The 57,671-nt window shown below is 68.0% G+C and carries 53 protein-coding genes and 2 pseudogenes (2 of these 55 cut by a window edge); 18 read left to right on the top strand and 37 right to left on the bottom strand.

What is annotated here, in order from left to right:
* Positions 1 to 78, top strand: partial view of a peptidylprolyl isomerase gene (locus tag DMB80_RS05870; protein WP_111509054.1) — the 3' end only. 819 nt of this gene lie to the left of the window's left edge; the window shows 78 of its 897 coding nt (coding positions 820–897); its start codon lies off the left edge, out of view; it ends in the stop codon at positions 76 to 78.
* Positions 79 to 176: 98 nt separating this feature from the next.
* Here the strand turns inward: DMB80_RS05870 and DMB80_RS05865 are convergent, their stop codons facing one another.
* From DMB80_RS05865 to yajC, 6 genes are all read right to left on the bottom strand, one after another.
* Positions 177 to 2,552 carry a RelA/SpoT family protein gene (locus tag DMB80_RS05865; protein WP_111509053.1) on the bottom strand — a complete coding sequence of 792 codons (2,376 nt, stop codon included), beginning with the start codon at positions 2,550 to 2,552 and terminating at the stop codon, positions 177 to 179.
* Between the two features lie 41 nt (positions 2,553 to 2,593).
* On the bottom strand, positions 2,594 to 3,142 hold the full coding sequence (locus tag DMB80_RS05860) for an adenine phosphoribosyltransferase (RefSeq protein WP_111508973.1): 549 nt from the start codon (positions 3,140 to 3,142) through the stop codon (positions 2,594 to 2,596).
* Positions 3,124 to 4,788 carry an ABC transporter substrate-binding protein gene (locus DMB80_RS05855; RefSeq protein ID WP_111508972.1) on the bottom strand — a complete coding sequence of 555 codons (1,665 nt, stop codon included), beginning with the start codon at positions 4,786 to 4,788 and terminating at the stop codon, positions 3,124 to 3,126. Before DMB80_RS05855 ends, DMB80_RS05860 begins: the two co-directional genes overlap by 19 nt.
* A gap of 15 nt (positions 4,789 to 4,803) precedes the next feature.
* Positions 4,804 to 6,087: a protein translocase subunit SecF gene (gene secF, locus DMB80_RS05850; protein WP_111508971.1), complete on the bottom strand. Its 1,284-nt coding sequence runs from the start codon at positions 6,085 to 6,087 to the stop codon at positions 4,804 to 4,806.
* A gap of 3 nt (positions 6,088 to 6,090) precedes the next feature.
* Complete coding sequence (gene secD, locus DMB80_RS05845) at positions 6,091 to 7,926, bottom strand: protein translocase subunit SecD (RefSeq protein ID WP_111508970.1); 1,836 nt, start codon at positions 7,924 to 7,926, stop codon at positions 6,091 to 6,093.
* Positions 7,927 to 8,019: 93 nt separating this feature from the next.
* Positions 8,020 to 8,364 (bottom strand): preprotein translocase subunit YajC, encoded by a 345-nt coding sequence (yajC, locus tag DMB80_RS05840; RefSeq protein ID WP_046364856.1) that lies wholly within the window; start codon positions 8,362 to 8,364, stop codon positions 8,020 to 8,022.
* 277 nt (positions 8,365 to 8,641) lie between these two features.
* Between yajC and gabT the strand changes: the two genes are divergently transcribed.
* Together gabT and car are read left to right on the top strand one after the other, a co-directional pair.
* On the top strand, positions 8,642 to 9,985 hold the full coding sequence (gene gabT / locus DMB80_RS05835) for a 4-aminobutyrate--2-oxoglutarate transaminase (protein ID WP_111508969.1): 1,344 nt from the start codon (positions 8,642 to 8,644) through the stop codon (positions 9,983 to 9,985).
* Between the two features lie 217 nt (positions 9,986 to 10,202).
* Complete coding sequence (car, locus tag DMB80_RS05830; RefSeq protein WP_111508968.1) at positions 10,203 to 13,697, top strand: carboxylic acid reductase; 3,495 nt, start codon at positions 10,203 to 10,205, stop codon at positions 13,695 to 13,697.
* A 1-nt stretch (position 13,698) separates the two neighbouring features.
* Here the strand turns inward: car and DMB80_RS05825 are convergent, their stop codons facing one another.
* From DMB80_RS05825 to DMB80_RS05800, 6 genes are all read right to left on the bottom strand, one after another.
* Entirely contained in the window at positions 13,699 to 14,382 is a 684-nt protein-coding gene (locus DMB80_RS05825; protein ID WP_111508967.1) for a hypothetical protein, read from the bottom strand.
* An 80-nt stretch (positions 14,383 to 14,462) separates the two neighbouring features.
* A complete protein-coding gene (locus tag DMB80_RS05820; RefSeq protein WP_111508966.1) occupies positions 14,463 to 14,849 on the bottom strand; it encodes a DUF1304 domain-containing protein in 387 nt (128 codons plus the stop codon).
* The gene (gene ruvB / locus DMB80_RS05815; protein ID WP_111508965.1) at positions 14,846 to 15,922 is read right to left on the bottom strand and encodes a Holliday junction branch migration DNA helicase RuvB; all 1,077 of its coding nucleotides are present in this window, start codon (positions 15,920 to 15,922) and stop codon (positions 14,846 to 14,848) included. The genes DMB80_RS05820 and ruvB overlap by 4 nt, the downstream gene beginning before the upstream one ends.
* Entirely contained in the window at positions 15,922 to 16,509 is a 588-nt protein-coding gene (gene ruvA / locus DMB80_RS05810; protein ID WP_111508964.1) for a Holliday junction branch migration protein RuvA, read from the bottom strand. Before ruvA ends, ruvB begins: the two co-directional genes overlap by 1 nt.
* Positions 16,506 to 17,087: a crossover junction endodeoxyribonuclease RuvC gene (gene ruvC / locus DMB80_RS05805; RefSeq protein WP_082164106.1), complete on the bottom strand. Its 582-nt coding sequence runs from the start codon at positions 17,085 to 17,087 to the stop codon at positions 16,506 to 16,508. The genes ruvA and ruvC overlap by 4 nt, the downstream gene beginning before the upstream one ends.
* A 32-nt stretch (positions 17,088 to 17,119) precedes the next feature.
* Positions 17,120 to 17,731 (bottom strand): TetR/AcrR family transcriptional regulator, encoded by a 612-nt coding sequence (locus tag DMB80_RS05800; protein WP_111508963.1) that lies wholly within the window; start codon positions 17,729 to 17,731, stop codon positions 17,120 to 17,122.
* Between the two features lie 63 nt (positions 17,732 to 17,794).
* Between DMB80_RS05800 and DMB80_RS05795 the strand changes: the two genes are divergently transcribed.
* The gene (locus DMB80_RS05795) at positions 17,795 to 18,643 is read left to right on the top strand and encodes an alpha/beta fold hydrolase (protein ID WP_111509052.1); all 849 of its coding nucleotides are present in this window, start codon (positions 17,795 to 17,797) and stop codon (positions 18,641 to 18,643) included.
* Here the strand turns inward: DMB80_RS05795 and DMB80_RS05790 are convergent.
* The 10 genes from DMB80_RS05790 to DMB80_RS05745 form a co-directional block, all read right to left on the bottom strand.
* Complete coding sequence (locus DMB80_RS05790; RefSeq protein ID WP_111508962.1) at positions 18,624 to 18,992, bottom strand: cupin domain-containing protein; 369 nt, start codon at positions 18,990 to 18,992, stop codon at positions 18,624 to 18,626. The genes DMB80_RS05795 and DMB80_RS05790 overlap by 20 nt on opposite strands.
* A gap of 25 nt (positions 18,993 to 19,017) precedes the next feature.
* Positions 19,018 to 20,436: an NAD(P)/FAD-dependent oxidoreductase gene (locus DMB80_RS05785; RefSeq protein WP_111508961.1), complete on the bottom strand. Its 1,419-nt coding sequence runs from the start codon at positions 20,434 to 20,436 to the stop codon at positions 19,018 to 19,020.
* Positions 20,437 to 20,463: 27 nt separating this feature from the next.
* Entirely contained in the window at positions 20,464 to 21,561 is a 1,098-nt protein-coding gene (locus tag DMB80_RS05780) for an ABC transporter ATP-binding protein (protein ID WP_111508960.1), read from the bottom strand.
* The gene (locus tag DMB80_RS05775) at positions 21,551 to 22,351 is read right to left on the bottom strand and encodes an ABC transporter permease (protein WP_111508959.1); all 801 of its coding nucleotides are present in this window, start codon (positions 22,349 to 22,351) and stop codon (positions 21,551 to 21,553) included. The genes DMB80_RS05780 and DMB80_RS05775 overlap by 11 nt, the downstream gene beginning before the upstream one ends.
* Positions 22,348 to 23,244 carry an ABC transporter permease gene (locus tag DMB80_RS05770; RefSeq protein WP_111508958.1) on the bottom strand — a complete coding sequence of 299 codons (897 nt, stop codon included), beginning with the start codon at positions 23,242 to 23,244 and terminating at the stop codon, positions 22,348 to 22,350. The genes DMB80_RS05775 and DMB80_RS05770 overlap by 4 nt, the downstream gene beginning before the upstream one ends.
* A 28-nt stretch (positions 23,245 to 23,272) precedes the next feature.
* Positions 23,273 to 24,391 carry an ABC transporter substrate-binding protein gene (locus tag DMB80_RS05765; RefSeq protein ID WP_111508957.1) on the bottom strand — a complete coding sequence of 373 codons (1,119 nt, stop codon included), beginning with the start codon at positions 24,389 to 24,391 and terminating at the stop codon, positions 23,273 to 23,275.
* Positions 24,392 to 24,432: 41 nt separating this feature from the next.
* Positions 24,433 to 25,020 (bottom strand): helix-turn-helix domain-containing protein, encoded by a 588-nt coding sequence (locus DMB80_RS05760; protein WP_111508956.1) that lies wholly within the window; start codon positions 25,018 to 25,020, stop codon positions 24,433 to 24,435.
* A 159-nt stretch (positions 25,021 to 25,179) separates the two neighbouring features.
* Positions 25,180 to 26,319, bottom strand: a complete 1,140-nt coding sequence (locus DMB80_RS05755; protein ID WP_111508955.1) for an FAD-dependent oxidoreductase — start codon at positions 26,317 to 26,319, stop codon at positions 25,180 to 25,182.
* A gap of 73 nt (positions 26,320 to 26,392) precedes the next feature.
* Entirely contained in the window at positions 26,393 to 27,148 is a 756-nt protein-coding gene (locus tag DMB80_RS05750) for a YebC/PmpR family DNA-binding transcriptional regulator (RefSeq protein WP_111508954.1), read from the bottom strand.
* Positions 27,149 to 27,234: 86 nt separating this feature from the next.
* On the bottom strand, positions 27,235 to 27,834 hold the full coding sequence (locus DMB80_RS05745) for a TetR/AcrR family transcriptional regulator (RefSeq protein WP_162938424.1): 600 nt from the start codon (positions 27,832 to 27,834) through the stop codon (positions 27,235 to 27,237).
* Positions 27,835 to 27,888: 54 nt separating this feature from the next.
* Between DMB80_RS05745 and DMB80_RS05740 the strand changes: the two genes are divergently transcribed.
* Genes DMB80_RS05740 through DMB80_RS05730 form a run of 3 tightly spaced genes read left to right on the top strand, consistent with a single transcriptional unit; the run spans position 27,889 to position 32,570 of the window.
* The gene (locus DMB80_RS05740) at positions 27,889 to 29,640 is read left to right on the top strand and encodes a CocE/NonD family hydrolase (protein WP_111508953.1); all 1,752 of its coding nucleotides are present in this window, start codon (positions 27,889 to 27,891) and stop codon (positions 29,638 to 29,640) included.
* 11 nt (positions 29,641 to 29,651) lie between these two features.
* Complete coding sequence (locus tag DMB80_RS05735) at positions 29,652 to 30,863, top strand: acyl-CoA dehydrogenase family protein (protein ID WP_111508952.1); 1,212 nt, start codon at positions 29,652 to 29,654, stop codon at positions 30,861 to 30,863.
* A gap of 45 nt (positions 30,864 to 30,908) precedes the next feature.
* The gene (locus tag DMB80_RS05730) at positions 30,909 to 32,570 is read left to right on the top strand and encodes a purine-cytosine permease family protein (RefSeq protein WP_111508951.1); all 1,662 of its coding nucleotides are present in this window, start codon (positions 30,909 to 30,911) and stop codon (positions 32,568 to 32,570) included.
* A 48-nt stretch (positions 32,571 to 32,618) separates the two neighbouring features.
* Here the strand turns inward: DMB80_RS05730 and pdxT are convergent, their stop codons facing one another.
* The 12 genes and pseudogenes from pdxT to DMB80_RS05670 form a co-directional block, all read right to left on the bottom strand.
* A complete protein-coding gene (gene pdxT, locus DMB80_RS05725; protein WP_111508950.1) occupies positions 32,619 to 33,206 on the bottom strand; it encodes a pyridoxal 5'-phosphate synthase glutaminase subunit PdxT in 588 nt (195 codons plus the stop codon).
* Complete coding sequence (gene tesB / locus DMB80_RS05720; RefSeq protein ID WP_111508949.1) at positions 33,203 to 34,051, bottom strand: acyl-CoA thioesterase II; 849 nt, start codon at positions 34,049 to 34,051, stop codon at positions 33,203 to 33,205. The genes pdxT and tesB overlap by 4 nt, the downstream gene beginning before the upstream one ends.
* A gap of 9 nt (positions 34,052 to 34,060) precedes the next feature.
* Positions 34,061 to 34,966: a pyridoxal 5'-phosphate synthase lyase subunit PdxS gene (gene pdxS, locus DMB80_RS05715; protein ID WP_046366064.1), complete on the bottom strand. Its 906-nt coding sequence runs from the start codon at positions 34,964 to 34,966 to the stop codon at positions 34,061 to 34,063.
* Between the two features lie 65 nt (positions 34,967 to 35,031).
* Positions 35,032 to 36,069, bottom strand: coding sequence for an NUDIX hydrolase (locus DMB80_RS05710; protein ID WP_111508948.1), 1,038 nt, complete (start codon positions 36,067 to 36,069; stop codon positions 35,032 to 35,034).
* 7 nt (positions 36,070 to 36,076) lie between these two features.
* Positions 36,077 to 37,207 carry a glycosyltransferase family 4 protein gene (locus DMB80_RS05705; protein ID WP_111508947.1) on the bottom strand — a complete coding sequence of 377 codons (1,131 nt, stop codon included), beginning with the start codon at positions 37,205 to 37,207 and terminating at the stop codon, positions 36,077 to 36,079.
* Positions 37,207 to 38,115, bottom strand: coding sequence for a phosphatidylinositol mannoside acyltransferase (locus DMB80_RS05700; protein ID WP_111508946.1), 909 nt, complete (start codon positions 38,113 to 38,115; stop codon positions 37,207 to 37,209). Before DMB80_RS05700 ends, DMB80_RS05705 begins: the two co-directional genes overlap by 1 nt.
* Positions 38,112 to 38,783 carry a phosphatidylinositol phosphate synthase gene (gene pgsA / locus DMB80_RS05695; RefSeq protein WP_048423128.1) on the bottom strand — a complete coding sequence of 224 codons (672 nt, stop codon included), beginning with the start codon at positions 38,781 to 38,783 and terminating at the stop codon, positions 38,112 to 38,114. The genes DMB80_RS05700 and pgsA overlap by 4 nt, the downstream gene beginning before the upstream one ends.
* The gene (locus tag DMB80_RS05690; RefSeq protein WP_111508945.1) at positions 38,780 to 39,328 is read right to left on the bottom strand and encodes an ATP adenylyltransferase; all 549 of its coding nucleotides are present in this window, start codon (positions 39,326 to 39,328) and stop codon (positions 38,780 to 38,782) included. Before DMB80_RS05690 ends, pgsA begins: the two co-directional genes overlap by 4 nt.
* Before the next feature lies 1 nt (position 39,329).
* A complete protein-coding gene (thrS, locus tag DMB80_RS05685) occupies positions 39,330 to 41,399 on the bottom strand; it encodes a threonine--tRNA ligase (protein ID WP_111508944.1) in 2,070 nt (689 codons plus the stop codon).
* 88 nt (positions 41,400 to 41,487) lie between these two features.
* The gene (locus DMB80_RS05680; protein ID WP_111508943.1) at positions 41,488 to 41,916 is read right to left on the bottom strand and encodes a TIGR02611 family protein; all 429 of its coding nucleotides are present in this window, start codon (positions 41,914 to 41,916) and stop codon (positions 41,488 to 41,490) included.
* The gene (locus tag DMB80_RS05675) at positions 41,913 to 42,542 is read right to left on the bottom strand and encodes a PaaI family thioesterase (RefSeq protein WP_111508942.1); all 630 of its coding nucleotides are present in this window, start codon (positions 42,540 to 42,542) and stop codon (positions 41,913 to 41,915) included. The genes DMB80_RS05680 and DMB80_RS05675 overlap by 4 nt, the downstream gene beginning before the upstream one ends.
* A 21-nt stretch (positions 42,543 to 42,563) precedes the next feature.
* A pseudogene (locus DMB80_RS05670) lies at positions 42,564 to 43,350 on the bottom strand (aldo/keto reductase).
* A 100-nt stretch (positions 43,351 to 43,450) separates the two neighbouring features.
* Between DMB80_RS05670 and DMB80_RS05665 the strand changes: the two are divergent.
* Both DMB80_RS05665 and DMB80_RS05660 read left to right on the top strand, forming a co-directional pair.
* Complete coding sequence (locus DMB80_RS05665) at positions 43,451 to 43,948, top strand: DUF1990 family protein (RefSeq protein WP_111509050.1); 498 nt, start codon at positions 43,451 to 43,453, stop codon at positions 43,946 to 43,948.
* A gap of 110 nt (positions 43,949 to 44,058) precedes the next feature.
* The gene (locus DMB80_RS05660) at positions 44,059 to 44,778 is read left to right on the top strand and encodes a GAF and ANTAR domain-containing protein (protein WP_413783435.1); all 720 of its coding nucleotides are present in this window, start codon (positions 44,059 to 44,061) and stop codon (positions 44,776 to 44,778) included.
* 40 nt (positions 44,779 to 44,818) lie between these two features.
* On the opposite strand, the gene DMB80_RS28505 is transcribed toward DMB80_RS05660, so the two are convergent.
* The gene (locus DMB80_RS28505; RefSeq protein ID WP_240431028.1) at positions 44,819 to 45,391 is read right to left on the bottom strand and encodes a hypothetical protein; all 573 of its coding nucleotides are present in this window, start codon (positions 45,389 to 45,391) and stop codon (positions 44,819 to 44,821) included.
* 1,913 nt (positions 45,392 to 47,304) lie between these two features.
* Positions 47,305 to 47,622 carry a hypothetical protein gene (locus tag DMB80_RS28500; RefSeq protein WP_240431027.1) on the bottom strand — a complete coding sequence of 106 codons (318 nt, stop codon included), beginning with the start codon at positions 47,620 to 47,622 and terminating at the stop codon, positions 47,305 to 47,307.
* Between the two features lie 29 nt (positions 47,623 to 47,651).
* Between DMB80_RS28500 and DMB80_RS28495 the strand changes: the two genes are divergently transcribed.
* The 4 genes and pseudogenes from DMB80_RS28495 (at position 47,652) to dosR (ending at position 51,153) form a co-directional block, all read left to right on the top strand.
* Positions 47,652 to 47,927 (top strand): hypothetical protein, encoded by a 276-nt coding sequence (locus tag DMB80_RS28495; protein WP_240431026.1) that lies wholly within the window; start codon positions 47,652 to 47,654, stop codon positions 47,925 to 47,927.
* 725 nt (positions 47,928 to 48,652) lie between these two features.
* The gene (locus DMB80_RS05640; protein ID WP_111508938.1) at positions 48,653 to 49,648 is read left to right on the top strand and encodes an Acg family FMN-binding oxidoreductase; all 996 of its coding nucleotides are present in this window, start codon (positions 48,653 to 48,655) and stop codon (positions 49,646 to 49,648) included.
* Positions 49,645 to 50,040 (top strand): annotated as a pseudogene (locus DMB80_RS28905) (universal stress protein); the annotation flags it as partial. The gene DMB80_RS05640 and the pseudogene DMB80_RS28905, both read left to right, overlap by 4 nt.
* Before the next feature lie 453 nt (positions 50,041 to 50,493).
* Entirely contained in the window at positions 50,494 to 51,153 is a 660-nt protein-coding gene (gene dosR, locus DMB80_RS05630) for a hypoxia response regulator transcription factor DosR/DevR (protein WP_111509049.1), read from the top strand.
* Positions 51,154 to 51,155: 2 nt separating this feature from the next.
* Here dosR and DMB80_RS05625 read toward each other — a convergent pair whose 3' ends face one another.
* Complete coding sequence (locus tag DMB80_RS05625; protein ID WP_111508936.1) at positions 51,156 to 52,796, bottom strand: glycoside hydrolase family 13 protein; 1,641 nt, start codon at positions 52,794 to 52,796, stop codon at positions 51,156 to 51,158.
* Positions 52,797 to 53,035: 239 nt separating this feature from the next.
* On the opposite strand from DMB80_RS05625, the gene DMB80_RS05620 reads away from it, so the two are divergent.
* The 5 genes in view from DMB80_RS05620 to DMB80_RS05600 are tightly spaced (at most 20 nt apart) and all read left to right on the top strand, a layout consistent with a single transcriptional unit that may run on beyond the window.
* Complete coding sequence (locus DMB80_RS05620) at positions 53,036 to 54,346, top strand: extracellular solute-binding protein (protein ID WP_111508935.1); 1,311 nt, start codon at positions 53,036 to 53,038, stop codon at positions 54,344 to 54,346.
* Positions 54,343 to 55,275 (top strand): carbohydrate ABC transporter permease, encoded by a 933-nt coding sequence (locus tag DMB80_RS05615; protein WP_111508934.1) that lies wholly within the window; start codon positions 54,343 to 54,345, stop codon positions 55,273 to 55,275. The genes DMB80_RS05620 and DMB80_RS05615 overlap by 4 nt, the downstream gene beginning before the upstream one ends.
* Positions 55,272 to 56,099, top strand: a complete 828-nt coding sequence (locus DMB80_RS05610) for a carbohydrate ABC transporter permease (RefSeq protein ID WP_111508933.1) — start codon at positions 55,272 to 55,274, stop codon at positions 56,097 to 56,099. The genes DMB80_RS05615 and DMB80_RS05610 overlap by 4 nt, the downstream gene beginning before the upstream one ends.
* A gap of 4 nt (positions 56,100 to 56,103) precedes the next feature.
* Positions 56,104 to 57,303 (top strand): ABC transporter ATP-binding protein, encoded by a 1,200-nt coding sequence (locus DMB80_RS05605; RefSeq protein WP_111508932.1) that lies wholly within the window; start codon positions 56,104 to 56,106, stop codon positions 57,301 to 57,303.
* Positions 57,304 to 57,323: 20 nt separating this feature from the next.
* Positions 57,324 to 57,671 carry the start of a DUF4032 domain-containing protein gene (locus DMB80_RS05600; protein WP_111508931.1) on the top strand. 912 nt of this gene lie beyond the right edge of the window, so only the first 348 of its 1,260 coding nucleotides appear in the window; it begins with the start codon at positions 57,324 to 57,326; its stop codon lies off the right edge, out of view.

Raw genomic sequence — 57,671 nt, 5'->3', positions numbered from 1 at the left:
GCGGCGGGCACCAAGGACGGCGGCGAGGACGGCGCACCCAAGCTGGACGTCACGATCAAGCAGCTCCAGCTGGACTGAGCCCCGGCGGAGACTCGGCGACCAGACGTGAACTCGAGCGGACACGCCGGCGGCGCGCTCGAGTTCGCGTCTGGTCGCGGGAAAACGTCGCGGGAAAACTAGGCCGCAGAGGTGACGCGGTAGACGTCGTAGACGCCCTCCACGTTGCGCACCACGTTCAGCACGTGCCCCAGATGCTTGGGGTCGCCCATCTCGAAGGTGAACCGGCTGATCGCCACCCGGTCATTCGACGTCGTGACCGATGCCGACAGGATGTTGACCTTCTCGTCGGCGAGCACGCGCGTCACATCGGAGAGCAGCCGGTGCCGATCCAGCGCCTCGACCTGGATGGCGACCAGGAACACCGACGACGGGGACGGCGCCCACTGCACATCGATGATGCGCTCGGACTGCGTCTCCAGCGAGGCCGCATTCGTGCAGTCGGTGCGGTGCACACTCACCCCACCGCCGCGGGTGACGAAGCCCATGATGACGTCGCCCGGCACCGGCGTGCAGCACTTGGCCAGCTTGGTCAGCACCCCGGGCGCCCCCGGCACCGACACCCCGACGTCGTCGCTGGTGCGCTGCCGCACCGGCATGGTCGCCGGCGTCGACCGCTCGGCCAGCTCGTCGGCCGCCTCGTCATCGCCCCCGATCTGGGCGACCAACCGCTGCACGACGTGGCGGGCCGACACATGGCCCTCACCGACCGCGGTGTAGAGCGAGGACACGTCGAGATAGCGCAGCTCGCGCGCCAACGCCGCCATCGTCTCGGCATTCATCAAGCGCTGCAACGGAAGTCCACCGCGGCGCACCTCGCGCGCGATCGCATCCTTGCCTGACTCCAGCGCCTCTTCGCGACGCTCCTTGGCGAACCACTGCCGGATCTTGGCTTTGGCCCGCGGCGACACCACGAACGTCTGCCAGTCCCGCGACGGACCCGCGTTGGCTGCCTTCGACGTGAAAACCTCGACCACTTCGCCGTTTTCGAGCTTGCGCTCCAGCGCGACGAGCCGGCCGTTGACGCGTGCCCCGATACAGCGGTGCCCCACCTCGGTGTGCACCGCGTAGGCGAAGTCGACGGGCGTGGACCCGGTGGGCAGCGTGATGACGTCGCCCTTCGGGGTGAACACGAAGATCTCCTGCACCGCGAGGTCGTACCGCAGCGACTCGAGGAACTCGCCCGGGTCGGCGGCTTCCCGCTGCCAGTCGAGCAGCTGTCGCATCCACGCCATGTCGTCGATCTCGGTGGCGGTGTGGCTCTGCGGAACTCCGTTGCGGCCCTTGGCTTCTTTGTAGCGCCAGTGCGCGGCGATGCCGTACTCCGCGGTCTTGTGCATGTCCGTGGTGCGGATCTGCACCTCCAGCGGCTTGCCCTCCGGCCCGACGACGGTGGTGTGCAGCGACTGGTACACCCCGAAGCGGGGCTGGGCGATGTAGTCCTTGAACCGGCCGGCGATCGGCTGCCACAGCGAGTGCACCACACCGACGGCGGCGTAGCAGTCCCGCACCTCGTCGCACAGAATCCGGACGCCGACGAGATCGTGGATGTCGTCGAAGTCGCGGCCCTTGACGATCATCTTCTGGTAGATCGACCAGTAGTGCTTCGGCCGTCCCTCGACGACGGCGTTGATCTTCGACGCATTCAGCGTGGCCGTGATCTGGGCGCGCACCTTGGCCAGATAGGTGTCGCGCGACGGCGCACGATCGGCGACTAGCCGCACGATCTCCTCGTACTTCTTGGGATGCAGGATCGCGAACGACAGATCCTCGAGCTCCCATTTCACCGTCGCCATACCGAGCCGGTGAGCAAGGGGCGCAATGACTTCCAGCGTTTCGCGGGCCTTGCGCGCCTGCTTCTCGGGCGGCAGGAAGCGCATCGTGCGCATGTTGTGCAGCCGGTCGGCCACCTTGATCACCAGCACTCGCGGATCGCGGGCCATCGCGATGATCATCTTGCGGATGGTCTCGCCCTCGGCAGCGGTGCCCAGTGCCACCTTGTCGAGTTTGGTGACCCCGTCGACCAGATGACCGACCTCGGTACCGAACTCCTGGGTCAGCGCCTCCAGCGTGTACCCGGTGTCCTCGACGGTGTCGTGCAGCAGCGCCGCGATCAGCGTGGTGGTGTCCATGCCGAGCTCGGCCAGGATGTTGGCCACCGCAAGCGGATGGGTGATGTACGGGTCGCCGGACTTGCGCAGCTGATCGGCGTGCCGTTCCTCGGCGACGTCGTAGGCCTTCTGCAGCAGGGTCAGGTCAGCTTTGGGGTAGATCTCCCGGTGCACCGCGACCAGCGGCTCCAGCACCGGGTTGACGGTGCTGCGCTGGGAGGTCATCCGGCGGGCGAGGCGGGCCCTGACCCGTCGCGAGGCGCTGGTCGCCTTCGTGGCCTCGGTCCGGGGCAGCTCCATCGGCTGCGTCTCCGGCCCGGCCGGCACCGGCGGGACCTGCACAGCCTGGTTCGCGCGCGGATCTGCCTGGATCTCGTTGGCCATGCTCACCTCCGCTGCTCAGCTGCTGTTGGCAGGATATCCGGTCATACGGTGTGTAGAGCCGTGACCGGCAACGGTTCCAGGACGGACCGGCCGCCCAGGGCGGCGAGTTCGAGCATCACGATCGCGCCGCTGACCGTCGCCCCCGCTGCCGTGAGCAACTGATGGGTGGCCGCCAGTGTTCCCCCGGTGGCCAACACGTCGTCGATGACCACGATGGTGCGGCCGGCCAGCTCGACGCCGTCGGCCGGCACCTCCAGGGTGGCCGACCCGTACTCCAATGTGTAGGTCTCGCTGATCACCGGCGGCGGGAGCTTGCCGCCCTTGCGGACCGCCAGTACACCGATGCCGAGCGAGATCGCCACGGCGCCGCCGAGCAGGAAGCCGCGCGCGTCGACGCCGGCCACCAGATCGGCCCCGCGGGCGATGTCGGCCATCGCCGCGCTGACCTCGGCCAGCCCCCGGGCGTCGGCCAGCACCGGCGTCAGATCCTTGAACAGCACGCCCGGCTCCGGGAAATCGGGCACCTCGCGCAGCAGCGAGGAGATCACCTGGCCGACGTCATTCGTCTGACTCACTGACTCAGCTTCCATCGGTCCATGTTCCATCCCGCGCCCCAGCGCGTCGGATTGGCGCTCACCGCGTACATCTTCGTCGACGCGAGCAGGGTGCGTTGCTGACGGTACAGCGGCAACGTGGGCATGTCGCCCCACAGGATCGGGCCGGCCTCGGCGAGCAACCGGGCGATCTCCTTGGGGTCGGAGGTCACCGCCAGCGTCGAGATGATGCCGTCGATGCGCTCGTTGACGTAGCGGGGCAGGTTGTTTCCGTCACCGCTGTACAAGGTGTAGGCGTCGATCGCCGACGAGCCTGACGAGCCACTGCCCGTCGCCCCGCCGGTGCTGGCGATGAGCACGTCGATGGCGTTGTCGCGCAACGCCTGTGGGCCCACGTTCTCCCCCGCTGCGTCCTGCACCGTGATGCCTGCGGGTGCGCACGCCTTGGCCATCGCCCCGACCGCGGCCGCGAGCCGGGCGTTGGGTGACTGGTATCCGATACGCACCGTCAGCGGCTGGTTGCCCAGCGCGGCGCGGGCCGCGACGGGATCGCCCGCCGCGAAGTCGTTGACCTGGGGGGTGGCCTCCGCGCCGGAGTAGGCATCCTCGGCCGCGGCGTTGAGCCGCGAGTTGGCCGGCGGCACCGACGCGTTGCGGGCGATGACATCGCGCGGGGTGCACAGGGCGACGGCGCGACGGGCGGGCACCGGGGCCAGCGGGCCCTGCGGGGCGAAGATCAGCTGTTCCACACCCGCCGACGCCGAATCCGAGCGGGTGTAGTCATCGGGCAGGTTCAGCGTGCCCGCCGAGCCTGCGGCGATGTCGACGACGTCGTAGGCACCCTCGTTGACCCTGTCCTGCAGATCCGGGCGGCGCGGCCACACGGTGATCTTCGCGGTGACGGGCTTGGTGCCCCACCACTTGTCGTTGGCCACCAGCACCACCGCGCCGTCACCGGTGACCGACTCGATGCGGTACGGCCCCGACGACGGGAAATGCTTGAGATCCAGATCCGGGGTGAGGTTCCACGTGGTGTTCCACACCTGCGCGATGCGCTCGATCGCCGGCCCGTCGTTGCCCAGCACGGCCCTGGTCACCCCGCCGTCGCCGAGCCCCAGCTCGTCGGCGATGACGTGGGAGGGCATCAGCGACGTCGCCGCGAACAACTGCCCGTAATCGGTGAACGCCCGATCCTGGGCGAAGCTGACGCGGGCCTTCTTCTGCCCCGGGGTGCAGTCGATCGTCGCGATGTCGGTGTACCCGGCGCGGCTGGCCGCGTCGAAGGTGGGGAATCGACCCGACTGCGCGGCCCACGCCAGCACCATGTCATCGCAGGTGATCGGTTTGCCGTCGGAGTAGACGGCCTCCGGCTTGAGCTCGTAGTCGAGCACCAGCGGGCTGCGACCCACGACCGCGATGGTGCCGAAGTCGTGGTCGCCCACGATCTGTCCGTCGGGTCCGTGGTAGTTGAATCCGGTCAGCGCCCGGGCGAACGCCTGTGCACCGCCCGATGCGGCGCCGGTGACCGTGTTGGTGTTGTACGTCGGGAGCGTGCCGTCGATCGCGTAGTCGATCGAGTCGGCCGCGTCCGACGAGCACGACGACAGACCTGACGCGCCGACCACAGCGGCGACGATCGCCGAAGTGACACGGATACGCCACGCACGGGTGCGGTGGGCCATCGGACCTACCGCTCCCTAGCGCTTTCCGGTGCTTCGCTTACCCGACGGCCGGCCCGTCCGACTCGACGTCGGCCGGATCGGCCGCGCGCCCGGGGCGGGCTTGTCCGGCGGCGGCCCAGCCGGCGCGGTGACCGTCGCCGGCTCGGGGTCGACGGTGGGTGTGTCGGCCTCGTCCTCGAAAGTCGCCTCTCCGGCGCCTGCCTTGGCCGCAATGGTCTTGCGTCGGTTGAGCACACGCCGGGTGTGCTTGCTGACCAGGTCGGTGCGCTCCCGCAGGCTGACCAGCAGCGGCGTGGCGAAGAAGATCGACGAGTAGGTACCGACGATGACGCCGACGAGCTGGACCAGCGCCAGGTCCATCAGCGTGCCGACACCGAGCAGCCACACCGCGATGACCATCAGCGCGATGATCGGCAGCACCGAGATGAGGCTGGTGTTGATCGACCGCATGAAGGTCTGGTTGACCGCGAGGTTGGCCTGTTCGGCGAACGTCCTTCGGGTCGTGTGCTCGAAGCCTTCGGTGTTCTCCTCGACCTTGTCGAACACGATCACCGTGTCGTAGAGCGAGAAGCCGAGGATGGTCAGCAGCCCGATGACAGTGGCGGGCGTGACCTCGAACCCGACGAGCGCGTACACCCCGGCGGTGACGAGCAGGTCGAACACCAGGGTCAGCAGCGCGGCGGCTGCCATGTACCGCTCGTAGCGCACGGTGATGTAGATAGCGGCCAACACCAGGAACACCACGAGGGCGAGCAACGCCTTCTGGGTGATCTGACCGCCCCACGTCTCGGACACCGCGGAGTCGCTGATGACCTGCTTGGACGGCTGGCCGTCGGCGCCCTTGGGCTGGAACTGGTCGAACAGCGCGTCGCGCAGCTTCTCGGTCTCGTCGTTGCTCAACGTCTCCGACCGGATCTGGAACGTCGCCGAGTTGCCGCTGCCGACGACGACCACCGACTCCGGCGGCTTGCCGATGGCGTTGTTGAACACCGTCTCGACCTGTGAGGTGGTGGCCTGCCCGTCACCGCGCGGGAACGACACCTTGGTTCCGCCCTCGAAGTCGATGCCGAAGGTGAAGCCGCGCACCACGATCGCGGCGAGCGCGATCAAGACGATGATGCCGCTGACCGCGTACCACAGCTTGCGGCGACCGATCACCTCGAAGGCGCCGGTACCGGTGTAGAGGCGGACGAAGAAGCCGTGCTTGGGCGCGTCGGCGGCGCTGGCCTCGAGGTCGGGTGCCTCCACCGCGGTGGACTCCACGGCGCTGCCGCGCCGATGTGAACTATTGCGTGCCATGCGTTATCCCCGTCCCGCCGCGTGTGCGGCCGCTCGGCGTTCGCGCGCGATCTGCTGAACAGCTCCCAGCCCGTTCAGAGACGGCTTGGCCATGGTCGGCGACTTGGACGCGAAGTACAGCAGCGGCCACGTCACCAGGAACACGACGACAACGTCGAGGATCGTGGTCAGGCCCAGCGTGAACGCGAAGCCCTTCACCTGCCCGACGGCCAGGAAGTACAGCACCGCCGCGGCCAGGAACGTCACCGCGTTGCCCGACATGATCGTCTTCCGGGCGCGCGACCAGCCTCGTGGCACCGCCGACCGGAACGATCTGCCCTCACGGATCTCGTCCTTGATGCGTTCGAAGAACACCACGAACGAGTCGGCCGTGGTGCCGATACCGATGATCAGACCGGCGATGCCGGCCAGGTCCAGCGTGTAACCGATGTATCTGCCCAACAGCACGAGGATCGCGAACACCATCGCGCCCGAGGCGATCAGGGACAGCGCCACCAACATGCCGAGCACCCGGTAGTAGAGCAGCGAGTACAGCAGCACCGCCACCAGACCCACCGCGCCGGCGATCAACCCGGCACGCAACGACGACAGGCCCAGGGTGGCCGACACCGTCTCGGCCTCCGACGACTCGAAGGACAGTGGCAGCGAGCCGTACTTCAGCACGTTGGCGAGTTCGCGCGCCGAGTCGGCGGTGAACTGGCCGGTGATCTGAGTGCGTCCGCCGGGAATCGCCTCATTGATGACGGGCGCGCTGACCACCTGAGAGTCCAGCGTGAACGCAGTCTGCGTGCCCACATTGGCGGCGGTGAAATCGGCCCACGTCTTGGCGGCGTCGCTCTTGAATTCGACGTCGACGACGTACTCGCCGCGCTGCTGATCGAGCCCGGACGTGGCGTTCGCGATGCCCTCACCGCTGATGATCGACTTGTCGAGCAGGTAGACCTCTTTGCCGTCCTGCGAGCAGGTCACCAGCGGCAGGTTCGGGTCGTCGTTACCGGCCAGCACGTCGTCGTCACCGCAGCGCGTCGCCTGGAACTGCAGCGCGAGGATCTGGATGGCCTGCTCGGAGCTCTGCCGCAACCGCTTCTCGTCCTGGATGCGCTGCGCCAGCGGCACGTTCTTGCCCCCTGGTGCGGGCGGCGCACCCGGAGCGGGCGAGGTCGTCGGCTGTGCCGGATTCGGCGCTGGATTCGGCGCTGGATTCGGCGTCGGAGCCGGGCTCGGTGCCGGCTGCTGCGGGAACGGGCGGGGCTGCGGAGCCGGCGCGGGTGCCTGCGGCTCCAGCGGCGGCAGGCCGGGGATGTCGGCGTCGGGACCCCCCGCGGGCCCGCCTGCGCCGGGTGGCAGACCGGGGACGGCCGCACCGGGCGGCAGACCGGGAACCGCACCCGGAGGCGCACCGGGAGCACCCGGAGGTGCACCGGCGGGTCCCGCCTGCTCGGGTTGCCCCTGACCGGCAGCAGGGATCGCGTGGATGACCGGGCGGATGTAGAGCCGCGCGGTCTGACCGAGGTTGCGCGCCTCGCTGGTGTCGTTGCCGGGAACCGTGATCACCAGGTTCTGGCCGTCGATGATGACCTCGGACCCGGACACCCCGAGGCCGTCGACGCGAGCGCTGATGATCTGCTGCGCCTGATTGAGGGCATCGCGCGACGGCGGTGATCCGTCAGGGGTGCGAGCAGTCAGCGTGACCCGCGTACCGCCCTGCAGGTCGATACCGAGCTTGGGCTCGGCCTTCTTGTCGCCGGTGAGGAACACCAGCAGGTAGGCACCGATCAGCAATGCCAGGAACAGGGCCAGGTAGCGGGCAGCATGCACCTGCGTCGAAGACGATGCCACGTGTCTACAAACTCCTCGGGGTCAGGTCGTCGTGCACCGCGACGGCGCGCAGTGACCCGCAAAGGGTACGTGCCGCTGCTGATGCGTCAGCTGTCAGTCTCGGGGTCGCTCGGTCAGCTCGGTGGCACCGGAGGCGGGCTCGGCCGGGAAGTCCTCGTCGGTTGTGTCGAGTTCGTCGTCGTCGGAGGTGATGCGATCACGCACCGCCAGCTTCATCCAGGTGGTGACGACACCCGGAGCGATCTCGAGCTGCACCTCGTCGTCGGTGATACCGGTGATCCGGCCGCGCAGGCCCGAGGTGGTGTGCACCTCGTCGCCGATCGTCAGCGACTCGTGCAGGTCGATGGTGGCCTGCATCGCCTTCTTCTGACGCCGGGACGCGAAGTACATGAAGGCGCCCATGATGATGAGCAGGGGCAGGAAGACGAACAGGTCCATGGCAGCAGTGTCTCTTCTGTTTCGTTGCGGTCTGTTTTGTCGGCAGCCCCTCCATCGGAGGGCCGCACACATGAAGGAATTCGTTGACCAGTGTGCCATTGCGACCGCCTCGCTTGCCTTCCCCCGCCGGACGACCCCGTCTGCCGACGGATTTCGTCGCCGAAAGGGACGCCGACCACCGAACCCGGTGAATCAACCCCTGGTTCTCGACGGATCGGTGGGGGGACGGACTAGGCTCGGGAGGTCAACGGCCCCACGTAATCAGGAGGTACCTGAGTTGAGCGCTCTCGAACAGAGCCGCCACCTCGCCACCGCCATCCCCGGCCCGCTCTCCCAGGAGCTGATCGCGCGCAAGACGGCGGCCGTGGCGAACGGCATCGGGAACACCATGCCCGTCTACGCGGCACGTGCATTCGGCGGCATCATCGAAGACGTCGACGGCAACCGGCTCATCGACATGGGCTCGGGCATCGCGGTCACCACCGTGGGCAACGCATCGCCGCGGGTGGTCGAGGCCGTGCGCGAGCAGGCCGCGCAGTTCACGCACACCTGTTTCATGGTGACCCCGTACGAGGGGTACGTCGCGGTGGCCGAGGCGCTGAACCGGCTCACCCCCGGCGACGGCGACAAGCGCTCGGCGCTGTTCAACTCGGGCTCAGAGGCCGTCGAGAACGCCATCAAGATCGCTCGCACCTACACCGGCAGGCAGGCGGTCGTGTCGTTCGACCACGCCTACCACGGCCGGACCAACCTCACGATGGCGCTGACCGCGAAGTCGATGCCGTACAAGCACGGGTTCGGCCCGTTCGCCCCGGAGATCTACCGCGCTCCGCTGTCCTATCCGTTCCGCGACGCGGAGTTCGGCGGCAAGGAGCTCGCGACCGACGGTGAGCTCGCCGCCCGCCGGGCCATCACGATGATGGACAAGCAGGTCGGCGCCGCCAACCTGGCCGCGGTCATCATCGAGCCCATTCAGGGCGAGGGCGGTTTCATCGTGCCCGCCGAAGGGTTCCTGCCCACGCTTCTGCAGTGGTGCCGGGACAACGGCGTGGTGTTCATCGCCGACGAGGTGCAGACGGGCTTCGCGCGCACCGGTGCGATGTTCGCCTGCGAGCACGAAGGCATCGTGCCCGACCTGATCGTGACCGCGAAGGGCATCGCGGGCGGCATGCCGCTGTCCGCGGTGACGGGACGCACCGAGATCATGGACGCCCCCCACGTCGGCGGCCTGGGCGGCACTTACGGCGGCAACCCCGTCGCCTGCGCGGCGGCGCTGGCCACGATCGCGACGATCGAGGACGACGACCTCGTGGCGCGCGCCCGGGAGATCGAAGTCTTGATGAAGGACCGGCTCGGCCGGCTCCAGGCCGAGGACGATCGCATCGGCGACGTGCGCGGGCGCGGCGCGATGATCGCGGTCGAGCTGGTGAAGTCGGGCACGCTGGAACCCGACGCCGAGCTGACCAAGAAGCTGAGCACCGCAGCACACCAGGCCGGCGTCATCGTGCTCACGTGCGGCACCTTCGGCAATGTGCTGCGCTTCCTGCCGCCACTGACCATCAGCGACGAGCTACTCAACGAAGCCCTCGACGTACTCGAGTTGCTCCTGCGCGACATGTGATCCCGTTCACTGGCTAACAGTTCGAACCGCCCCAGCTGTGACGTGCACCACGTTCCAGCTGGGGCGGTGTGCTGTTCGCAGCCTGCTGCGGCAATTCACAGCAACCTGACAGGTCCAGAAGGCCAATCCTCGGAATACGCTTAGTTTTACTAACGTAGTTTTCTGATGGGCGCGCGATTCGCGCCTGACCGACCACTTTGCTTTCGAAGGATTACTGATGCCGACTGATACCCGAGAAGAACGACTCGCCCACCGCATCGACGATCTGAGCGCCACCGATCCCCAGTTCGCCGCGGCCCTCCCGGACGAGGCCATCGCCGAGGCCATCGAAGACCCGCAGCTGCGCCTGCCGGAGATCATCGCCACCGTGCTCGACGGCTACGCCGACCGGCCCGCTCTCGGCCAGCGTGCCATCCGGCTGGTCGCCGACCCGCAGACCGGGCGCACCGAGGCCCAGCTCCTCCCCCACTTCGACACCATCACCTACGGCGAGCTGTCGACTCGCATCCACCATCTGCTCAACGCGCTCACCGACGTGGACCCCGGTGACCGCGTCGCGATCCTGGGCTTCACCAGCGTGGACTACACCGTGATCGACACGACTCTGGTGCTGCGGGGCGCGGTGTCAGTGCCGCTGCAGACCAGCGCCCCGGCGGCCACCCTGCGGCCGATCGTCGCCGAGACCGAGCCGGTGGTGTTCGCCGCGTCCGTCGACCATCTCACCGATGCGGTGGAACTGATTGCAGACGCCCAGTCGGTGGGCCGCCTCATCGTCTTCGACTATCGCGGCGAGGTCGACGACCACCGCGACGCCATCGCCGACGCGCGCGCCCGCCTCGCCGACGCCGGCCGCTCGATCGAGATCGTCACGCTGTCCGAGGTGCTCGCCCACGGCGCGACATTGCCTGCGGCACAGCCGTTCACCTCACCCGACGACGATCCGCTGCTGCTGCTGATCTACACCTCCGGCAGCACCGGCGCACCTAAGGGCGCCATGTACCCGGAGCGTCTCATCACCAACGCCTGGCGCCGGTCCGGCCGCTCGGCATGGGGCGGCGAGCAGACCACGCCGTCGATCACGTTGAACTTCATGCCGATGAGCCACATGATGGGGCGCGGCCTTCTCTACGGCACCCTGGGTGCCGGCGGGACCGCGTATTTCGCTGCGCGCAGCGATCTTTCGACCTTTCTCGACGATCTGGCGCTGGTCCGGCCGACACAGCTGACCTTCGTCCCGCGCATCTGGGACACCATCGCCGCCGAGGTGGCCAAGGAAGTCGACCGTCGGCCGGACGATCTCGCCGACGTGTACGCCGACCTCCGGCAGAGTCTTCTGGGCGGCCGCCACGTGATGGCGATGTCGGGCTCGGCGCCGCTGTCACCGGAGATGCGGTCCTTCGTCGAAGACCTCATCGACATCCACCTCACCGACGGCTATGGCTCCACCGAAGCCGGCGCGGTGTTCGTCGACGGGCAGATCCAGCGTCCGCCGGTGATCGACTACAAGCTCGTCGACGTCCCGGATCTGGGCTACTTCACCACCGACCGCCCGCATCCGCGCGGTGAGCTTCTGGTCAAGTCCGAGACCCTGTTCCCCGGCTACTACAAGCGACCCGAGATCACCGCCGAGATGTTCGATCCCGACGGCTACTACCGGACCGGAGACGTGGTCGCCGAAATCGGGCCCGACCAGGTCGTCTACCTCGATCGTCGCAACAACGTGCAGAAGCTCTCGCAGGGCGAGTTCGTGGCCGTGTCCAAGCTGGAAGCGGTGTTCGGCGACAGCCCACTGATCCGCCAGATCTATGTGTACGGCAACAGCGCCCGGTCCTATCTTCTCGCGGTCGTCGTGCCGACCGAGGAGGTGCTGGCCCGCGACGACGCGAAGGCGCTGATCGCCGAGTCACTGCAGGACGTCGCCCGCGCCGCCGGCCTGCAGTCCTACGAGATCCCGCGTGACTTCCTGGTCGAGGAGACACCGTTCACGCTGGAGAACGGCCTGCTCACCGGTATCCGGAAACTGGCCCGGCCCCGGCTCAAGGAACATTACGGCGATCGACTCGAGGCGCTGTACGCCGAACTGGCAGACGGCCAGGCCGAGGAGATGCGGACGCTGCGCGCCGAGGGTGCGAACCGGCCCGTGCTCGAGACCGTCGGCCGCGCCGCGGCCGCCCTGCTCGGCACTGCGGCCACCGACGTGCAACCCGACGCCCACTTCACGGATCTGGGCGGAGACTCGTTGTCGGCGTTGACATTCGGCAACCTGCTGCGCGACATCTTCGACGTCGAGGTGCCCGTCGGGGTGATCGTCAGCCCCGCCACTGATCTGGCATCTCTGGCCGCCTACATCGAGGCCCAGCGACAGCCGGGCGCGAAGCGGCCCACCTTCACCGCCGTCCACGGCGCGGGTGCCACCGAGGCCCGCGCCAGCGATCTGACGCTCGACAAATTCATCGACGCCGAAACCCTTTCTGCGGCAACCGCGTTGCCGGGACCGAGCGCTGAGGTTCGCACCGTGCTGCTCACCGGCGCGACAGGATTCCTGGGCCGCTATCTGGCTCTCGACTGGCTGGAGCGGATGGACCTCGTCGACGGCAAGGTCATCTGCCTGGTCCGCGCCAGGGATGACGACGCCGCACGGGCCCGCCTCGACGCGACATTCGACAGCGGCGACGAGCGGCTTCTGGAGCACTACCGCGCGCTGGCCGCCGATCATCTCGAGGTGCTCGCCGGCGACAAAGGCGAAGCTGATCTCGGCCTGGATCCGCAGGTCTGGCAGCGTCTGGCCGACACCGTCGACCTGATCGTCGATCCTGCCGCGCTGGTCAACCACGTCCTGCCCTACAGCGAGCTGTTCGGCCCCAACGCCGTCGGCACCGCCGAATTGATCCGGCTCGCCCTGACGACACGGCAGAAGCCGTTCGCCTACGTGTCGACGATCGGGGTCGGCGCGGGGATCGAACCGGGCAAGTTCGTCGAGGACGGCGACATCCGCCAGATCAGCGCGGTGCGCCAGATCGACGAGAGCTACGCCAACGGTTACGGCAACAGCAAGTGGGCCGGTGAAGTCCTGCTGCGCGAGGCGCACGACCTGTGCGGCCTACCGGTCTCGGTGTTCCGGTGCGACATGATCCTGGCCGACACCACCTACGCCGGCCAGCTGAACCTTCCCGACATGTTCACCCGGCTGATCTTCAGCCTCGTCGCAACCGGGGTGGCGCCGGAGTCGTTCTACCAACTCGGCGCCGATGGTCAGCGGCCACGCGCCCACTACGACGGGCTGCCGGTCGAGTTCATCGCCGAGGCGATCTCGACACTGGGCGCGGCCGTGGCACGCGAGTCGGACAGCGGCTTCGAGACCTACCACGTGATGAATCCGTACGACGACGGCATCGGGCTCGACGAGTTCGTCGACTGGTTGATCGAGGCCGGCTATCCGGTGCACCGGGTGGGCGACTACGCCACCTGGCTCGCCCGGTTCACCGCCGCGATCAACGCGCTGCCCGACCGCAAACGGCAAGCATCGTTGCTGCCGCTGCTGCACAACTACCAGCGGCCGGAAATCCCGATCCCGGGCTCCATCGCACCCACCGACCGGTTCCGGACGGCGGTGCAGGAGGCCAAGATCGGGCCCGACAAGGACATCCCGCACATCACTCCCGCGGTGATCGTCCAGTACGTCAGCAATCTGGAGTTGCTGGGCCTGCTGTAGATCAGTGGTGCACCAGGTTGCGGTCGCGCCGGCCGCCGAACAGGCGGCCGCGCAGACCGCGCCGCGGTGCCCGCTCCTGCGGACCGACCACCTCGGTGGGCTGCGCGCTCACCGGGGCGGTCGCCGTTCGATCGGTCACCGGGACGGGGCCGGTGTGGGTGGGGGCATCGACGGCGGCGGGGCGGTTCGCGTATTCGACGTCACGCACACTACGCACGGAGACCCTGCCCAGCGCCAGCGCGCCGAGGAAGATGATCACCGCGCCGAGCCCGTAGAAGTAGGTCAGGTCGAGCCAGACCCGCTTGGTCTCGGTATCGGCGACCGGGGCGCCGGCGTCGCCGAGCCCGAGCGGGCCCGCCAAGGCCCGGCCGATCACGAACCACGCCCCGCCGGCCACACTCAGCCAGCTACCGAGCACTGCGGTCGCGCGGTTACGCGAGGTGAGCAGGACGAGACCGCCGAGCACCGTGACGATGCCGGGCAGCACCTCCAGCCAGCCCCGGCCGGTGGTCCAGGTCCACGCCTGATCGGGGGTGAAGGCGAAGTCGAAGTTCGGCCCGATGAACGGGACGAGCGCCCCCCACAGGCCGAGCAGGACGAGCAGTAAGCCGCTGGCGGCGCCGCGGCTGCGGGGAATGGTCATCCGACCGCCGCGAGGTCGGTCTGGGCGCTGAGTGTCGATCATGATGCCTCCTTGTGACGTGCCCGACGTGCACACAGGAGTACCCCCGCCCCACCGGCGATAACCGAGGGGGGAATCGATCGTTACAGGGTTGAGGCCAGCAGCAGGAGCACGATCGCGACCAGCGGCAACGTCCCCTGCATCACCGCGGCGCGGGCCTTGTCCCGCGCGGAGACGACCAGCACGACCGCCGCGGCGAGCATCGACCCCAGCCCGGCATAGAGCAGCGCAGCACCCACGGCGTCGGCGCCGGCGGCCGTCGCGACGATGCCCGCGCCCGTCGCGATCGCGAGGAACAGGTTGTAGTAGCCCTGATTCAGCGCCAACAGACGCGTGGTCTGGGCCTCCTCCTCGCTCATCCTGAACACCGCTCGCGTGCGGGGCGACGTCCAGGTCACGGACTCCATCACGAAGATGTAGACGTGCAGGATCGCAGCGAGCGCCGCGACGACCAGCGCGGCGGCGGTCATTCGAACAATCCCGTCTGGCCCAGCGCGCCCGCTCCGTTGGGCGGCGTCAGACCCAGATGGGTCCACGCCAGCCGGGTCGCGACCCGGCCGCGCGGGGTGCGGGCGATCATGCCCGCCCGCACCAGGAACGGCTCACACACTTCTTCCACGGTGGTAGCTTCCTCCCCCACCGCGACCGCGAGAGTCGACACGCCGACCGGCCCGCCTCCGAAACTCTTGGTCAGCGCCGTCAGCACGGCCCGATCCAGACGATCCAGGCCGAGCTCGTCGACGTCGTAGACCTCCAGCGCGTATTTGGCGATATCGCGAGTGATGACGCCGTCGGCCCGGACTTCGGCGTAATCGCGGACCCGCCGCAACAGCCGGTTGGCGATGCGCGGCGTGCCACGGGACCGGCGGGCGATCTCGGCGCCGGCTTCGACACCCAGCTCGATGCCGAGGATGCCGGCCGAGCGGGCCAGCACCCGCTCCAGTTCGGCCGGCTCGTAGAAATCCATGTGCGCGGTGAAACCGAACCGGTCACGCAGCGGCCCGGTCAACGCGCCGGAGCGGGTGGTGGCGCCGACGAGGGTGAACGGCGCCACCTCCAACGGAATCGACGTGGCGCCAGGACCTTTGCCGACGACCACGTCGACGCGGAAATCCTCCATCGCGAGGTAGAGCATTTCCTCGGCCGGCCGGGCGATCCGGTGGATCTCGTCGATGAACAAGACGTCGTGCTCGACGAGATTGGACAGCATCGCCGCCAGGTCGCCCGCGCGCTCGAGCGCCGGACCCGACGTGAGGCGCAGCGACGAACCCAACTCGGCCGCGATGATCATGGCCAGCGACGTCTTACCCAGACCGGGTGGCCCGGACAGCAGGATGTGGTCGGGCGTGCCGCCGCGGTTCTTCGCACCCTCGAGGACCAGCTGCAGCTGCTCGCGCACCCGCGGCTGGCCGATGAACTCGCCGAGCGAGCGCGGCCGCAGACTCGCGTCGATATCGCCCTCGCCGACCGTCAGCGCCGGCGACACGTCCCGCTCGTCAGCGTCGTCGAGCGAGCCGTCCTGATCTCCGCTGAACCGGCCCATCACTTCTTCCCCAGCATCGACAACGCCGCGCGCAGAGCACCGGAGGTGGTGGCCTCAGGATCGTTGGCGAGCACCTTGTCGGTGGCCTCCTCGGCCTGCTTCTGCGCGAAGCCGAGCCCGACGAGCGCCTCGACGACGGGCCCGCGGATGCCGTGTCCGCCGGCAGCGGTGAGTCCGGACGAGGACGACACACCCACCTTGTCCCGCAGCGTGAGCACCAGCAGCTCAGCAGTCTTCTTGCCCACCTTGGGGATTCGGACGAGTGCGGTCACGTCGCCGTCGCCGATGGCCGCCCGCAGGGTCGGGCCGTCGTACATCGCCAGCGCACCCAACGCGATGCTCGGCCCGATACCGGACACCCCGAGCAGTGTCAGGAAGAGGTCCCGGGCATCGGAGTCGCCGAAGCCGTAGAGGGTCTGGGAGTCTTCGCGCACGATCATCGCGGTGATCAGCCGCGCCTCGGTGCCGCGCCGCAACGTCGCCAACGTCGACGGGGTGGCCATCACCTTGTAGCCCACCCCGGCGGCCTCGATCACCACGTGATCGAGCGCGATGTCGAGGACCTCGCCGCGGACCGAGGCGATCATCGCGCGCTCTTCGACATCGTGGAGACCTTGGCCGCCTTGAGGGTGGCCTTGTACTTGCGGCGCTGCTCGGCGGCCATCGCCTCCGCCTCGGCCATCCGGGCGATCATCGGCGCGCGCCAGCAATGACAGATCGCCAGGGCCAGCGCATCGGCCGCGTCGGCTGGGGTCGGCTTCTGTTGCAGGGCAAGGATTCTCGTGACCATTTCGGTCACCTGAGCCTTGTCGGCCCGGCCGTTGCCGGTGACCGCGGCCTTCACCTCGCTGGGTGTGTGGAAGTGCACGTCGATGTCCCGACGGGCGGCGGCCAGCGCGACCACGCCACCCGCCTGCGCGGTACCCATCGCGGTGTTGGCGTTCTGGTTGGAGAACACCCGCTCGATCGCGATGACGTCGGGGGTGTGGGTGTCGAGCCAGTGCTCGACCGCGTCGCTGATCGCGAGCAGGCGGTGCGCCAGCGGGTGGTCTGCCGGGGTACGCACCACATCCACATCCAGCGCGATCACCTGCCGGCCGCGCCCGCTCTGGATCACCGACAACCCGCACCGGGTCAGCCCGGGGTCGACACCCATCACCCGCACGCCAGCCTCCTACAGAACATTTGTTCGAGAGCTTAGCTTTCGGCACCGACCGTCGGCGGCAGGGACACGCGCGCCAGCGCGATTCCGCGGTACTGCGGCGCCAGCGTGCGGCCGGCTGCCAGCAGCGGCTCGGTCGTGCGCAGCGCACGGGCGAGCAGGAACGCACCCTCGAGGGCGCCGATCAAGGCGACCGTGAGGTCTCGGGCGAGCCGGCCGTCGAGACCCCGGGCGACGAAGTAGGCGGTGCCGCCGTCGATCCAGCCGTCGAAGACGTCCCGGGTGGTCTGCCTAAGCTCCTCGACGGTGTCGGCGACCTCCGCCGCCACGCTGGCAACCGGACACATGTTGGCGAAACCGGTGGCTTCCATGTCCTCGGCGGCCTGGTCGAAGACGCCGCCGACCGCCTCGCCGAGATCGGTGTACGCATCGATGATCGTCGGGATGAGCAGGCCGTACGCCGCGCCGGCGTTGAGGAGCGCTTCCCGTGCGATCGCCACCTTGCCCGCGCGGAAGTGGTGATACAGCGACCCGATGGGCGCGCCCGACGCCTCGGCGATGTCTTTCATGCCGACCCCGGCGTAGCCGCGGTGTCGCATCAGTTCCGCGGCCGCGGTCAGGATCGATTCCCGGGTGGACCTTGCCATGTTCGCCTCCCGCTGCCAGGCTAGAGCATACGTTCTAGAATCATCGTTCTAGTGGAGGTCCGGATGAAGTCCGTCGAGGTCGCCGCAGGCACCCTGCACTACCGCGAGGAAGGAGATCCCGGCGGGCCGCCGGTGGTGCTGCTGCACGGACTCCTGATGAACGACGCACAGTGGGAGACGGCACTGCCACACCTGCCGCGGGGGTACCGCTACCTGTTGCCCGTGCTGCCGATGGGCGGCCATCGCGTACCGGTGCGCGAGGACGCCGATCTGACGATGCCGGGAATGGTGGCCATCGTCGCGGATTTCCTCGACGCCCTGGACCTCGGCAACGTCACCCTGGTCGTCTCGGACTGGGGTGGCGCCCTGTTCCTCACCGACATCGGCCGGGACACGCGGGTGTCCCGATTGGTGATCTGCCCGTCGGAGGCGTTCGACAACTTCCCGCCGGGCTGGCCCGGCAAGGTCGCGTGGCTGGCCAGTCGCACCACCGGCACGGTGTGGCTGGCGATGCGGCAACTGCAGATCGGCTGGCTCCGCAAGCAGCGACTGATGTTCGGCATGATGGCGAAAAGACCTGTGCCGCAGACAATTGTCGATGAATGGCTGGCGGCCGGCTTGACCGACCCCGCGATCCGGCGCGACCTGGTCAAGTACTGCCGTACCAGATTCGACAAGGCGGACCTGATCAGGGCGACCGAGCGACTGGCCGACTTCGACCGGCCCGCTCTGGTGTTGTGGAGCGACAACCCGGTGATGCCGGTCGACCATGCACGACGCCTGGCCGAGCTGCTCCCCCAGGGCCGGCTGGAGTTCGTCGACGACGCCTACGTCCTGGTGATGCTCGACCAACCCGAGCGCACCGCGGCCGCGATCGGCGCGTTCCTGGGAGCTACCGCGAATCGACGATGACGTAGGTCTTGCGAACCGTCTCGGTGATGCGCCACGTCCCGCGCCATCCCCTGGGCAGCACCAGCAGCGAACCGGGACCGATGTCCGCGCTCGTCCCGTCCTCGCCGACGACTGTTCCCGAGCCGGAGAGGATATGGCACACCTCGGTGTCGGCGGACCGGTCGGCGGTGAATTCGCCAGGGCCGCATTCCCACACGCCGGCGTGCGTGGTGTCGCCCGACCAGACGTTGAGGGTGGATTCGAACTGGTTGGTCAAGCTGGTCGGCTTGGCCTGGGGCAGAGGGAGTTCCGCGGTCATCGCATTGGCGTGGCGCAGGTGCGAATCGGCGTCGACGTGCTGTGTGGTCATCGTGTCGTCCTGTCGTCGTCGGCGCTCAGCGGCCGGTGATCTTGTTGGCCAGCCGCGCCAGTCCACTGGTCTTCGAGAGTCCGTTGGCCGCCTCTCGGCGGTCGGCGTTGCGATAGAGCGCATACATCGTCTGCACGCCGAGCCACCGCAACGGTTCGGGCTCCCACTTGCGCACGCGCCGGCCGACCCAGGGCAACCGCGTCAGCTCGGTGTCCCGTTCGAGCACCAGATCGGCGAGGGTGTGCCCGGCCAGGTTGGTGGTCGTGAGGCCGCTGCCGACGTAGCCGCCGGCGGTGCCGAAACCGGTTGCGCGGTCGAAGTCGACGGTGGCCGTCCAGTCGCGGGGCACCCCGAGCACCCCGCACCACGCGTGTGTGATCGGAACCTGACTCGCCGCGGGGAACATGTCGCGCAGCAGCGCCGTCAGCGCGTCGACGGTCCATTGCTGCGTGGTTCCACGGTTGTCGAGCGTGGAGGCGAACCGGTAGGGAATTCCTCGGCCGCCGAGAGCGATCCGGTTGTCGGCGGTGCGCTGGGCGTACATGTATCCGTGCGCGAAATCGCCCAGCAGCTCCGCGCCGGCCCAACCCACGTCCTTCAGGACGTCCTCGGGCAGGGGTTCGGTGACGATCATCGACGAGTTCATCGGCAGCCACTCGCGGCGCTGACCCGGCATCGTCGCGGTGAATCCCTCGAGACAGCGCAGGATCACCGGCGCGCGCACGACGCCGCGCTTGGTCACCGCGCGCCGGTCCTCGATCCGGACCACCTCGGTCTGCTCGTAGATCGCGACACCCATGGCCTCCACGACGCGCGCGAGCCCCTGCACCAGTTTGGCGGGTTGCACCCGCGCGCAGTGCGGACTGAACAGTGCGCCCACCGTCTTGTCCACCCGGATGCGGCTGTTGGATTCGTCGCCGGTCAGCAGGACGAAGTCCTCCGGTCCCGCACCCCAGCGGGCCTCGTAGTCGAGTGACTCGCGCAGGCGACCCATCTGCGCCGGATTGCGCGCCACGTGCAGCAGTCCGTCCTTGACGATGTCGGCGTCGATGCCCTCGGCTTCCGTCACGCCGATCACCTCGTCGACCGCCGCGCGCATCGCACGCATCAGGGTGACGACACCGTCGTGCCCGTGCGTCGAGGCGTAAGCCTCACGCGATCCGGCCAATTCGGCCGACAGCCATCCGCCGTTGCGCCCGGATGCGCCGAATCCGGCGAACTCCTTCTCCAGGATCGCGATACGCAGATCAGGCTGTTCGCGTTTGAGGTAGTAGGCCGACCAGAGTCCGGTCAAACCCGCTCCCACGATGCAGACGTCGACGTCGAGCGAACCGGGCAGCGGCAGACGCGATTCCGGGAACCCCGCGGCGCGATACCAGTACGACACACTGCCGTTGACGAAGTCGTTGGCGAGACTGCCCGGCGTGTGACCTGCGGATGACATGGTGTGCTCCTGTAGTTCGGGTGATGCTCAGTTCGTGGCGTCGGCGGGGAGGATCGCCGCGTTGTCGGGGTCGAACGTCAACCAGACGTCCTGCCCCGGTTCGGCGCGGGTGATGCTGCCCGCGCTCTCCCGCACCAGCACAACGGTGTCATCCGGCAACCGGACCTCCACCTTGCGCGAGTTACCGAGATAGATGTGCTGTATCACCCTGCCCGGCAGGGCGTTTCCGGCCGGTGGCGCACCCGGGTCGACGACGATCCGGATGCGCTCGGGACGCACGACGACCGCGACGGCCGCACCGGAGTCGGCGTCGCCGCGCCCCGCCACCACGCGACGGCCGCCGACGTCGACGGTCCGCGGGCCACCCACCGTGCCGTGGAACAGGGACGACTCCCCGAGAAAACGGGCGACGAACACACTTTTGGGATGTTCGTACAGTTCGGTCGGGGTGCCGATCTGTTCGATGCGCGCGTTGTTGAAGACCGCGATGCGGTCCGACAGCACCAGCGCCTCGTCCTGGTCATGGGTGACGTAGACGAACGTCGTGCCGAGTTCGCCGTGGATGCGCTTGATCTCCAACTGCAGGGAGTCGCGCAGTTTCTTGTCCAGCGCACCGAGCGGCTCGTCCATCAGCAGCACGCTCGGTTCGTAGACCATGGCCCGGGCGAGCGCGACGCGCTGCTGCTGACCGCCCGACAGTTCCTTGGGCATGCGCTTGCCGTAGTCCTGCAGGCCGACGGTCCGCAGCGCCGCGGCCACCTTGGCGGCGCGGTCGGCCTTGCCGATCTTTCGTTGCCGCAGCGGGTATTCGACGTTCCCCGTCACCGTCATGTGCGGGAACAGGGCGTAGTGCTGGAACACCATGCCGATGTTGCGGCGGTAGGGCGGCAGGTCCGCGACCGGCCTGCCGTCGATCTGCAAGTCGCCGTCGGTGACGTCGACGAAACCGGCGATCATGTTGAGCGTGGTGGTCTTGCCCGATCCGCTGGGTCCGAGCAGGGTGAGGAACTCCCCCGGCCGAGCGTCGAGGTCGATGGCGTCGACGGCCGTCACCGAGCCGTAGCGTTTGGTCAAGCGCCGCAACGTGATCGATGCGCCGTGCGGGGTGGCGGTGTCAGCGGACACGGTTCCTCCTGCTCGAGTAGACGCCCGCGACGACGGTCAGGACCGTGGTGAGGGCGAGGATGACGGTGGCCGCCGCGGCGATCGTCGGGTCGGTATCGCGCGTCACCGACGCGTACATCCGGACCGGCAGCGTCTGGAGATACGGACTCTGGATGAACAGCGACAGCACGACCTCGTCGAAGCTGGTGGCGAACGCGAACAGCGCGCCGGACAGCACACCCGGCGCCACCTGCGGCAGCGTGACGGTGCGGAACGTCGTCCAGCGGCCCGCGCCGCACACCGCGGCGGCGTCTTCGAGGCGCCGGTCGAAGCCGGCGAGGCTGGCAGAGACCGGGATGATGACGAACGGCAGCGCCAGCACGCTGTGAGCGACGACGAACCCCAACGTCGTACCCAGCAGATTGAGCCGCAGATAGATCGCGTAGATGCCGATCGACACGACGATCACCGGAACGATCATCGGGGACAACAGAAGTGCCCGCAGGCCCTGGTCGCCGAAGAAGCGCGTGCGGCTGAACGCCACCGCCGCAGCGGTACCGCATATCGTCGCGACCACGGCCACCAGCAGACCGACACGGATGCTGGCCTCCAGCGCCCACAGCCACGATGGGTCGGTGAAGAAGTTGGTGTACCACTGCGTGGACCACCCGGTCGGCGGGAAGGTGAACGTCGGCCGGTCGGTGAAGCTCAACGGGATGACGACCAGCGACGGCGCCACCAACCACACGGCGACTGCCGCGCAGAACACGACAAGGACAGCGCGCCAGAACTTTCCGCTGTGCCGGGTCACGACGACTGCTCCTGGCGAGAGCCGCGGCGTATGACGACCATGAGCACCGCGAGGACGAGGAAGGTCAGCAGGAGCAGAACGACGCCCATCGCTGCACCCCTGCCCCACTGCAGGAGGCTGTTCACCTGCACGTAGATCTGCTGGCTGATCAACGCGTTGTCCGGCGACCCGAGCAGCGCCGGCGTGACGTAGAAACCGAGGCTGCTGATGAAGACCATCAGCGCACCGGCACCCACACCCGGCATCGTCAACGGCGCCCAGACCCGGACGAAGGACGTCAGAGGCCGTGCGCCCAGGCTCGACGATGCGAGGATCAGTCGCCGGTCGATCCCCGACATCACCGCGTAGAGCGGCAACACCATGAACGGCAACAGGATCTGGCTCATTCCGATCACCACGCCGAGGTTGGTGCGGATGAGCTGGACGTTTCCGAGCCCCACCAGGCGGAGCACCGCGTGCGCGGGGCCGTTGTCCTGCAACAGGATCACCCACGCGAAGGTGCGCACCATCAGGCTGGTCCAGAACGGGACCAGCACCAGCATGGTGAGGGCGGCGCGCACCTTCGGTCCGAACGACACCATCGCGTAGGCATACGGATACCCCAGCAACAGACAGATGACCGTCACCTCGAGACCCGTGGTGAACGTCCGCAGCAGGACCGCGCGCTGAACGGGGTCGCCGACGTACCAGACGAAGTTCTCCAAGCCCACCGTCGGATCGGTGAACGCACGCCACAGCATGACGGCGAGCGGCACCACGAACACGCCGACCACCAGGATCACCGACGGGCTCAGCAGCGCATAGGCGCCACGGCGCCGCCGTTTGGCCCCGTCCGACTCGGTCCGCGACCGAGGCGGCGCGGCGCCTCCGGCGAAAACGTCGACCACGGTCATCGTCTACCCAGTCCTCGCTCGAGAATCCCTACTTGGCAAGCCAATCCGAGTACGCGCTGTTCATCGCATCGTTGTTCTTCGACCACCAGGCGACATCGAGCGGGAAGCGATCCTTCGCCCGCTCCGGGGTCGTGGTGAGGTAGCTCTTGGCCAGCTCGTCGAGCTGCGGTTTCGCGTCGACGTTGATCGGGCTGTAGGACGTCAGCTCCGACAGCTTGGCCTGCTGCTCCGCGCCCAGGTAGTAGTTGATCAGCGCCATCGACGCTTTGGGGTTCTTCGCTCCCTTGGGCACCGTGATCGTGTCGGCCTCCGGCATCCACTGATTCCACATCGGCGCGAACGGCGCACCGTTCTTCACCGCCGAGTACGCGCGGCCACTCCACACCAGCGCCATGTCGACCTGGCCGGCCTCGATGAGCTGCTGCGAGTGGGCCCCGCTGTTCCAGAACACGATGTCCGGACGGATCGAGGCCATCTTCGCAAGGGCCCGCGGCGCGTCCAGCGGATACATCTGGTCGGGTGCGACACCGTCGGCGAGCAGAGCACCCTCGAGGACGCCCATGTCCAGCTCACCCGCGATGCCCTCGATGGCCCGCTTGCCGGGGAACTTGGCCGTGTCGTAGAAGTCGGCCCACGACTTGGGCGGGTTGGCGCCGTACTTGTCCTTGTTGTAGACGACGATCAAGCCGTAGCCCATCGCGGGCACCGAGCACTCGTCGGTCTTGGCGCTGGGCGGGATCTTGCTGACGTCGACGATGCTGGTGTCGATCGGCATGAACAGGTCGCCACAGTGCTGGGCGGTGGTGACGTTGGTCGAATCGACGACGTCCCACGTGACGTTTCCGGACTCGACCTGGGTCTTGATCTTGGCGGTCTCGGTGGGTCCGTCCTGCAGCACCCGTGCGCCCGACTCCTTGGCGAAGGGCTCGATCGCCGCCTGCGTCTGACCGTCCTGGAAGATGCCGCCGTACGACACGAAGGTGAGTGTCACGCCCTTGAGCGCGTCCTTCTTCACCACGCCGGCCTGGGGCGGACCGCTACCCAGGTCGACATCGGCGCCGGGTCCCGGTCCGCCCGAACACGCGGTGAGCAGCGCACCGGTGGCCAGCACTGCGGGCAGGCGCTTGACGAAAGTGGTTGAGGCCATGCGGATCTCCTTTTGTCGGCGACGTCGTTGTCGCGGGGCGTTCAGTTGGTTGGCGGACTGACGATCCACAGCACTTCGGCCGGGGCGTCACTGTGGTTGTGCAGGGTGTGCGGAGTCGAGGTGCGGTATTCGGCGCTGTCGCCGGTCTGCAGCACGTAGGTTCTGCCGTCGAGCTCCAGAGTCGGGCTGCCGGCGATGACGATGAGGATCTCCTGGGCATCACCGTGGACGTACGCCTCGCCTGCGCTGGCCCCGGAAGCCATCTCGCCGACGTACAACTCGAGGTTGCGCAGCGGCTTCTGCGAGAGCAGGTACTTGGCGCTCAAGTCGGAGACCTCGATCACCGGCCGATCAGCCTTGCGCAGGATGCGCAGTTCGCCGACCTCTTCGTCGGTGAACAAGTCCGGAAGCGTGACGCCGAGTTCCTCCGACAGCCGGCGCAGCGTGCCGACGCTGGCATTGACCTGGCCCCGTTCGACCTGGCTGAGAAAGCCGGCCGAGATCCGGGCGCGGTCTGCGAGGTCGCGGAGCGTCAGCTGTCGCGCCAGCCGGAACTGGCGGATGCGGCCGCCGACCGCGGCATCCGGCGCATCGGCCGGGGTCAGGCCGGGGTCAGCGTTTGAACTCATCGGGCAAAAATCTCGTTTCCCGTCATAGAACGCAACGATGCGTGTCAGCGAACAGTTTGTTCGTATTGACGGTCAACCCTAGGAAGCCCGCGCGCAAATCGCAAGGCGTGGATCACACGTGCAGGTAGATTGTGACCTGAGTCACATGAATGGTGGAAGTCAGTGTCGGCCGAGTGCGTGGGGTCCGTCGCGGGTGGGCATGCCGCCGGCGAAACGGGCCGACGAGAAGGCGGCGACGTCGTCGTCGGGCGTGCGCCCCTCGGCGAGGTCGGCGAGCACCTCACCCATCAACGCCGAGTACTTGAACCCCTCACCGGAATCGCCGCACGCGATGACGACTCCCCCGTCCAGCCTGTCGATCACGAACCGCCCGTCCGGCGAGTCGGTCCACGAGCAGACCTGGGCGTCCAGCACGGTCGGTGTCACCGCGCCGATGTCCGCGGCGACGCGTTGCCGGATGGTCTCGGTCCGGCCGGGGTCCGGGGTCCGGTCGTCGTCGCTTTCGACGTAGTCGCGCAACGGGCGGTCCAGACCGACCTTGTAGCCGACGCCCGGGGTCGGCATCGCATAGATGCCCGGACGCTCGTGAGAGGGACCGTCGAAGAGACACGGTAGGTCGTCGGCAGCATCCGGCCGGCCGCGCTCGCCGAAGTGCACCACCTGCTCGAGGTAGGGATGCAGGACGAGATCGATGCCGAGTCCACCGAGGAGGGCACCGGCACCGGGACCGGGTGCGACGACGACCGCGTCGGCCGCCAGCACCGTCCCATCGTCGAGCACGACCCGCGCATCCGGCTCCACCGACGCCACCGACCGCGTCAGAAGTGTTGACTCAACGCCGTTTTCGAAGAGTTGACGCTGCGCCCTGAGCGACTCGGCGGCCAGGACCACCCCCGCCTCGGGTTGCCACACCGCCGATCGACCGTCGCTGCGCAGCGACGGGAAGAAGCGCGCGACGTCGGCCGCCGCCACAACGGTGTGATCGATGTCGAGTGCCTGCATCGTGGCGGTCAGCGCGGGCAGTGACACATCGTCGCGCCACAGGAGTCCACGCTCGAGGAACACCGTCACACCGGAACGGTCAGCGACCCTGCGCATGGCCTCGACACCGCGGACCGCGAGCCGAACGCGCGCCGGGTCGGGATCAGCGAGCCGCCACAGACGAGTGGGTCCCACCGACGAGGAGAGCCGGTTGGCCACCCCGTGCCGGTCGATCAACGTGACCCGATGGCCACGCCTGGACAACTCGGCCGCGGCCGGGAGACCCCAGGCGCCGGCTCCGACGACGACGCACTTCATCCGCGTACCTCTCGAACGGTGGCTGACCGTCCAGACGGAACGGCAACGGGCGATCGCCGGCCGGCGCGGTCGGTCACTCCTCGTCGAGCGCGGCCGCGACGTCGTCGGGGATGTCGATGTTGGTGTAGACGTCCTGCACGTCGTCACTGTCTTCGAGCGCATCGACGAGCTTGAGCACCTTGCGGGCACCCTCGAGGTCGACCGGGACGCTCACCGACGGCTGGAACGTGGCCTCGGCGGACTCGTAGTCGATACCCGCGTCCTGCAGCGCCGTCCGCACCGCGACCAGATCCGTCGGTTCGGAGATGATCTCGAAGCTGTCGCCCAGGTCGTTGACGTCCTCGGCGCCGGCGTCGAGCACGGCGGCCAGGACATCGTCCTCGGTCAGCGCGTTCTTCTCCAGCGTCACCACACCCTTGCGGGTGAACAGATAGGACACCGAACCCGGATCGGCCATGTTGCCGCCGTTGCGGGTCATCGCGACCCGGACCTCACCGGCGGCCCGGTTGCGGTTGTCGGTCAGACATTCGACCAGCACGGCGACACCGTTGGGGCCATAGCCCTCATAGGTGATGGTCTGCCAGTCCGCACCACCGGCTTCCTCGCCGGCGCCGCGCTTGCGGGCGCGCTCGATGTTGTCGTTGGGCACCGAGTTCTTCTTGGCCTTCTGGATGGCGTCGTAGAGGGTCGGGTTGCCGCCCGGATCGCCGCCGCCGGTCCGCGCCGCGACCTCGATGTTCTTGATCAGCTTGGCGAAGTTCTTGCCGCGACGTGCGTCGATCACGGCCTTCTTGTGCTTTGTGGTGGCCCACTTGGAATGGCCGCTCATCTGCTCGCTACCTCTTTCACACCGACACTCACATCGACTGTCACGTCGACCTACGTAGAAGTCCGATGGACCAGTCTACGTGCCCGTCACCCCAGGTCGTGCTCGATGTAGCGCTGCAGCGTGGGTGCCACCGCGGCCACCAGCGCGTCGTCGGTCATCGATGCGACGGGTTCGATGCGCCAGACGTATCGGACCATCGCCAAGCCCATCAGCTGCGAAGAGATCAGCCCGCTGCGCGTCAGGCGATCGGCGTCGTCGTCTCCGAGTTGCGACACCCCCAGCAGGCTGCTCTCCACCACGCGGCGCAACTTCTCGCGGGTGGTCGCCTCGTGCGCCGCGGTCTGCAGGATCGCCCGTAACACCGGGCCGATCTCGTCGTCGGCCCACGCGCCGAGCATCAGCCGGATCAGCGCCTCCCCCAACCGGTCGACCGGCGTCGCCCAGGTCGCGGCCACCCCGTCCAGCCAGCGCTGCGGCGGATCAGTCGCGGCGTCGAGCAGGGCCTCCTTGGACCCGAAATAGTGGTAGACCAGCGCCGGATCCACGTCGGCGCTCCGCGCGACGGACCGGATCGTGGTGCCGGCGTACCCGGTGTCGGCGAACGCTTCCCGAGCCGCGGTCAGGATGCGCGCAGCGAGCACACCACGTTCATCACGGGGCCCCGGGACGGTCGACACGGTGAGCATCGTACGCATGAGTTTCACCTTGCGTTGAAATTAGTTTCACCATACCGTGAAACTATGACGGAACGACGGCTCAACGGACCTCAGGACACCGGGCGCGACTACCGCAACCTGAGCCGGCCGAGCTTCGGCATCAGACACCTGATCAACCAGCGCGTCGCGCTGCGCGACGGCGTCGACCTGATGGCTGACGTACACCTCCCTCGTGAGGACGGCCGGTTCCCGGCACTCATCGCCGCGTCGCCCTACCCCAGGCAGATGCAGGACCTCGGCGCGCCCGCCGGTTTCATCGAGGCGGGCGCGACGGACTTCTGGGTGCCCCGCGGCTACGTGCACGTGATCGCCAATGTGCGTGGCACCGGCGGCTCGGGCGGGGTGTTCGGCTTCATGGACGCCCAGGAACGACACGACATGTACGACCTGGTCGAGTGGGCGGCCGCCCAACCGTGGTGCGACGGCAACGTCGGCATGATCGGCATCAGTTACTTCGCGATGACCCAGCTGGAGGCCGCCGTCGAGCGGCCGCCGCACCTGCGCGCGATCTTCCCCGTCGCCGCGACCGCCGATCTCTACGAGGCGGCGTCGCACCACGGCCTGGCGAGTTCGTCGTTCATCACGCCGTTCCTGGCGATGATGGGACTGACCTCCGACCGCAGCGATGCGTTCTGGCGGCGCAACCCTGCGCTGGCGGTGGCCCGCCGCATCCTGAACCTCCCCCAGGTGCACGCGAAGTTCGCCACGATGAACGGCGAGGCGGCCGTCACGATGATGCGCCAGCTCCTCAAAGTGCCGCATCAACCGCACCCGTGGGACGACCTGTGGCTCGACACGATGGTCAGACACCCTCTGCGTGACGAGTGGTGGGAGGAGCGCAATCTGCTGCCGCTGCTGAGCAACGTCGAGATCCCCGTCTACCTCGGCTGCGACTGGGAGAACGTGCCACTACACCTGCCCTCCACGTTCACCGCGTGGAAAGCGTTGCAACACAACCCGAATGTGCGAATGGCGATGCTGGGCCGATACGGCCTGACCTGGCCGTGGGAGAGCCTGCACACCGAAGCGCTTGCCTGGTACGACCACTGGCTCAAGGGCGCCGACACCGGAATCATGGACGGCCCACCCGTGCGCTACGTCCTGCCGGGCGCCGACGGTTGGCACACCAGCGGCAGCTGGCCGCCGCGCGCGGACTATCGGGAGTTCGCCTTGCGTGCGGACGGCGCGCTCTCCGAGGACGAGGACGCACCCGGCACGAGGGAGTACCTCACGCTGGGCGCCGGCCTGAACCGCGTCACGTCGAGCCCGATCGATCCGCCCGTCGCGCTCACGTGGACCACCGATCCGCTGCCTGCCGCACTCGACATCGTCGGCCACATCGAGCTGCGGCTGCATGCCGCGGCCACCGCGACCGACACCGCGTGGCTGGCCACGCTGCGCGACGTGGCCCCCGACGGAGGCGTCACCGAGGTGACAGCCGGGTGGCTGCGCGCCGGCCTTCGCACGGTCGACGAGGCGCAGAGCCGCGACGGGGCGCCCGTGCTGCGGTGCGACCGCGCGGTGGCGGTGCCTGTCGGTGATGTGGTCGTCTATCGCATTCCCCTGGTCGCCAACGCCCGTCGCGTCGCGGCGGGCCACCGCCTCGAGCTGGTGCTCACCAGTGACGACCAGAATCCGCAGACGCCGGCGATCATGAACTTCCGCCACGCCAGCGTCGGCACCAGCAGCCTCAACACGGTGCACTCCGCATCACGGCTGCTCATCCCCGTGTTAGCTGAAACACAGTCCCTATCTGCGATTCTTACTCCGGAGTAAGATCCCGTTGCATGACGTTCTCCCTGGAGTTGTCCTCGGACCTGCTCGACGTGCAGAAGTGGGTCCACGAGTTTGCCAACGACGTCGTCCGCCCCGCCGCCGCGGAGTGGGACGAGCGCGAGGAAACCCCGTGGCCGATCATCCAGGAAGCCGCCAAGGTGGGGCTGTACTCCGTGGAGTTCTTCGCCGAGCAGGCTGCCGAACCCAGCGGGCTGGGCATGATCGTCGCGTTCGAGGAACTGTTCTGGGGTGACGCCGGCATCGCGCTGTCGATCCTCGGCACCGGCCTGGCCGCGGCCTCCGTCGCCGCGAACGGCACTCCCGAGCAGGTCGGCGAATGGGTGCCCCAGATGTTCGGCTCCGTCGACGATCCCAAGGTCGCGGCGTTCTGTTCGTCCGAGCCCAACGCCGGCTCCGACGTCGGCTCGATCCTGACCCGCGCCCGCTACGACGAGGCCACCGACGAGTGGGTGCTCAATGGCACCAAGACATGGGCCACCAACGGCGGCATCGCCAACGTGCACGTCGTTGTCGCCTCGGTGCATCCCGAGTTGGGCACCCGCGGGCAGGCATCGTTCATCATCCCGCCCGGCACCGCGGGCCTCAGCCAGGGCCAGAAGTTCCTCAAGCACGGCATCCGCGCCTCGCACACGGCCGAGGTGGTACTCGACGACGTCCGCATCCCCGGCCGGCTGATCGTGGGCGGCAAGGAGAAGTTCGACGCCCGCATCGCCAAGGTGCGCGACGGCAAGAAGGCCGCCGGCCAGGCCGCGATGGCAACCTTCGAGCGCACCCGCCCGACCGTCGGCGCCATGGCCGTCGGCGTGGCACGCGCCGCCTACGAGTACGCCCGCGACTACGCCACCGAACGCGAGCAGTTCGGCCGCAAGATCGGCGAATTCCAGGCTGTCGCATTCAAATTGGCCGACATGAAGGCCCGCATCGACGCCGCCCGGCTGCTGGTGTACCGCGCCGGCTGGATGGCCCGCAATGGCAAAGCCTTCGATTCCGCCGAAGGCTCGATGGCCAAGCTGGTGGCCAGCGAGGCCGCCGTCTACGTCACCGACGAGGCGATCCAGATCCTGGGCGGCAACGGCTACACCCGCGAATACCCGGTGGAGCGGATGCACCGCGACGCCAAGATCTTCACGATCTTCGAAGGCACCAGCGAGATCCAACGCCTGGTGATGGCGCGCGCGATCACCGGGCTCCCCATTCGCTAACACGAGCGCAACGTCGGCGAAACAGGGCAGTCCTAGCTTTGCCGAATGACCCAGGAAATCGGCGATGACGTGCGCAACGCCGCACCCGATGCCGACCTCGACCGGCTGACTGCCACCAAAGAAACCCTCGAGGACTACACGCTGCGCTTCGCTCCCCGCAGCTACCGCAAGTGGTCCACGAGGGTGGTCGGCATCTCCGCTCTCGGCGGCATCGCCTACCTCGCCGACTTCGCGATCGGCGCCAACATCGGCATTTCCTACGGCACCACCAACGCGCTGTGGGGCATCCTGATCTTCGCCGTCGTGATCTTCCTGACCGGCTTCCCGCTGGCCTACTACGCCGCGCGCTACAACATGGATCTCGACCTCATCACGCGCGGAAGCGGATTCGGCTATTACGGCTCCGTCGTCACCAACGTCATCATGGCGACGTTCACGTTCATCTTCTTCGCCCTCGAGGGATCGATCATGGCCCAGGGATTGCAACTGGGGCTCGGCATTCCGGTGTGGATCGGCTATGCGGTATCCACGCTGATCATTTTCCCGCTCGTCATCTACGGCATGAAAGTGCTGTCCACACTGCAGGTCTGGACGACGCCGCTGTGGCTCATCCTGATGGTCGCACCGTTCGTGTACCTCGTCGTCAGCCATCCCGAGTCGGTCAGCCAGTTCTTCGCCTATCAGGGCGAGCAGGGCAACGGGGGTTTCAACCTCGGCTACACACTGCTGGCCGCGGGCGTCTGCCTGTCGCTGATCGCCCAGATCGCCGAACAGATCGACTACCTGCGCTTCATGCCGCCGAAAACGCCGGAGAACAGCCGCAGTTGGTGGACCTGGATGATCCTCGCCGGCCCGGGCTGGGTGTTCTTCGGCGCCATCAAGCAGATCGTCGGGCTGTTCCTCGCGGTGTACTTGATCGCCAACGTCGCCGGCAGCGCGGGCGTCGCCAATCAGCCCGTGCACCAGTTCCTGGAGATCTACGAGAACTTCCTGCCCGGCTGGCTGGCGATGACCCTGGCCGTCGTGCTGGTCGTGATCAGCCAGATCAAGATCAACGTGACCAACGCCTACTCCGGATCGCTGGCGTGGACCAATTCGTTCACCCGCGTCACCAAGCGCTACCCCGGTCGGCTCGTGTTCCTCGGCTTCAACCTGCTCATCGCGCTGATTCTGATGGAAGCCAACATGTTCGACTTCCTCAACACCATCCTCGGGTTCTACGCCAACTGCGGCATGGCCTGGGTCGTCGTGGTGGCCTCGGACATCGTGATCAACAAGTACCTGCTGAAGATCTCCCCGCAGGCCCCCGAGTTCCGCCGCGGCATGCTGTACGCGATCAACCCGGTCGGCTTCGGGTCGATGCTGATTGCAGCCGGGGTGTCGATCCTGGCGTTCTTCGGCGGCCTGGGCGAGGCGATCCGCCCCTACTCACCGCTGGTCGCGATCGGCCTGGGCCTGGTGCTACCACCCATCTTCGCCGTGGCGACCCGTGGCAAGTACTACTTGCGCCGCACCGACGACGGCATCGATCTCCCGATGTACGACGAGCTGGGCAACCCGTCCGGCGAGCACCTCAAATGCCATGTGTGCCATCACGATTACGAGCGCCCCGACATGGCGAAGTGCGAGACGCACGATGGGTTCGTGTGCTCGCTGTGCCTGTCCACCGACAAGGTCGCCGACCACGTCCTGCCCGCGCAGGCGTGATTTCGGCGTGATTGCCGTCGCTGAGCGACGACAATCACGCCGAAACCGCTAAGAGAGCGAGTCGACGAAGAGTTTGTGGACCCGCCGGTCGCCGGTGACCTCCGGATGGAACGCCGTCGCGAGCGTGCGGCCCTGACGCACAGCCACCGGATGCCCAGCCGCGGACGCGAGCACCTCCACTCCGGCGCCGACTCGCTCCACCCATGGGGCCCGGATGAACACCGCGTGCACGGTTCCCTCCAAGCCGTCGAACGGGATGTCCTCTTCGAACGAATCGACCTGGCGCCCGAACGCGTTGCGGCGCACGGTCATATCGATGCCATGCAGCGGCAGCGCCTCCCTGCCGGGCACTCCCGCGTCGGCGATCTCGGTCGCCAGCAGGATCATCCCGGCACACGAACCGTACGCCGGCATGCCCTCGGACAGCCGGGCCCGCAGCGACTCGAGCAGATCGAACTCCCGCAGCAGATGGCTCATCGTCGTCGACTCGCCGCCGGGAATCACCAAGCCGTCCACGCGGGCCAACTCGTCGACACGTCGCACCGTGCAGGCGTCGGCCCCGGCTTCGCGGAGTGCAGCGAGGTGTTCGCGGGTGTCCCCCTGCAGCGCCAGCACCCCGACCCGGGGCGCGCTCACGTCTTCGCGCGGGTGAAATCGCGCGGATAGCGGGTCAGGCCCTCTTGCATGACCGCGGCCACCATCTCGCCGTACTGGTTGAAGATCTTGCCCTGGGTCAACGACCGCCCACCGCACGCCGACGGCGAGGACTGGTCGTAGAGCAGCCACTCGTCGGCGCGGAAGGGGCGCATGAACCACATCGCATGATCGAGCGAAGCGACCTGCAGATGCTGGCGCTCGTCGGGATAGTTCACCTGCGCCGAGCCCAACAGCGTCAGATCGCTCATGTAGGCCAGGGCGCAGATGTGCAGTACCGAGTCATCGGGCAGCGGGTCCCGGTGCCGGAACCACACCTGCTGCTGAGAAGCCTTGCCAGGCAACAACGTCAGCTGATCGCGGGGAACGATTCTCACGTCCCACTCGTCGAACTGGCGGAAGCTGGCGTCGTCGAAGACCTTGCTCGCCGACTTGAAGTCGATCATGTTGTCCGGCGGCGGAGCGGTCGGCATCGCGTCCTGGTGCTCGATGCCGCTCTGATCACTCTGGAACGAGGCCGACATCGAGAAGATGGTCTCCCCGTGCTGGATCGCGGCCACCCGGCGGGTGACGAACGAGCCGCCGTCACGCAGCCGCTCGACCGTGTACACCGTGGGTGACCGCGCGTCCCCGGCCCGCAGGAAGTAGCCGTGGAGCGAATGCACCTGGTACTTGGGATCGACGGTGCGCACCGCGGACACCAGGGATTGGCCGGCGACATGCCCGCCGAACGTGCGCTGCAGGAACCCCGACTCCGGGCTGAACACACCACCGCGGTAGATGTTGACCTCGATCTGCTCCAGGTCGAGGATTTCTTCGATCGCCACAGGTGGTTCTTACCAGCCCCGCTCCGCGAGCCGGTGAGGCACCGGGATGTCGTCGACGTTGATGCCGACCATGGCCTCGCCCAGCCCGCGCGACACCTTGGCCAGCACGTCGGGGTCGTCGTAGAACGTGGTGGCCTTGACGATCGCGGCAGCCCGCTCGGCGGGGTTACCCGATTTGAAGATTCCCGAGCCGACGAACACGCCCTCGGCGCCCAGCTGCATCATCATCGCGGCATCGGCCGGCGTGGCGATACCACCGGCGGTGAACAGTGTCACCGGCAGCTTGCCGGCCTGGGCCACCTCGACCACCAGGTCGTAGGGCGCCTGCAATTCCTTAGCCGCGACGAACAATTCGTCTTCCGACAGCGACGTCAGCCGGCGGATTTCGCCGCCGATCTTGCGCATGTGGGTGGTGGCGTTGGACACGTCACCGGTTCCGGCCTCGCCCTTGGAGCGGATCATCGCCGCCCCCTCGGTGATCCGGCGCAGCGCCTCACCGAGGTTGGTGGCACCGCACACGAACGGCACGGTGAACTTCCACTTGTCGATGTGGTTGGCGTAGTCGGCCGGGGTCAGCACCTCCGACTCGTCGATGTAGTCGACACCCAGGCTCTGCAGGATCTGCGCCTCGACGAAATGGCCGATGCGAACCTTGGCCATCACCGGGATGGTGACCGCGGAGATGATGCCCTCGATCATGTCGGGGTCGCTCATCCGCGACACCCCGCCCTGGGCGCGGATGTCGGCGGGCACGCGCTCGAGCGCCATCACCGCGACCGCGCCGGCGCCCTCGGCGATCCTCGCCTGTTCGGGCGTGACGACGTCCATGATCACGCCGCCCTTGAGCATCTCGGCCATGCCGCGCTTCACGCGCGCCGTGCCGCGGGCCGGACTACCGAAGGCTTCGGTTTCCACTGTCAACTCCTTCAATCGCTACCGATTCAGTGTAGATACGGCGGCAAATCAATTCGATCCGCAGGTCAGCGGATGGGGCGTACAGGCTGCCGGTCGACCGTGTCGGGCCGGTCGGCCAGGGCGTTCGCCTCGTCGAGCAGATCGGCGAGCTGCCGCGGATAGACCGCCTGACCATCGGCAACCAGTGCAGCGATGATTGTCGCATCGCACCATCGGTGACCGTGGATGTAGGTCCGTTCCAGCCGTGACCGCCCGCCGTCGGACGGCTCGAACCGTTCGGTGCGGTGCACGAAGTACATCTCCTCGCTCCGGATCACTGCCCCGTTGAACTCGATGGTCGCGTCGCGGCGCCACGCCGGCCCGATCATGTCGTCGGGGCTCACCCGCAGACCGGTCTCCTCCTCGAGTTCCCGCGCGGCCGCCTGCGCCAGTGACTCCCCCGCCTGCGCGGCACCGCCGATGGTGAACCACCAGCGGGGTGCCGGATCGGTCGGGCTCTGCGGATCCGATCCGCACAACAGCAGCACCGCGCCCTCGTCGTCGAGCAGCAGCACCCGCGCCGACGTGCGGGGTGCCGGCGGCGCGGCCTCGCGCGTCGAGACCTCCCCGCCCTCGGAGATCTCGAAATACCCGGGCATCGCCGCGGTGCCACCCAACCGCAGCGCACGCACCGCGGGGCGCTCTCGGAGCGCCAGGGTGTCCCGGACCGCGTCGTTGTGGAACCGCCGCGCCAGCAGTACTCGGGCTTCGGCGTCGGCCAGCTCGGCCACCAGGGCGCGCGGCAGCGAGGCGGGATCGACCCGGGCCAGCGCCGCGGAGAGTTCGTTCTCGGCGGCCTCCCGCGCCGGCCGCGGGGCACGCTCGGCAGCGTCGGCCAGCGCCGCCAGCCGCTTGCCGTCGGGCCCGACCCCGTACGCATCGACCGCGACCGCACGCGCCACCACAGCGCGTCGCGCGAGTGCGCCGTCGAGCGCCTGCCAGGACAGGTCGTAGCGCACGTGCAGGCGGTCGAGGCGGTGGGCGGTCTGATACGCCCACAGCGCGATCAGTGCGATCGCGGCGACCAGCAGCGCGATCACCACCGCGGTCACCCATGTGATCACGTCCGCATCACCCGGCCACCCGTACCTTCACACCGGAGCCCGCGACCGTCTCGTACACCCGCATGATCTGCAGTGCCACCACCGACCAGTCGTAGCGCTGCACGAGCTCGGCGGCGCACTCGATGTAGCGGGCCCGCCGTGCGTCGTCGGAGAGCACGTCGATCAACCCGGTAGCGAGATCGTCGGCGTCGTCGACGGCGACCAGCCGGCCGCCTCGGCCGTCGTCGAGAACCCGCCGGAACGCGTCGAGGTCACTGGCCACCACTGCGGTGCCCGCAGCCATCGCCTCGACCAGCACGATGCCGAAACTCTCGCCGCCGGTGTTGGGCGCGCAGTACACGTCGGCGCTGCGCATCGCCGCGGCCTTCTGCACGTCGTCGACCTGGCCGAGGAAGCGCAGGTGACCGGCCAGCGGGCCCGCCGTCTCGCGCAGCTCCGCCTCGTCGCCGCGCCCCACCACCAGCACCTCGATGTCGGCGAACCGCTCGACGACGGCCGGCAGCGCGCCCATCAGCACCGACATGCCCTTGCGCGGTTCGTCGAAGCGACCCAGGAACAGGATCGAGCGCCCCGGACGCGGATAGCCGTCGAGCATCGGCGCGGTGGCGAACGAGGCGACGTCGACGCCGTTGGGAATCTCGACCGCGTCGCTGCCCAGTGCCTCCATCTGCCAGCGGCGGGCCAGGTCCGAGACCGCGATGCGGCCGACGATCTTCTCGTGCATGGGCCGCAGGATCGGCTCGAACACCGACAACGTCAGCGACTTCGTGGTCGACGTGTGGAACGTCGCCACGATCGGGCCCTCGGCGATGTTCAAGGCGAGCATCGACAGGCTGGGGGCGTTGGGCTCGTGCAGGTGCAACACGTCGAAATCGCCCTGCTGCAGCCATTTCTTGACCTTGCGGTGGGTTGCCGGCCCGAAGCGCAGCCGTGCGACCGAGCCGTTGTACGGGATCGGCACGGCCTTGCCGCCGGAAACCACGTAGTCGGGCAGCGATGTGTCCGCGTGGGGCGAGGCCGGTGCGAGCACGCTGACCTCATGACCGGCCGCGTGCATCACCTCGGCGAGTTGCAGGATGTGGGACTGCACACCGCCGGGCACATCGAAGCTGTACGGGCAGACCATCCCGATGCGCATCAGCCCGCCTCCAGCCTCGCCCTGCGCTCCTCGGACAGGTCGGCCAGCCACTGCGGTTGCATCATGTGCCAGTCGGCGGGATAGGTGGCGATGTTGTCGGCGAATCGGTCGGCCAACGCCTGGGTGATGACGGTGACGTCGCCCGACGAGGTGTCGATCTCGGGGTAGATCTTGGTGCCCCACCCGTCGCCGTCGAACCAGCAGTGGGCTGGGAACAGCGCGGCTCCGGTGGTCAACGCGAGTTTCGCCGGACCGGCGGGCAGCCGCGTCGGCTCACCGAAGAAATCCACCTGCACGCCGCGCCGGCTCAGGTCGCGATCCGACATCAGACAGACGATGCCGTTGTCGTCGAGCCAGTCCGACAGCACATCGAACGGTGGCCGCTCCCCGCCCGACGACGGAATCACTGTGAATCCCAGGCTTTCCCGGTAGGCGAGGAAGCGGTTGTACAGCGATTCCGGTTTGAGGCGTTCGGCGACGGTGGCGAAGGTGCCGAAGTTCTGCGCCAGCCACACCCCGGCCATGTCCCAGTTGCCACTGTGCGGCAGCGCGAGAATGGCACCGCGCCCCCTCTCCTTGAGCGCATCGAACGCCATGCCGATGTCGAGGACGTCCAATTGGCGCCCCAACTCGTCGTGGTCCATCGACGGCAGCCGGAACGCCTCACGCCAATACCGGGCGTAGGAGGCCAGCGAGGCGTGCATCAGGTCGTCGGGCACGTCCTGCGGCGCAGTGCCGATGACCCGGGCCAGGTTCTTGCGCAGCTGATCAGGTCCGCCACTCCGAGCGGCGTATCGGGCGCCTGCACCAAAAGCATTGCGCGCCACGATTTCCGGGGCGGCACGCACGAGCCGCCAGCCCGCCGCGTAGCCCCAGTCACTGAGGTGGTCACCGAACGGGATCATCATGGGTCGGTGGTCTCGGGCTTCTCGACGGTGTCGGCGGAGGTCATGGGGTCCATCGCCCCGGGCGAGACGCGCACACTGTGCAACCGCTGCCCGACGGTGAGCACACTGGTCACCGCGAGCACCCACATGGCCACCGGCAGCAGCCAGTGCAGCGGCAGGAACGACAGCCCGGACAGACCGGCGCCGGCGAGCACGATCACGAGCCGCTCTGGCCGCTCGATGAGGCCGCCGTCGCCGGTGAGGCCGCTGGCCTCCGCTCTGGCCTTGATGTACGAGATCACCTGCGAGGACACCAGACAGATCATGGTGGCGACGACGAGGCCGGTGCTGTGCAGTCCGAACGCCGCCCACCAGAGCAGCCCGCAGAAAATCGCGCCGTCGCTGATGCGGTCACAGGTCGCGTCGAGTACCGCGCCGAATCGACTGCCCCCGCCGCTTTCCCGGGCCATCGCCCCGTCGAGCATGTCGGCCAGCACGAACACGAAGACGGTGAACGCGCCCCACCACAGCTGACCCATCGGGAACAGCGTCAACGCCGCGAGCACCGAACCGGCGGTCCCGAGGATGGTCACACTGTCGGGGGTGAGCCCGAGGCGCAGGGCCCCCTTGGCCGCGGGGCGGGACAGCTTGGCATACGCCGCCCGCGTCATCAGATAGAAATCGCTCACTGCTGGCGGTCCCACTCACCGGCCAGCAGCTGTCGCGTGTCGCGCAGGAGCTGCGGAATGATCTTGGAATCCCCGATGACCGTGATGAAGTTCGCGTCGCCACCCCAGCGAGGCACCACGTGCATGTGCAGATGCTCCGACAGCGAGCCTCCCGCCGACGTGCCGAGGTTGAGTCCGACGTTGAAGCCGTGCGGCCGCGACACCGCCTTCATCACCCGAATCGCCTTCTGCGTGAACGCCATCAGCTCGGCACTCTCGTCGGCGGTCAGATTCTCCAGTTCCGCCACCCGCCTATAGGGCACCACCATCAGGTGACCGGGGTTGTACGGGTAGAGGTTGAGTACCGCGTAGACCAGCTCACCGCGCGCGACCACCAGACCGTCCTCGTCGGACATGTTGGGGATGTCGGTGAATGGTTCGGACGACGCCGCCGAGCCCGGTTTCACGGCGTCGACGATGTAGTTCATCCGGTGGGGCGTCCACAGCCGCTGCAAACGGTCGGGTTCGCCTACCCCGCGGTCTACGATCGTGTCGTCCGAGTCCACGTCACCCCTCGCCTGCTTGCGCCTCGACGGTCACGAGATCTGCTGTCGGAGTGCTGTTTTCGCGCCGCTTCACCCAGTCGACAATGGTCTGGACCGCCGCGTCGCGTCCGACACCGTTGATCTGCGTGCGGTCGCCGAACCGGAACGACACAGCGCCTGCTTCGACATCGCGGTCCCCCGCGAGCAGCATGAACGGCACCCGGTGGTTGGTGTGGTTGACGATCTTCTTCGCCATCCGATCGTCGCTGGTGTCGACCTCGGCCCGGATGCCGTGCTTCCGCAAGTCCGCGGCCACCTCGAGCAGATAGTCGACGTGCCCGTCGGCGACGGGAATCCCCACCACCTGCACCGGCGCCAGCCAGGCCGGGAAGGCACCGGCGAAATGCTCGGTCAGGATGCCGAAGAAGCGTTCGATCGATCCGAACAGCGCGCGGTGGATGAGTACCGGACGCTTGCGGGTCCCGTCGGCGGCGGTGTATTCGAGCTCGAATCGGTCCGGCATGTTGAAATCGAGCTGAATCGTCGACATCTGCCAGCTGCGACCCAGAGCATCACGCACCTGGACCGAGATCTTCGGCCCGTAGAACGCGGCCCCACCGGGATCGGGAACCAGCTCCAGCCCCGAGGATTCCGCCACCTCGCGTAGCGTCTCGGTGGCCTCTTCCCAGATCTCGTCCGAGCCGACGAACTTGTCGGGGTCCTTGGTGGACAGCTCGAGGTAGAAGTCGTCGAGGCCGTAGTCGGCGAGGAGCTCCAGCACGAACTGCAGCAGCCGGGCCAGCTCGTCGCGCATCTCCTCACGGGTGCAATAGATGTGCGCGTCGTCCTGCGTCATCCCCCGCACACGGGTCAGACCGTGGATCACGCCGGACTTCTCGTAGCGGTAGACGCTGCCGAACTCGAAGAGCCGCAACGGAAGTTCCCGATAGGACCGTCCCCGCGAGCGGAAGATCAGATGGTGCATCGGGCAATTCATCGGCTTGAGGTAGTAGTCCTGACCCGGCTTGCGGACCGATCCGTCCTCGTTGAACTCCGCGTCGATGTGCATCGGCGGGAACATGCCGTCGGCGTACCACTCCAGGTGACCGGAGGTGATGTAGAGCTGTTCCTTGGTGATGTGCGGGGTGTTGACGAACTCGTAGCCGGCCTCGATGTGCTTGCGCCGCGAATACTCCTCCAGCTCGCGCCGCACGATGCCACCCTTGGGATGGAAAACCGGTAGGCCAGAACCCAATTCGTCGGGGAAGCTGAACAGGTCGAGCTCGATGCCGAGCTTGCGGTGGTCGCGTCGCTGGGCCTCTTCGATCAGCTCGAGATGCCGGTCGAGTGCCTCCTGCGACTCCCAGGCGGTGCCGTAGATGCGCTGCAGGCTGGCGTTGGCCTGATCACCGCGCCAGTACGCCGCAGAGCTGCGGGTCAGCTTGAACGCCGGGATGTAGCGCGTGGTCGGAATGTGCGGACCGCGGCACAGGTCACCCCAGACACGCTCGCGGGTACGGGGATTGAGGTTGTCGTAGGCGGTCAGTTCGTCGCCACCGACCTCCATCACCTCGGGATCGTCGGCACCCGACTTGTCGTCGATCAGCTCGAGCTTGTAGGGCTCACCGGCCAGCTCCGCGCGGGCCTGGTCCTTGGACTCGAACACGCGGCGCTCGAAGAGCTGACCGTCTTTGACGATCTTGCGCATCTTCTTCTCGAGCGCTTCGAGGTGTTCGGGGGTGAAGGGCTCCGCCACGTCGAAGTCGTAGTAGAAGCCGTCGGTGATCGGGGGGCCGATACCCAACTTGGCCTCAGGGAACATGTCCTGCACGGCCTGCGCCAGTACGTGCGCCGCCGAGTGCCGGATGACGCTGCGGCCGTCGTCGGTGTCGGCCGCCACCGGGACGACGTCGACGTCGACCTCGGGAATCCAGGACAGATCACGCAGCCGCCCGTCGGCGTCGCGGACCACCACGATGGCGTCGGGTGCGCCCCGAGACGGCAACCCGGCATCACGCACCGCCGCAGCGGCGGTCGTCCCGGCAGCGACCCGGATCGGGGCTGCTGGTGCGGGGCGAGCGGGCGCGGTCATCAGGGGTTCTCCCAACGTTGGTGCAGTTCTGCGGTGAGGTCGGCCGAACGGGGCGCGGCGACCGCGACCATGCTATCGGTGCGGGACCTCAGGAACCGATACCAATAGGGCTTTGCAACCAGGGCCACTCGAGACCTACCAGTTTGGCCGCGAAATTGAGCGCCCCGAACAGCCACAGTGTGACGACGACGACGGCAGCGGTGAAGACGACACCCAGGATCTTCACCCACAGGCCCTGTCGTGCGAACCAGTCCATCACCTTGTCGTAGCGCTCACGCACCCAGGCGAGCAGGCGGCGCGCCCAGTCGAACTCGGTGGCCAGGATGCCGAGTCCGATGAACACGATCGCCCAGCCGGGCCCCGGATACGGGATCGCGACGATGCCGGCGGCGAAGACGACGGTGCCGACCACGCCGACGGCGATCCGGTACGAGAGGTTGGCGACCGGGCGTTCGCGCAGGCGATCGCGCCAGCCGGCCCAGCGGCGTGAGATCGCGTTCCGCTTTCCGTCGCTCATGGCTGACCCGGCTTCAGCTTGACGAACAGGGAATGGGCCTCGGCGAGCACCTGATCGCCGTCCAGCAGACGGCCGGAGACGAAGATCTTCCGGTCTTTGACGTCGTCGATGCCCGCATCGACCTGCAGCACCTTCTCGACCGGCACGATCTTGCGGTAGTCGACGTGCAGGAAGGCCGTGCGTTGGGCGCGGCTCCGCCCGAGTTTGGCGGCGGTGAAGCCGAGCAGCGAGTCGAACAGGTGGGCAATGGTGCCGCCGTGCGCGGCGCGGTTGCGGCCGAGGTGATAGCGGGCGAACCGGGCGGTGCCGCCGATGCGGTTGTCGTCGGTGACGTGTAGATCGACCGGGATGTTCAGGATGTTTCCCCTGTTGGGCAGGTCCATCCGGCGCCCTGACGGCGACGACCACTCGTCGGCGTCGAACGGTGCGAGCAGTTCGGACGCCTGCTGGATCAGGTCCGCTGCAGCGGTGATGACGTCATCGGGCGCGTCGGCGGCGCGGGCATGGTCTTGGAGGTCCCTTACCGCCGCGACGAACCGCCCGTAGTCGGGGCCGCCCTTGGTGGTGGGCTGCGGCGGGTTGAAGCCTCCCCCGGCTGGGACGTCGACGGACTCGGTGGCGCTCATCCGCTCACCGTATTGGTTGTCTCAGCTCTGAGCGGCACCGGCTTTGCTCAGCGTCTCGAACTCGTCGTCGCTGAGCTCGATGTCTCCGGCCGCCACGTTCTCCTCGAGGTGAGCCACTTTCGACGTCCCCGGGATCGGCAGCATGATCGGCGAGCGCTTGAGCAGCCATGCCAACGCCAACTGCGAGGCCGTCGAACCATGTTCGGCGGCGATGCGCTGAAGAGGGCCGTCAGCAGCTGCCAGCGGTCCGGCTGCCAGTGGGAACCAGGGAATGAAGGGTGCCGCGAGCTTCACAGGCGTCGACGAGGGGTTCGGCGCCGCGGGTCGTCAGGTTGTACATGTTCTGCACCGAGACGATCGGAGCCACCTTCTGGGCGGCCTCGAGTTGTTCGACGCTGATCTCCGACAGCCCGATGTGGCGGATCTTGCCCTCCTGCTGCAGCTTCAGCAGTTCGCCCACCTGGTCCTCGGCGGGGAACTTGTCGTCGATGCGGTGTAGCTGAAACAGGTCGATGGTGTCCACGCCGAGGCGGCGCAGGCTCATCTCGCATTCCTGTCGCAGGTAGGCCGGGTACCCGAGGACAGGCCACTGATCGGGACCGGTGCGCAGCAACCCCGCCTTCGTGGCGATGACGACGCCGTCGTAGGGATGCAGTGCTTCCCGGATCAGCTCCTCCGAGATGTAGGGCCCGTACGAGTTCGCGGTGTCGATGAAATTCACCCCGAGTTCCACGGCTCGCCTCAGCACGCGCAGACATTCGTCGCGATCTGCGGGTGGACCCCACACGCCCTTGCCTGTCAGGCGCATCGCCCCGAAGGCAAGGCGGTTGACGGTCAGATCGTTGCCCAGGGTCAGCGTCGTCGTGGTCACCGCACCGACGGTACGCCCGCGATGGGAAGCTCAGCTGGTGAAGTTGAGCGACCTGGCGGCTCTGCCGCTGACCTACCCCGACGTGGGCGCAACCGCCGGTACCCCGCCGCCGGGCTACCGCTTCCTGCGCAGGACGTCGGTCATCGGTTGCGGCCGTGAGCGTTTCGAGCAAGCGGCTGCGGCAGGGATGCGTTTCGGCATGCTGCGAGGCGCCGGGCTGCGCGTCGAGTCGACGACGCCGACAGCCGAGGAAGGGACCGACGTCCTCGGGCACCTGGGACCGGTCTCCGCCCCGTGCCGGGTGGTCTACGTCATCGACGAGCCCGACCGCCGCGGATTCGCCTACGGCACGCTGCCCGGGCACGCGGTCCGCGGCGAGGAACTGTTCCTGGTGCGCTTCGACCGCACCACCGAGCAGGTGATCGCGGAGGTCGCCGCGTTCTCGCAACCCGCGGCGTGGTGGAGCAGGCTGGGTGCTCCGGTGACCTCACTCATGCAGAAACTCATCGCCGGCCGGTACCTCAAGGCGTTGTGAGACGACCCGCAGCTGAGCGCCATAGAAGTGTCAGCACCATGCCCAGGTGATTTGCCATGGTCAGCGGTAGATTGGTGAGCCGAATTGACGCGAGAGTTTGGACGGTGGCGGTGGAAGCTCAGCCTGACGTGGACGCGACGCATTTGCGCGTGGCGGAAGTGGTGCGCGGTCTGCACAACAGATCCGATGCCGACGCGGACACAGTGGTCGCCGAACTGGCCGAACATGCCGCAGTCGAGATTCCCGGCGCGCAGTACGCAGGCATCACGCTCACCCGCAACGCCCGCCAGATCGAGACACCCGCGGCGACGTCGCACTGGCCACTTCTGCTCGACAAGATCCAGCAGCGCTACCACGAGGGGCCGTGTCTGACGGCGGCCTGGGACGAGCAGACGGTGCACGTACCCGACCTCGAGACCGACACGCGGTTTCCGAATTACCGCCAGGACGCGCTCGCCGAGACCCCGATCCGGTCGATCATGGCGTTCCAGCTCTTCATCGCCGGCGAGACCCTCGGGGCGCTCAACGTCTACTCCGAGCAGCCCAACGTGTTCTCCTCTGACTCGCGGACGATCGGGTTGATCTTCGCCGCGCACTCCTCGGTGGCCTGGAACTCCGCTCGCCGAGAGGATCAGTTCAAGCGCGCGCTGTCGAGTCGCGACATGATCGGCCAGGCCAAGGGAATGATCATGGAGCGCTACCGCGTGAACGCTGTGCAGGCCTTCGACGTGCTGCGCAAGCTGTCCCAGGATTCCAATGTGCCGCTGATCCAGGTTGCGACCGATCTGGTTGCCGGCGCGCTGGCTGACAACGAGCAGAAGACCCGCTAGCCGGCCTGGCTGAGCGTCGACTCAGCCAGGCCGTAGCGATCTAGCGACCTTCCCAGCGATCGCGGCGGTCACCGCCGACGACTGGTGCCCGCACGACATCGGCATCGGCAGCGGGAGCCCGGGTCACCCCGCCTCCCTGTGACGCCGACCAGTCCGTGCCAGCGCAGAGCAGGTCAGACGGCACCGGGATCTCGTTGGGCAGCGGCACCGGCATACCCGGGATCGACGGGAGATTCAGCGGAGACGGCGAAATCAGGTTGGAAACACCTGTGGCCAGCAGCGGCGTGAATCCGTCCGGCACGGGCGGCGCTGAGATCGACACCGCGGCAGGAGCACCGGGCGCGGGCGCCGGCGGCGGAGGCAGAACACCGGCCACCGACGACGCGGCATCCTGAACCGTGCGCAGCACCCCGGGCGGGGTCAGGAGATCCCGAACCGTCAGCGAGTTACCGGGGGCACCGGGGATCGGGGACGACGGGACACCACCGTTGACGCCCACAGAAGCGGGCGGAGTCGGCGGCACCGGCGGCGTGGCCGCACTGGCGGGAACCGCCACCGCACCACCCGGACCACCCGGAACCGGCGGAGTCACCCCACCAGCAGGAACCGCCACCGCACCACCCGGACCACCCGGAACCGGCGGAGTCACCCCACCAGCAGGAACCGCCACCGCACCACCCGGACCACCCGGAACCGGCGGAGTCACCCCACCAGCAGGAACCGCCACCGCACCACCCGGACCACCCGGAACCGGCGGAGTCACCCCACCAGCAGGAACCGCCACCGCACCACCCGGACCACCCGGAACCGGCGGAGTCACCCCACCAGCAGGAACCGCCACCGCACCACCCGGACCACCCGGAACCGGCGGAGTCACCCCACCAGCAGGAACCGCCACCGCACCACCCGGACCACCCGGAACCGGCGGAGTCACCCCACCGGCGTCTCCGAATACCGGAGCGCCTGGGACGGCCGGAGTACCCGGACCGGCAACACCTGAGGCAGCGGCAACGGGAGCGCCTGGAGCGCCGCCAACACTGGGAGCGCCCGCCTCCCCTACGCCGCCCGCCGGGGCACCCGGGACACCGGGAACCGGAGGCGTCACCAAACCAGCCTCACCCACCGCCGGGGCACCCGGGACACCGGGAACCGGAGGCGTCACCAAACCAGCCTCACCCACCACCGGAGCACCCGGCACACCCGGAACCGGAGGCGTCACCAAACCAGCCTCACCCACCACCGGAGCACCCGGCACACCCGGAACCGGAGGCGTCACCAAACCAGCCTCACCCACCACCGGAGCACCCGGCACACCCGGAACCGGAGGCGTCACCAAACCAGCCTCACCCACCACCGGAGCACCCGGCACACCCGGAACCGGAGGCGTCACCAAACCAGCCTCACCCACCACCGGAGCACCCGGCACACCCGGAACCGGAGGCGTCACCAAACCAGCCTCACCCACCACCGGAGCACCCGGCACACCCGGAACCGGAGGCGTCGCAACCTCCACCGACGAACCCGCCGGAACCGCAGGCACACCCGGCACAGGAGGCGTCGTCACACCAGCCTCACCCACCACCGGAGCACCCGGCACACCCGGAACCGGAGGCGTCGCAACCTCCACCGACGAACCCGCCGGAACCGCAGGCACACCCGGCACAGGAGGCGTCGTCACACCAGCCTCACCCACCACCGGAGCACCCGGCACACCCGGAACCGGAGGCGTCGCAACCTCCACCGACGAACCCGCCGGAACCGCAGGCACACCCGGCACAGGAGGCGTCGCAATCTCCACCGACGAACCCGCCGGAACCGCAGGCACACCCGGCGCAGGAGGCGCCACCACACTTGTCGAACCCTGCACCGGAGCACCCGGCACACCCGGCGCAGGAGGCGTCGCAACCTCCACCGACGAACCCGCAGGAACCGCAGGCGCCGGAGGGGCAGGCGGTGAGAAGGTCTCGACCGAGCTGGCAACCGGAGTCGCGGGCACACCCGGCGCAGGAGGCGTCGTCACACCCGACTCACCCACCACCGGCGCACCCGGCACACCCGGAGCCGGCGGCGTCACCACACCGGACTCACCCACCACCGGAGCACCCGGCACACCCGGCGCAGGAGGCGTCGTCACACCCGACTCACCCACCACCGGCGCACCCGGCACACCCGGAGCCGGCGGCGTCACCACACCCGACTCACCCACCACCGGGGCACCCGGTGCACCCGGAGCCGGCGGCGTCGCACCCTCAACCGACGACCCCACCGGAACCGCAGGCACACCCGGCGCAGGAGGCGTCACCGCCCCCGACTCACCCACGATGGGAGCCCCCGGCACCCCCGGAGCCGGCGGGGCACCAGCGCCGACCGGCGCACCCAACGGCGCACCCGGAACACCCGGAGCCGGCGGCGCGATCACGCCCGACTCACCCACCACCGGCGCACCCGGAACACCCGGAGCCGGCGGCGCGGCTTCACCTGCGGCAGCTGCAATAGGCGCGCCCGGGGCGCCGCCGGCACCTGGCGCTACCACACCGCCCGCGCCCTCGACCGGTGCACCGACACCGGGGAGTCCGGCCGGCGCCACGGTGCCCGCATCACCGATGACCGGCGCACCCGGCACAGCCGGAAGAGGCGGAGCACCCGCACCCACCGGAACACCCACCGGTCCACCCGGCACACCCGGAACAGGCGGAGCACCCGCACCCACCGGAACACCCACCGGTCCACCCGGCACACCCGGAACAGGCGGAGCACCCGCACCCACCGGAACACCCACCGGCGCACCGGGCAGCCCCGGCGCCGGCGGGAGAGCAGCCCCGGCGTCGCCGACAATCGGCGCACCGGGCACACCCGGCAGCGGCGGCCCGGCGTTGACCACAGGAATTGCGGCGGGTCCGCCCGGCACGGGCGGCAGCGGCGGCGTCACGCCCGCGGCCGGGGTGACCGCTGCGCCCGGCGGAACGGGCGGAACGGGAGGTGTCGCGCCTCCACCCGTCGTAGCCGCCGGCACACCAGGCGTTCCGGGCGTGGACGGTGTGACACCCGATGACGACGCGGAGACCGAAGCCGGCGGACGCGGCGGCGTCGGGGGCAGACCCGCCGACGAGGAACTCGCCGGCGGCACGACCACAGGCGGAGTCGGCTGACCGGGACCGGCAGTGAACGACGACGCGGCATTCTGCAATGCCTGAGGGACGTCGGCGGGCCGACTCACGATTTGCTGGAGGATGTCCACACACGGCACGCCACCCCGGTTGGGCGCCGCAGCGGCCAACGGCGTCAACAGTGGCGCGCTCAAGAACATCCCTGCGCTGCCCATCATGACAACGACGATGCCCTTCTTGGTCCGTGACATGCGCTCCCAGTCCTTCTGCGTCGTGCTGCAATTCCGATCAGTTACTGGGCTTACTGAACCGACAATTTGGAAAATCACCGACGCGACAAAAGCTGCGTTATGCAACCGTTGCCAAGGAGAAGCAATCCCGTTGCGATGACTTCGCGCTGAGCTGGGGTTTTCATTTTTGCCTGTGCGCCAACACGCCAACCTATGAAGGCGCTATGAATCCCAGCCCGGCGGAAGATCCCTCCGTCGTGGTCGCCGGAACGGCTGCGCCGAACGCGTCTCGCAAACCCAGCTGCCATCGTTGTGCGCGTGGGCTTTACGCGCGCGCGGCCGACCCCGGCGGCCTCATTCCCCGACATTGCGCCGGCATAACGACGACTCGACTCGCTGCCACGTGGGCCGCATCTCTTCGCTCGCATACGGGGTTGCTGAGGCCGACCTGGCTCACGTCACACCGTCAGAGGACCATTGGCCCTGTCACCGCGCTCATCGACCGCGCAGTCTGGCTGCAGACGAAGTGGAGGTGCGATGGCGACGCCGCGGATCGGGTCCGAGCTGATCGTCGATGCGTTGCAAGTGGCCTGCCGAGCACCCTCCTTCCACAACACGCAACCCTGGCGCTGGACCTTGACGGGAAACACGGTCGACCTGTACCTCGATCCGTCCCGACGGGCAGAAGTGGCCGACGAGAGCGGACGCCAGGCGTTGCTCAGTTGCGGCGCCGTGCTGGACCACTTCCGGGTTGCGATCGCGGCATCGGGATGGCTCGGCACAGTCACACGTTTCCCCGATCCGCAGAACTCGCGCCACCTCGCGAGCGTCGCCCTTACCCCGGCGTCCTCGGTGAGCCCCGCACAGCGTCGTCGCGTCGACGCGATCATGGCGCGACGTACCGACCGCCTGGCGTTCCTCGAATCGCCCGATGGGACGGGTCACCTGGTCGAGGCTCTGCACGCCTCGGAACACGCCGACGCTGTGCGTCTCGACACCATCGCAGACCAGCAGCGCTCGACGGTGGCGGAACTCTCCCAGCTGACCGACGCAATCCGCATGTTCGACACCGACTACCACTCCGAACTGGATTGGTGGACAGACACTTTGGCAACCGACATCGGCATTCCGGCCACTGCCCTGATCTCGGCGCCGGAGAGTGACCGGGTGGCGATCGGACGGAACTTCCCGGTCACCAATCAACCGGAGCGACGCGCCGAGATCGCCGAGGACCGCGCACACCTGCTGGTCCTGTCTTCCGTCGACGACTCCGCGGACAGCGTATTACGTTGCGGTGAAGTACTTTCCGCAGTTCTTCTCGATGCCACGATGGCCGGGTTGGCGACCTGCATCGTCACGCACGTCACTGAACTCGCCAGCGGGCGCGATGTCGTGGCGTCACTGACCGGCAGTCACGCGATTCCGCAGGCGCTGATCCGCATCGGACGGATCGATGCTCTCGAATCGCCGCCACCGCCCACCCCGCGCCGAGACGTCCACGACGTTCTCCACCTGCGAGAGGAGGCGTCGTGAACACCGACACGGCCCCCTCTGTGGTGGTGGGCATCGACGGATCAGCCGCCGCGCTGGAGGCTGCCCTGTGGGCAATCGACGAAGCCGAACACCGCGATGCCACCCTGCGCCTGGTCTCTGTCGTCGATGACGACGAGGCCACCGCTGCGGACGGTCCGGCAACGACGTTCGCACAGACCGCCGCGAAGAACGCTGTGAGCGCCATCGAGGCGACCGGGCGACCTGTCCGCGTCGACGTCAGCATCGTGCACGGGCGCCCCGTCGAAGCCCTTCTCCGGGCGTCGCGATCGGCGATACTGCTGTGCGTCGGGGCACGCGGGTTGCGACATGCCACCCGAGGCCGGATCGGCTCGACCGCGGCAGCACTGTCTGCCGCCGCGCAGTGCCCGGTCGCCATCGTGCGCTCTCACCGGACACACGGGCGCCGACAGCGCTCTGTCGTCGTCGAACTTCCCGACCGTGCCACGGCAGGCGCGCTGCTCGACCGAGGACTACAGGAGGCGCACCGTCGCGGTGCCGCCGTGCGAATCCTCGCGTCGTCGCCTCGCACCGCGGACAATCTTGCGCACTGGGAACGCCGGCTCGCCGAATCACGGCGCAAGTACCCGCAACTCGACATCAGTTCGGTCAGTTGCGATTCCGACGCCCTCGGCTACGTGGCCGCCAACGCCGACGACGTGGCGTTGATGGTGACCAGCCGCACCCGCCGGGGCGGTGTTACAGAACTCGTGGGAGCACCCGGCAATTCCGCTTTCCGTGACACCGACTGTTCGATCCTGATCTGCGGTCCTCAGACCGCCTTGTGACCGGAGGGCCGACCGCTGAACGATGACGCCGTGAGCAAAGTGAGAGTGTTCCTGGTCGACGACCACGAGGTGGTCCGTCGTGGCCTGATCGAGCTCCTCTCCGCGGACGAGGAGCTCGACGTGATCGGCGAGGCCGGCTCGGTGTCCGAGGCGTTGGCCCGGATTCCGGCGCTGCAGCCGGACGTCGCGGTGCTCGACGTGCGGCTGCCCGACGGCAACGGCATCGAGCTGTGCCGAGATCTGTTGTCTCGCATGCCGGATCTGCGCTGCCTGATGCTGACCTCCTACACCTCCGACGAAGCCATGCTCGACGCGATCCTCGCCGGCGCGAGCGGATACGTGGTCAAGGACATCAAAGGCATGGAGCTGGCGCGGGCCATCAAAGACGTGGGTGCTGGACGGTCACTGCTGGACAACCGGGCCGCCGCGGCACTGATGGCTACGGTCCGCGGCGGCGGCCGCGCCAACGATCCCCTGTCGAGCCTGACCGACCAGGAGCGAGTGCTGCTCGACCTGCTCGGAGAGGGACTGACCAACCGACAGATCGCGGCGCGGATGTTTCTGGCCGAGAAGACGATCAAGAATTACGTGTCACGCCTTCTGGCCAAGCTCGGCATGGAGCGGCGGACACAGGCCGCCGTGTTCATCTCCAAGCTCGAGCACCAGCGGGCCCACCCCGGCGACGACCTGTCGCGGTGAGATCAGCGAGAACGCAACCAGACCGCGGTGTCCGGCGGCAGCGCGCTCAGCACGCCGGGCGCCGAGGCCAACATCACCGACGCCGACTCAGGTAGCGGCACCTCGGAGTCGCCGGTGTTGACCCAGCATTGCGCGGCACCGCGTTCGAAGGCCACGACCCCGCTGGGCGTCGACAGCCACTTCAGGTCGCCCGCGTCGCGCCACAACTGCGCGCGCAGACCGAGAGCGCGACGGTACAGATTCAGGGTGGACTCGGCGTCACCGTCCTGCGCCTCGACGCTGTGCTCGGCCCAGTGCCCGGGCTGCGGCAGCCACGTGACGGCGGCGGAATCGGCGGCGAAGCCGTAGGGGATGTCAGTCGCTCTCCACGGCAACGGAATTCGGCACCCGTCGCGGCCCACGTCGGTGAAGCCGGATTGCACCCATGTCGGATCCTGGCGCACCTCGTCGGGGAGATCCTCCACCTCCTCGAGGGCCAGCTCCTCGCCCTGGTAGACGTACGCGGTGCCCGGCAGCGCGAGTTGGACGAGCGCGGCGGCGCGCGCTCGGCGCCGGCCGATCACGTGATCGGGGTCCTCGTCTGCCCACCGGCCCCGTTCCCAATCTGTCTCGATCAGGTGACCCGGCTGCGAGCGGGAGAACCGGGTGACGGTGCGGGTGACGTCATGGTTGGAGAGCACCCACGTCGGCGGTGCGCCGACCGTGGCAGCCGCGCTGATCGCGTCGTCGACGACCGTCCGCAGCACCTCGGCGCGCCACGGGGCCCGCAGGAAATCGAACTGGAATGCGGTGTGCAGCTCGTCAGGTCGCAGGTATCGGGCCAGCCGTTCGTTGCTGGGCACCCATGCCTCGGCGATGAAGATGCGCTCGGGCTCGTAGCGCTGCGCCACCGTCCGCCAGCCCCGGTAGATCTCGTGCACTCCGTCCTGATCCCAGGCGGGATGCCCTTCGCGTGATTGCACCAGACTCTGTGCTGCATCGTCGGGGTCGGCGGTATCGGGCAGGCCCTCCGCCTTGATCAATCCGTGCGCCACGTCGATGCGGAAGCCGTCGACGCCGCGGTCGAACCAGAACGCCAGGATGTCTTCGAACTCGGCCCGCACCTCGTCGTTGTCCCAGTTGAGATCCGGCTGGCCGGGCGCGAACAGGTGCAGATACCACTGCCCGTCGTCGAGGCGCGTCCACGCCGGCCCACCGAACACGCTCTGCCAGTTGTTGGGAGGCAGGGCACCGTAGGGCCCGCGGCCGGAGCGGAAGTGGTAGCGCTCCCGCGCCCCCGGTTCGTCGGCCGCCGCAGCCTGGAACCACGCGTGTTGATCTGAGGTGTGATTCGGCACGATGTCGAGCAGCACCCGGATGCCCAGCTCGTGTGCTTCGGCGATCAGTGCCTGCGCCTCAGCCAGGGAGCCGTAGGCCGGTTCGATGTCGCGATAGTCGGCGACGTCATACCCGGCGTCGGCCATCGGCGACGGATACCAGGGGTTGATCCAGATCGCGTCGACACCCAGCTGCGCCAGGTACGGCAGACGGCTCCGCAGCCCTGCGACATCGCCGACGCCGTCGCCGTTCCCGTCGGCGAAGCTGCGGATGTAGACCTGGTACACGACGGCGGTCTGCCACCACGAGGAATCGGCGGGGGCCACGGCACTCCTTCTGCACTCGACGAACGTGCGTCCACGGTAGTGAACACCGACGACGTCACGACAGCTGAGGCACTTTCGACGACGCCGCGGTCGTGCTGCTGGCCGCGTGCCGCGCCGATGCGACACCACAGCGCAGGAGTTCCTGTGAACTGTGACACACTCGTCGCTGTACCGAATGTGCTGGTCGTGGCCCTCGTGCGCAGGACCTCGGGGACCGCGACGTCATAGACGAGGACGAGATGAAACGAATTCAGTTCGCCCGCGGGCGACGACGTCGGGCAATCGCGCTGGCGAGCGCGCCTCTGCTCGCCGCCACGTTGTTGTCCGGATGCGGCAGCGACGTCGGCCCTCCGACCCTGACGTGGTACATCCTTCCCGACAACGGCGGTTCGGCCGCGCGGGCCCAGGAGTGCGAGGCCGCCTCAGGCGGCGCTTACCGCGTGCGCATCGAATCGCTGCCGTCGACCGCGACCGCCCAGCGGGAGCAGATGGTGCGCCGACTCGCTGCCGGGGACACGTCCATCGATCTGGTCAGCATGGACGTCGTGTTCACCGCCGAGTTCGCCAACGCGGGCTTCCTGCGGCCCTACAACCCTGAAGAGACCCAGCGGCTGACCGCCGGCATGCTGCCCGCCCCCGTGAAAACCGGGATGTGGGAGGACAAGCTCTTCGGCGCACCGTACAAGTCCAATGCCCAGCTGCTCTGGTACCGGAAGTCGGCGGCCGCCGCGGCGGGCGTCGATCCGACCAGTCCCACCTTCACCTGGGACGAGATGATCAAAGCGGCTGTCGGACAACAGAAGAAAGTCGCCGTCCAGGCACAGCGGTACGAGGGCTACACCGTGTTGATCAACGCGCTGGTGCTCTCCGGCGGCGGCGCCCTGCTCGACGACGTCGAGGCGGGCCGCAACGCCAAGCCGGCGCTGGCCAGCCCGGCGGGTGAGAAGGCCGCCGAGATCGTCGGCACGCTGGGGCGCTCCCCCGCCGCACCGACGGACATGTCCAACGCCTCGGAGGAACAGGCCCGCACCAACTTCCAGTCCGCCCAGGGCATGTTCATGGTCAACTGGCCCTACGTGCTGGCCGCGGCGCGCAGCGGTGTCGAGGAAGGCACGCTCGACCAGGCCGTCGTCGACGACATCGGCTGGGCGCGCTACCCCCGGGTGTCCCCTGACCGTCCGAGCGCACCGCCGCTGGGCGGCGCCAACCTCGGCATCGGCGCCTACAGCAAGCATCCCGACCAAGCGGTCGCCCTCGTCGAGTGCATCAACGCCGAACCGAAGGCGACCCAATACATGCTCGATGAGAGCGAACCGTCGCCGTACGCCGCGTCGTACGACGACCCGAAGATCCGCGAGGAGTACGCCAACGCCGATCTCATCCGCGAATCGATCGGAGACGGCGGCCCCCGTCCGCCGACCCCCTTCTATACCGACATCTCGGGCGCGATCCAGCAGACCTGGCATCCGCCGGCCTCGGTGAACAGCGACACCCCGGAAAGGACAGACCAATTCATGGCTGACGTGCTGGCGGGCAGGCGCCTGCTGTGACGACGCTCCAAGATCCGCCGCTGCAGAAAGAGCCGGGCCAACCCTCGGTCAGCGAGCGCGCCAAAGGTGAACGCCGGCTCGGCCTCTACCTGACGCTGCCGTCCTACATCGTCATGCTGCTGGTCACCGCCTACCCCCTCGGGTACGCGCTGGTGTTGTCGCTGTATAACTTCCGGTTGACCGATCCGGAGGGGCGCAGTTTCGTCGGACTGCGCAACTACGGGGTGATCCTGACCGACCCGGTGTGGTGGAACGACTTCGTCACCACGCTGGCGATCACCGTCGTCACCGTCGCGGTGGAGTTGGTGCTCGGCTTCTGGTTCGCGTTCGTGATGCTGCGCATCGTGCGCGGGCGGGGGCCGCTGCGCACCGCCATCCTGATCCCCTACGGCATCGTCACCGTGGTCTCGGCGTTCATCTGGCGCTACGCGTTCGCCATCGACTCCGGCTTCGTCAACCAGTGGCTGAATCTCACCGACTTCGACTGGTTCGGCGACCGCTGGTCGGCCATCTTCGTCATCTGCCTGTCGGAGATCTGGAAGACCACACCCTTCATCTCGCTTCTGCTTCTCGCCGGACTGGTGCAGGTGCCCGAGGACATGCAGGAGGCCGCGAAGGTCGACGGCGCCACCGCCTGGCAGCGTCTGTGGAAGGTGACGCTGCCCAACATGAAAGCCGCGATCATGGTCGCGCTGCTGTTCCGCACCCTCGACGCGTGGCGCATCTTCGACAACCCGTACGTGATGACTGCGGGCGCCAACAACACCGAGACGATCTCCTTCCTGGCCTACCGGCAGAACGTGACGTTGGTGAATCTCGGGATGGGATCGGCGGTTTCGGTGCTGCTGTTCCTGTCGGTCGTGGCGATCGCGTGGATCTTCATCAAGGTCTTCAAGACCGACCTGTCGCAAGTCAGGGGTGACCAGTGACCAAGAACACCAAGTGGTGGACGATCGCCGGCATCGTCATCGTGATCTACAGCTTCGTGCCGATGCTGTGGATGATCAGCCTGGCGTTCAAACCGCCGTCCGACATCGTCTCGGGCAACCCGTCGTTCCTTCCGAGCTCCTTCACGCTGGACAACTTCGCGCAGATCTTCAGCAACGAACTGTTCACGCGGGCGCTGATCAACTCGATCGGCATCGCGGTCATCGCGACGATCATCTCGGTGATCATCGCGATGTTCGCCGCGTATGCCATTGCGCGTCTGGAATTCCCGGGCAAGAAGGTGCTGCTGTCCCTGGCGCTGGGCATCGCGATGTTCCCGCAGGCGGCACTCGTCGGACCGCTGTTCGACATGTGGCGCGGGCTGGGCATCTACGACACGTGGCTCGGCCTGATCATCCCCTATCTGACGTTCGCGCTGCCTCTGTCGATCTGGACGATGTCGGCGTTCTTCCGGCAGATCCCCTGGGAGATGGAGCATGCCGCGCAGGTCGACGGAGCCACGCAGTGGCAGGCGTTCCGCAAGGTGATCGTGCCGCTGGCCGCACCGGGCGTGTTCACCACCGCGATCCTGACGTTCTTCTTCTGCTGGAACGACTTCCTGTTCGCGATCTCGCTGACGTCGACGGACAGCGCACGCACGGTGCCTGCGGCGCTGGCGTTCTTCCAGGGCGCCTCGTATTTCGAGTCGCCGGTCCCCTACATCATGGCCGCGTCGGTGATCGTGACGATCCCCGTCGTCATCCTCGTTCTCATCTTCCAGCGGCGCATCGTCGCCGGCCTGACTTCCGGAGCAGTGAAGGGATAACCCCATGGCAGCAATCACGATGCGCAATATCGTCAAGAAGTACGGCGACGGATACCCGGCCGTCAACGACGTCAGCCTCGACATCGCCGACGGCGAGTTCATGATCCTGGTCGGCCCCTCGGGCTGCGGAAAGTCCACGCTGTTGCGGATGATCGTCGGCCTGGAAGACATCTCCTCGGGCGACATGCTGATCGGTGACAAGCGGGTCAACGACAAGGCACCCCGCGACCGCAACCTGTCGATGGTGTTCCAGAACTACGCCCTCTACCCGCACCTGACCGTCTTCGAGAACATCGCCTTCCCCCTGCGGCTGTCGGGCAAGTTGTCCGACGACGAGATCCGCAAGCGGGTCGATGAGGCGGCCAAGACGTTGGAGTTGGGCGAGCACCTGGATCGCAAGCCGGCGAACCTCTCCGGTGGTCAGCGCCAGCGCGTCGCGATGGGACGGGCGATCGTCAGGGAAGCCGACGCGTTCCTGTTCGACGAGCCGCTGTCGAACCTCGACGCGAAGTTGCGCGGTCAGATGCGCACGGAGATCCTGCGGCTTCAGCGCAAGCTCGGGGTCACGACCGTCTACGTCACCCACGACCAGACCGAGGCGATGACACTCGGTGATCGCGTCGCCGTGCTGAAAAAGGGTGTGCTGCAACAGGTTGCCAGCCCCCGGGAGCTCTACGACCAGCCGGTCAACCTGTTCGTCGCCGGCTTCATCGGTTCCCCGCCGATGAACTTCGTGCCCGCACGGGTGCGCGGCGATCAGCTCGAACTCCCATTCGTGACGATCCCGCTGCGCGACGAGTGGCGCGGCGCGGTCTCTGACGGCACGCTCTACATCGCCGGGATCCGGCCGGGGGCGTTCGAGGACGCCGAGTTCGTCGACGACGACAAGCGTTCGCGCGGCGTGACGTTCGACGTCACCGTCGACATGGTCGAGTGGCTGGGCAACGAGCAGTACGCGTTCGTGCCCTTCGATGCGACGCCGGAGATCAAGGATCAGCTGGCGGAGTTGGCCAAGGACCTGGACAGCGAGCAGCTGCGCACCCAGCTCTGCGTGGAGCTCGACCCGCTGAGCCGAGTCCGTATCGGCGACAAGGCGACGCTGTGGCTGGACGCCGAACGGTTGCATCTTTTCGATCCGCAGAGTGGCGAGAACCTCACGCGGACAAGCCAGTCCAGTGGCCGGCACGCGGCGTCCGCCGGCTGAGCCGACGAGTCCACCCGCTCATGGCCGCTCCTGAGTTGCGGCTGCGTGCCCCGTGCCCGGGGTTGCTCGCCCTGCCCTGGGAGCAACCGCTGGGCAACTGGGCCGCACCGGATGTGCCGCTGCGGGATCTGCCGGTGGGCCCGAGTCGGCACCTGGTCCGGTTCGTCGAGAGCGACGGTGAGTTGTGGGCACTCAAGGAGCTGCCCCCACGCATCGCGAAGCGCGAGTACGACGTACTGCGCAAGCTCGAGGACATGGGGCTCAACGCCGTCCGGCCCGCCGGTCTGGTGTTCCAGCCCGACTTCGACACCGCGATCCTGCTGACCCGGTATCTCACCGGCTCGTGGCAGTACCGCCGGATGTTCATG

The organism is Mycobacterium kyogaense, from assembly GCF_003254575.1.
Taxonomy (GTDB): Bacteria; Actinomycetota; Actinomycetes; order Mycobacteriales; family Mycobacteriaceae; genus Mycobacterium; species Mycobacterium kyogaense.
This window is presented reverse-complemented; position numbering and strand designations above follow the sequence as displayed.

Excerpts from the sequence above, each read along its gene's own strand:
- DMB80_RS05760 (WP_111508956.1), bottom strand. The coding sequence starts at position 25,020 with ATGAGTTCAAACGCTGACCCCGGCCTGACCCCGGCCGATGCGCCGGAT.
- secF (WP_111508971.1), bottom strand. The coding sequence starts at position 6,087 with ATGGCACGCAATAGTTCACATCGGCGCGGCAGCGCCGTGGAGTCCACC.
- DMB80_RS05700 (WP_111508946.1), bottom strand. The coding sequence starts at position 38,115 with ATGATGATCCCGTTCGGTGACCACCTCAGTGACTGGGGCTACGCGGCG.
- DMB80_RS05755 (WP_111508955.1), bottom strand. The coding sequence starts at position 26,319 with ATGAAGTGCGTCGTCGTCGGAGCCGGCGCCTGGGGTCTCCCGGCCGCG.
- DMB80_RS05675 (WP_111508942.1), bottom strand. The coding sequence starts at position 42,542 with ATGAGCGCCACCGAGTCCGTCGACGTCCCAGCCGGGGGAGGCTTCAAC.
- yajC (WP_046364856.1), bottom strand. The coding sequence starts at position 8,364 with ATGGACCTGTTCGTCTTCCTGCCCCTGCTCATCATCATGGGCGCCTTC.
- DMB80_RS05605 (WP_111508932.1), top strand. The coding sequence starts at position 56,104 with ATGGCAGCAATCACGATGCGCAATATCGTCAAGAAGTACGGCGACGGA.
- DMB80_RS05860 (WP_111508973.1), bottom strand. The coding sequence starts at position 3,142 with ATGGAAGCTGAGTCAGTGAGTCAGACGAATGACGTCGGCCAGGTGATC.
- DMB80_RS05790 (WP_111508962.1), bottom strand. The coding sequence starts at position 18,992 with ATGACCACACAGCACGTCGACGCCGATTCGCACCTGCGCCACGCCAAT.
- DMB80_RS05765 (WP_111508957.1), bottom strand. The coding sequence starts at position 24,391 with ATGGCCTCAACCACTTTCGTCAAGCGCCTGCCCGCAGTGCTGGCCACC.
- DMB80_RS05770 (WP_111508958.1), bottom strand. The coding sequence starts at position 23,244 with ATGACCGTGGTCGACGTTTTCGCCGGAGGCGCCGCGCCGCCTCGGTCG.
- DMB80_RS05620 (WP_111508935.1), top strand. The coding sequence starts at position 53,036 with ATGAAACGAATTCAGTTCGCCCGCGGGCGACGACGTCGGGCAATCGCG.
- ruvB (WP_111508965.1), bottom strand. The coding sequence starts at position 15,922 with ATGGGCCGGTTCAGCGGAGATCAGGACGGCTCGCTCGACGACGCTGAC.
- thrS (WP_111508944.1), bottom strand. The coding sequence starts at position 41,399 with ATGACCGCGCCCGCTCGCCCCGCACCAGCAGCCCCGATCCGGGTCGCT.
- DMB80_RS05705 (WP_111508947.1), bottom strand. The coding sequence starts at position 37,207 with ATGCGCATCGGGATGGTCTGCCCGTACAGCTTCGATGTGCCCGGCGGT.
- DMB80_RS05740 (WP_111508953.1), top strand. The coding sequence starts at position 27,889 with ATGACGGAACGACGGCTCAACGGACCTCAGGACACCGGGCGCGACTAC.
- DMB80_RS05735 (WP_111508952.1), top strand. The coding sequence starts at position 29,652 with ATGACGTTCTCCCTGGAGTTGTCCTCGGACCTGCTCGACGTGCAGAAG.
- DMB80_RS05785 (WP_111508961.1), bottom strand. The coding sequence starts at position 20,436 with ATGTCATCCGCAGGTCACACGCCGGGCAGTCTCGCCAACGACTTCGTC.
- DMB80_RS05825 (WP_111508967.1), bottom strand. The coding sequence starts at position 14,382 with ATGATCGACACTCAGCGCCCAGACCGACCTCGCGGCGGTCGGATGACC.
- DMB80_RS05680 (WP_111508943.1), bottom strand. The coding sequence starts at position 41,916 with ATGAGCGACGGAAAGCGGAACGCGATCTCACGCCGCTGGGCCGGCTGG.
- DMB80_RS05820 (WP_111508966.1), bottom strand. The coding sequence starts at position 14,849 with ATGACCGCCGCCGCGCTGGTCGTCGCGGCGCTCGCTGCGATCCTGCAC.
- DMB80_RS05730 (WP_111508951.1), top strand. The coding sequence starts at position 30,909 with ATGACCCAGGAAATCGGCGATGACGTGCGCAACGCCGCACCCGATGCC.
- DMB80_RS05640 (WP_111508938.1), top strand. The coding sequence starts at position 48,653 with ATGGCGACGCCGCGGATCGGGTCCGAGCTGATCGTCGATGCGTTGCAA.
- DMB80_RS05750 (WP_111508954.1), bottom strand. The coding sequence starts at position 27,148 with ATGAGCGGCCATTCCAAGTGGGCCACCACAAAGCACAAGAAGGCCGTG.
- DMB80_RS05855 (WP_111508972.1), bottom strand. The coding sequence starts at position 4,788 with ATGGCCCACCGCACCCGTGCGTGGCGTATCCGTGTCACTTCGGCGATC.
- DMB80_RS05795 (WP_111509052.1), top strand. The coding sequence starts at position 17,795 with ATGAAGTCCGTCGAGGTCGCCGCAGGCACCCTGCACTACCGCGAGGAA.
- DMB80_RS05800 (WP_111508963.1), bottom strand. The coding sequence starts at position 17,731 with ATGGCAAGGTCCACCCGGGAATCGATCCTGACCGCGGCCGCGGAACTG.
- ruvA (WP_111508964.1), bottom strand. The coding sequence starts at position 16,509 with ATGATCGCCTCGGTCCGCGGCGAGGTCCTCGACATCGCGCTCGATCAC.
- DMB80_RS05745 (WP_162938424.1), bottom strand. The coding sequence starts at position 27,834 with ATGCTCACCGTGTCGACCGTCCCGGGGCCCCGTGATGAACGTGGTGTG.
- car (WP_111508968.1), top strand. The coding sequence starts at position 10,203 with ATGCCGACTGATACCCGAGAAGAACGACTCGCCCACCGCATCGACGAT.
- DMB80_RS05865 (WP_111509053.1), bottom strand. The coding sequence starts at position 2,552 with ATGGCCAACGAGATCCAGGCAGATCCGCGCGCGAACCAGGCTGTGCAG.